The sequence below is a fragment of the Bradyrhizobium sp. UFLA06-06 genome (assembly GCF_054820065.1).
Window position 1 is genome coordinate 1 of the sequence record NZ_JADFUD010000050.1, and the last position, 56199, is coordinate 56199.

Here is a 56199-nt window from a genome sequence, read left to right on the forward strand (position 1 = left end):
CCTCCCTGCGTCACGAGCCCGGCGAAGCTCTCTCATCCTGATTGACGCTCCACTGTCACCCTGATTGCCGCGCGGCAGTCAGAGCGCCGAGCTGAGAGCTCGGCCCGGGACCTCGGCTCTGTGGACCTGTTCGACGGCGGGAAGCGGTATCCGACGGGCCCTTCTGCAGTTGCTTGATCGGCGAGCCTGATGACCATCTCAATTAGGGATCTTCACTTTGGGCATGAGCGTCACCGACCATCCCCCATACTTGCATCTAGCGACACGGAGGTTGGTCGCTCGGAGAGTCGCCCGTTCCGCGACATGTCGAAAGCGATAATTTTCTCGTGCATATAATCAGGTCCGCCACAATGCGGCCGATCAGGTGGCATCCCAGGCGGCGCCGTCGAGGGAACCCGCCGTTATTGTGGGGCTGCCGCTGCCACGATGGGCCGCTGCTGATCATCGTCACAGGTATTCAGGATCGGGCCGCGTGACACCACAGAACATAACGCCAGTTCGCCAGGGTCGCAGTAACTGAGCACACCTGTAAAGCGCAAGGCAGCTAAAAGCACATATTTGCTAGCAAATCGGGTAAGGAGCGGAAACAAGAAGCGTCGACTTCATAGCTCCTGCTTCTCTGCCCCGGAGTCCGCCGACAGGAGCAAACTCTAGCTCTGCGAAGGCCCCAGGGCCAAGAATTCCGCTTGGGCCAGCAGTGAGAGATTAGCAACGATCGGCAAGCGGTTAATGTGTGATTACGCCGCTAGTGCGAGAATTTGAGCGCAATTTTTTTGCTCCGCCGCAGCAAACTGCCGGTTCTTTACCGGAGGACGTGGAGAGCGAGTCTCGTGCCTGCGGCGCTGAGGTTGCCTGAGAGTTAATTGGGTTTCCTCGGTAAAGCGGGTGATGGTGTGGCGCCTAGCTGCTCGGCGTGTGACGGGGTCGTCGTGGCGGAGGGAACAGGTGCCGACTCGGCCGCGACCGGTGGGGAGCGGCCGACGATAACGGTGAGCAGACCCTGGCCCCACAGCCGCTGCGCGACCTTCCTGGCGTCTTCCAACGTCACCGCATCGACGATGGTATTGTAGTTTTCGATATAGTCGATAGGTAGCTTGTCAAGCTGATGCTGCAGCAGCGTTCGCGCTAGCTTTGATGAAGAATTGAGAGCCAGCATCTTCGAGCCCTTCAGGTAAGATTTTGCATCGTCGAGTTCTTGTCGGGTCGGGCCCTCGTCGGCGATACGGCGGACCTGCTTCTCAATCTCTTCAAGCGTCTCGCCGGCACGATTGGCGCGGGTGCCGCTGTTGCCTACGAACACGGCGGAATGATTCATCCAGACCAGCTGCTGACGGACGGAATAGGCCAGCCCGCGCTTTTCGCGAACTTCGCGAAACAGCCGTGACGACAGACCGTCGCCGCCGAGAACGTGGTTGACGATATTGGCGGCCATGAAATCGGGCTTACTGCGGCGGACGCCGGGACCACCGAAAGTCACAGCCGTCTGGGCCACATCGAGCGGAATGAAGACGCGCTGCGGCGGCTTTGCTGCGACGACGTCGCGAATCGGCACCGAGTCCGCCTTGGCCGGCAGGCCGCCAAACGCCTTGTCGAGCAGTCCGCAGAGGACGTCTGGCTGAATGTCACCGACCACAGCGATCTTGAGGGTGTCTTTTGCGATCACGCGCCGGACATAGCCCTTGAGATCGGTGACGCCAATCTTCGGGACGCTCTCGAGCGTGCCTCCGGCTGGCCGAGCATAGGGATGATCGTTAAAGGCGACTTCGAGGAACTTGCGATTGGCGAGCGATGAAGGATTGTTTGAATCATTCCTAAGATTCGCGAGCAGGCTGGCACGGATCCGTTCGACATCGGCCGCGTCGAAACGGGGTAAGGTTAGTGCCATCCGTAAAAGGTCGAAGGCCTCATCCGCGTTTTCCTCGAGCGTGCGTAAGGCACCGCGGAACTGATCGCGCGTCGATCCAAAACTCAGCTCAATGGCGCGACGGTCGAGCCGCTCGTGAAAGCTCTTGGAGTCGAGATCGCCGGAGCCTTCATCGAGCAAGTCAGCGACCATGTGGCCGACGCCGGCTTTGTCGGCGGGGTCCTGTGTCGCGCCGCCGTTGAAAGCGAATTCCATCGCAATAAACGGGACAGTTGCGTCTTTGACGAACCAGGCTTCTACCCCACAGGGCGAGACCAGGCGCTGGATCTTGGCCGCGGCAACGCTCTTGGCGGCGCCGAGCGAATCTGGCGAAACAAGCATTCCAATTGACAATGAAGCTCCGCCGATGAGGACGGAACGCCGTGTAAAGGAACAGGTCATGATCGTTTCTCCGTGTGCTTTGACGTCGCTTTGGTGAGATAGCCGGTCACCGAGCGCTTCTTGTCGAGCCATTTGCGCGAGGCCTCGAGTACCTGCTCCGCCCGTACGGCGCGGATGCTGTCCGACCAGCCTCGGACGTCGTCGATGCTCAATCCGGTCGTCAGTCCGCCGCCATACCAGGTCGCGAGCTCTTCCAAGTTGTCGTGGGCATAGATTGCTTGCGCGATCAGCTGTGTCTTGACCCGCTCGAAATCCTCTGCCTGCGGGGAATTGTGCGCAATATCGGCGACCGTCTCGTCAATGGCGCAGTCGAGCTGCCCGAGCTCGACGCCCGGTTTCGGCGTGGCAGAAATCTCGAATTGCGAGAGATCGATCGCAGTAGCGCTGTAGCGCGTCCAGGCGCTGATCGCGAGCCGCCTGTCGATTACCAGCGCGCGATAGAGATATGAGTTGATGCCACCACCCATCAATTTGCAGAGCACCTCAAGCGCTGGACTCTCCCCGGCGGTCGCGGTGCGAGCCGAGGGTACGAGATAGAGACGGCGCAAGGCTGGCTGCTCGACGCGGGGATCTGCCAACGTCACGGTGCGCGGCGCGGCCGGCGTTGGCTCCTGCGGTCGCAGGCGTTCCGCAGGAATCGATGGCTGCGGGGGAATGCCGCCAAAATTCCTTTCCACCATCGGGCGGACCTCGCTGACCTTGACGTCACCCGCGATGATCAGGATGGCGTTGTTCGGCGCGTAGAAACGCTTGTAGAAAGCGAGCGCGTCTTCGCGGTCGAGATTTTCGATCTCCTGCCGCCAGCCGATCACAGGGTGACCGTAGGGATGGTTGAGGTAGAGCGCCGCCATCATCTGCTCGACAAGCCGCGCATCCGGCCTGTTGGCGACGCGCATATTATATTCCTCCAGCACGACGTCGCGCTCTGACAATACGTCCCGGTCCTTGAGAATAAGACCGGTCATGCGGTCGGCTTCAAATTCCATCATCTTGCCGAGCTGTTCGCGCGGCACGTGCTGGAAATAACTGGTATAGTCCCTTCCCGTGAAGGCGTTCTGATTGCCGCCGACGCGCAGCACGGTCTGGGAGAATTCGTCCGCCTGATGTTTGGTTGTGCCCTTGAACATCAGGTGTTCAAGGAAATGCGCTAGCCCCGATTTGCCCGCCGGCTCATCGGCGGAGCCAACCTTATACCAGATCATCTGAGTCACAACGGGTGCGCGATGATCCGGAATCATCACCACTTGCAGGCCGTTTGGAAGCATGAGGGTAGCCGGTCGATCCGATCTGGCCTTGTCCTCAGCAAAGATGCTCTCCTCCGCAGAAGAGTATAGGTTACGATTGGTGCTATCAGCCGTCCTGTGCTCGACCGCCGGGGAGGTGGGTGTCACTGAATCGATAGCGCCAGTAGCGATGCTCGACGCCATGGCGTTGACGGTACTCCGGTTCTTCATGGCCTTGCCTTCGCTCCATAGAGATCCATGTTTTGTGGCAGATAGACCGACAAAACAGGAGGCTGTACACGGTTTGGCAAGGAGCAAAGGTCGGGCCAAATGCCCGATGTGCGGCACGGGCCGCACGGCGCGCCAACCGGACGCAAGACCGATCCGGCGCGCGTGTTCTGGTCAAAGGTCAACGGCCGGCAGGTCGTGAACACGACATTGCGCAAGAAAGCACACGACAATCTGGCGCAAACCGTAGAATGGCAGCGGGGATAGACAAATTGAACCGCGATATGACTCCGGATCAAATCCCTGTCGCCTGTTGCTGTCTCGTTCTACGCCGGGAGTGGCTTGACGATGTTTCTCATGGTGGCGAGGCGAGAGTTGGCGAGAAGCTCCTTGGAGTACGCTGTGCCGAAGTAGTCGAGGACGAAGGTGCCAGAATAGCGTAGATTATCGCACGCGCGGATGAGGCTATCGAGTATTGCGCCGACTTGCCCAATGCGGTCGCGATAGCGCGCGCGAATGACATTAACAGCGTTCATCGAATGAACCGCCTCGTCGGCAATTATCTCTCGCAGCCAATGATGAAACGTGTTGTTCCCAAGAGCGTCGTAAAACGGCTTTTCTGCCGCGTAGGCGCGGCAAGTGCACATTTCGTCAAACGCAATCATAACTAACAAGGAGAATTCGTCCTTCAGGTAATCGGTAATCGGACCAAAATCATGCGATCGAGCGCCCAACCTCTCGCGAAGATGCTTTTCGGATCCGTTCGCGACAAGTTCAATGATCCGGATGAAGCCATTGGTGTGGCGCTCTTCATCAATCACCCAGGCGCTGAGAAATGCTGCAGCTTCATCGGTCGCGATGAGATTTCTGGCGGCAAGTTCTTGTTTCAAATGCCGGGCGTCATATTCCGTGTATAAATCAGGCCACAATTTATCCCAACGTGCGCGTATGGCTGATGGTTCGGCGCTGAACATCGCAGGTGTAAGAGCGCTGAACAATTCGCTTGGATTCCAGTCCCGTCGAACCGGCGTGATCATCCCTGTCCCCTAGCCGCGAGCGCTTAAGCGAACGTTTTTGTCTTTCCGAACCCTGGCAAATATTAGCTGCATACGAAACGGCCGTCGCCTCTCAGTTTTGGTGGGGCAAGTCCGGGTCGTACTGTTCTCGGCCCATCCAAGGTTGCGGTCAATGGCCAGCGAAAGTTCATCGCGGTGAGAAGCAAGCCAAGAAGAAGTGGAATACGCGCGTTTACCAGCCGACTGGTTTCGTCGTACTGATCGACACGCATAGCATCGTCAGTCTACCATCGGCCGGTTGCTCGGACTGCACGACGCCTTTGCCGTCACTATATGCTGGCGCGGAGTTCGAGCGATGGGACATGCACCAAGCAACGGTCTGTGCGAGAATGCGCGCTGAGCAGGCTCGGAGCATTGAAGCGTTGGCAATGCTCCCCGATCCACCTTCGTCGCTGTTTAGTACGAACTGCCATTGCCCTTATTCCTGTCGCACTCTGCCCTGTCCGGTGTGATACTTATTATGTCCAGAGTCCGACGCTGCGGATCAGGGCTGCGGGAGCGCTGTATCAAGTACATGTTTTTCCTGTTCGTGGACGGCAAGCCCTCACGATCGTTTGTGGCACGTCGCTTGCTCGGTCGAGAAGTGACAATAGTGGCCTCACAATCATGAGATGGTGTGTGGGCGCGTCAATTAGTGATCATGGGAGACATGCGGGAGCGCTGCTCAGGCGTCGTCTCGTCCATATACAACCATACAGGAGATGGCGATGACGAAAGAAACCGGGATCAACGATGACATCGGCATTGCAGCCGGCGCATTTCAGGACTTCACGAAGCGAGCCATCGGAGCGCAAAGCGAGTTTGTGAAAAAGTACTCAGAGGCCTATTGGCACTGGCAGGAGCGCATTCAAATCGAAGCGACGCAGTTGACAGAGTTCTTCAAGCATGTCTCCTCGACGTCTTCAGCGCCCGACCAGATCGGCATTCTTCAGGGGTGGATGAAAGGCGCCAAGCAGCGGTTCACGGAGGATGTTGTCTATTCTATCGAAGCCGCGAAAGCTCTCACGAATGTCGGACTGCAGGCTTAATTTGGTCTCTGCCGGCGCAAGGTGGCGGTGTCATATGCAAGGTAAGTAACGGATGAATTGCAATGTTACTACACGTGGCGATACAATTATCGATCGCATCTCTAATTACTTTTGAGGTTTTGCGGCGGCGTATAGTGCGGCCGATTAAGGGGAGCCTAGTTATCGGCAAGCCGGCCACTCAAGCGTCAAGCTTTTGCACGCTATTGTTCGCTGCGCGCCAAGGCGTCATCCATCCGCGGTTGTGACCCGGCATCCTCGGTCTCCGTCTTACTTTCTAGCGCAAGCGACAGTTTGAGATTGTTGTGCAACATCGCATTTGAGGGTTCTCTTTCGAGAGCTTTGCGGTATAGCCCTTGCGCCTCTTGATGGCGGCCCTTCTGATCGAGGACAACGCCCTTGGCGTTCAGTGTGCGCAGATCGCCGGGAGCCGCCAAGAGGACATTATCGAGAACCTCAAGGGCTTGATCGGGCGATTTGCGGGCCAGCAGGACCCGCGCAAGAGAGATCGCCGCATCGACATTGTTTGGTTGTTGCTTCAACGTATCGCGCAGAGTTTGCTCATCAGCATCCCGACCGAGGCTGTATGGAATTCGTTCGCGCACGCCAGGATCGATCGCCTTGGCGTCAGCTAGGTCTGACGAGGGCGTCTGCCGCGATGAAAGGGCCGACCTATCCGGGTTAGCGCAGCCTGCGAGCAGAACGATAGCGAGCGAGCTTGAGCACAAGGCTGAGCGAAGGAAGCATGCGCGTCGCCAGAGGCTTATCTCATAGGAATTCATAGGCTATCTCACGACGAGCTGCTGTGCTCTGTTAACTTGCGGCTGGAAGCAGCCCGCCACGCTCCGAGGAAGGAACCCTTTCCTTGGTAGCCGGAAGTTTCACGGACCCAATCGGCTGGACTGTGAACTCCGAGGCGAGATCCTGATAAGACAGAACGGGCAGATCGAGCCCGTTGCGGGTGAGAAAGCCGCGTACGAAGCGCCGGATATCCATCGAGCCGAGAATGACGGGCTGGCTTTGGCTTTGTGCGATGGTCGAATGGATCTGACGGAATTGTGAAAGCAGCTTCTCGCTCTGCCAATCGTCCAGAACGAGATATGGTCCGACAGCGGTTTCGCGCACCGAAACGCGCACTATCTCTTCAGTCTCACGCTCGATGATAAAGGCGGCCACAACGCGGTGGGCATTGGCATAGCGAAAGCAGATCTGCCGCTTCAGGGCGGCACGAACATATTCAGTGAGCAGGACGGCGTTCTGCTCGCGTTCACTCCATTCTGCAAGGGCCTCCAGGAGGAGGCGAGTGTTGCGAATGGGTATCCCCTCGTCGAGCAGACGGCGCAGGACCTCTGCGATCCGAGGAATGGTCGCCGTACGAAGCACTTCCTTCACCAGATCGGCGTACTCCTGCTCCATTCGGGCAAGCAGTTGACGTGTCTCTTGAATGCCTACCAGGCGCTGTGCGTAGCGTGTCAATGTGGAATGGAGACGTAAAGCAAGAATTTCGACCGGACGGTGGTGTCCGATCCCGGCGGCTTTGAGCGCAGCTGCATGGCGTTCTTCGATCCATACGCGAGCCGTCTCCGGATCTTGCCGAAATGGGATGCCGCTTAGTTCAATGTTCGCAATATCATCGTTGAGAACGAGTTGCGTCGGATCGATCACATCCCGTTCAACCGGCACGCTATCGACATCTATCCTGAACTGCGACTTGGACAGGTTCTGGTCAATCCGGGCCGGGATACGCGGAACCGTGATTCCAAGGTCTGCCGATACCGACGTGGAAACGCGCGCGATGCTTTGTTCCAACTCGTCTTTGTCGATTGAATGTGTCAGGTTCGGCGCAAGGAATAACGCAATCGGAAGTGCTTCCGCATGAGCGGCTTGCTTCTGTGCCTGTGCCTGTGCTGGAGCCGGTGCCGAAGCAGTGACGTTTGCGCCTGTCTTCGCGGCAGGCTCGTCGCCTTTCGCGCCGACCTTGACATAGCTTGCGGCAGCGAAGAGCACGGCCAAGATGACGAACGGGGGCAAGGGGAAGCCAGGAACGAATCCCATTAACAATAAGACGCAGGCCGCCAGCCGAAGCGCTTGTGTGCTCGCCGTAAGTTGGCTGACAATATCGGCCCCAAGCTTGAGCTTGGAAGGCCCGTTGACCCGTGTGACGATGGTCGCGGCCGTAATCGACAGCAACAGTGCGGGAATCTGTGAAATGAGCGCATCACCTATCGTCAGCAGCGTATAGTGATGCATCGCGGCATCGAGCGACATATCCTTGGAGAGCAGGCCGATGCTGATTCCGCCCAGCATATTGATGCAGATGACGATCAACCCGGCGATCGCGTCGCCTTTCACGAATTTCATGGCGCCATCCATTGCACCATGAAGTTGGCTTTCTTGCTCAAGTGCCGCGCGCCGGCGACGTGCTTCGTGTTGATCGATATGGTTGTTGCGCAGCTCCGCATCGATCGCCATCTGCTTGCCCGGAAGTGCATCGAGCGTGAATCGCGCTGACACCTCTGCGACGCGCTCGGCGCCTTTGGCAAGGACCATGAACTGCACCATGGTCACGATCAGGAATATGACGATTCCGACAGCGATATTCCCCGAAATGACGAAGTCGCCAAAGGTGTGGATGATGCTGCCGGCGTCGCCCTCCGCAAGAATCAGGCGTGTTGTTGCGATGGTCAGCGCCAGACGAAAAACCGTCGAAATCAGAATGACGCCCGGCAGCGACGAAAAATCAAGCGGCGTGCTGAGATAGAGGGCAACCATCAGCAGCAATATGGCAAAGCCGAGGTTGAAGCCGATAAGCATGTCAATCACGATGATCGGGATCGGCATGATCATCATGCCGATCGCCAGAAGCAGCATCAGTGCGACCATGATATCCGGATGGGCCGGTGCGCGGGCGACGAGATTTCGTAGGTGACTGGCCATGCAAAGCCTTATTGTTTGACCGGAGCCGGGTTGCCCCGCAAGGAAACATAGCGCTTGAAGGTGGCCTGCGCCTCGGCCATGCGGCCAGCCTGACGCAGAGCATGGCTGCGCAGCAGCAGCAATGGCAGACGCGACGATGGCTGATCATCAAGCATGTCCAGCCTGTCCAATACCGATAGCGCTTCCTCGCCGAGGCGCTCCGAGATGAGGGCATAGGCGAGGATGCGAAGCAGCTCGACGTCTTGAGAATGTTCGTGAACGACGAGCCGCAAGAGCGCCAGACTGTGTGCGCTCTGCCCGCACGCAAGGTGGACATAGGAAAGCGTGCAGAGCAAATCGCGCTCGGGCCCAGAGATCGGAACTGCCCGATCGGCTTTGGAAACATTCGACGACCGGGTAGGTGTGAAGTGCTGCACTTCGTGCGGATCTGGCATTGCTAGCCTTGGATCAAGCTGTTGTGATTCTGCCGGAGCAGGATTAAACGCCGCAGCTCCAGCCGCAGAAGCGCAGCCCCTTCGCCTGCCACCGAGCCCTCTGGCGCGGCTGACAGCGCATCGGCCAGACGCTCGAGGAGAAGGCCGTGTTGCTCCGGACGTACTACATGCGAATGACGCAGGCGGGGCGTGACGAAGGAGAGCAGGCTATGCGCGAGATTGGGGCCCTTCAGGCAGGCAAGTTCCGAACTCGTTTCGATCTTACCTGCGTGCTCGGTGGCATCGGTGGGATTGATCCGCGAGATTGGATCGATTGACTTGAGTTCGAGCGCGTTATCGATCGTGCTGGCAGCCAACCGCTCCTGCGCTTCGCGCTGTTGGACAACTGACGTGTGACCCTTGCCGTTTCCATGGACCTTGTCGATGCCGACGCTGCTGGCCTGAGGTGTGGCCGGGGCGATAACAGGTGCATGATGCTCGTTGTTAATTCCCTGAAAGGCGATGCCAGGCTCTACGGACCGCTGCGGCAGCCTAGTCATGAAACGTTCCTTCGTTGGCCGCGGGCTAAAACTCTAATAAGACAAAGCAGCAAGCTGGCCATTGCGTGTCAGCAGCACACGTCCGTCCTCGATCTCCTTTACGGTCCATCCATTGCTCAGGAGTGCACCCGCGAAGTACTTTTGACCAGCAATGACCAGATAAGGGGCGCTTCCGCGCCAAACTGCCTGGACGGCAATTGCGGGGGGCGCCTTCTCCTCCTTGATGGCGACCGCACTGACGAGCGTATAAGCACCATTGCTTTGGACATCGAACCGCTGCTGGACTTCCCGCCATTTAGCGAGCGAGGCAGGCGTAATAGTGCCATCGGCGGTCACAACGCCCGGCCCGGAACTGACTTTGATGCCGAGCAGGCCCGCCGCGTCAACTTCCCCTTGCAGCCGTTGAGCCGCTGCGTCGGTGGCCGGAACATCAGGGGTCGCGAGCGCGATTTTGGGGGCAATGTCCGTGGCGGAGGACGAGGTGCTCAGCGCTGCGGCGCTGTCGAACTGGACAAATCTCGTTGAAAGGGTGCCAACTGCGGCAGAGCTGATGAGGACCAAGGCAAGCGGGATAATCGGTACATGCCAGCGCCCGGTAGAGCCGGCTTGCTGAGTGCCTTCGGTCGAGCAGCGAATGGACATCGCGCCCATATGGATGACGGCAGGAAGAGGGACAACAACGGTCTCATTTGGCGAAATAGGGCCGCGACCCTCGATCGCGACGTCCGCGGCAAGGGCCTCGATCTCGATCGAGCTGATATGCCAGCTGACGCGAAGATGGTGCGGTTCGAGGCCTTGCTCGATGAAGACCAAATCAGCATCGAGGCTGCTGCCAATCAAGCAGGAGCCGCTCCCCGCTTTGCCGGTCAACCCGGAATAACACCCCGACAACACTTCGAATAGCGGGGAAGCTGGTTCATTCACGATCGTCTCCTGAATGAAGAACGAGACCGTACGGCAAAGCCGTACGGTCTGTTGCGACTTCACAGATCATGCGGCCGGCAAAAGCGGGAGGATATAATTTCGTCCCGCTTCATCCGTTACTGCACCCGCTCGTCGGCCACTTTCTTGACGGTCGAGAGTTCTGTCGAGACGACGCGAAGTTCTACATCCCTTTCAGCAGCCTTCGTGCTGCTGGCAGTCAGGGCGGCGAGCTGCCTGTTGAATGCCGCTTCTCCCGCAGCTTCAGCTGCGGCGGAACCCGCGGCTGCAGTAGCAGTACCAGCTGCGCCACCCGCCGTCGAGGAATGAGAAGCACCAACCTTATCAGCCATATTGTCTCTCCTGTTTATTTGAAGATTGCCGCGCCTTGCGGCTCCGATTTTCCTGACGCCGCAACATGCGAGGTCAGGAATCCTCCTCTGTCTCGGCCATGGCGTCGTCGAAACGACCCATTGCACTACTTACAAACTGCATAGCGACGGCGCCGAGAGCGACGTTGAACGCTTGCTGCATAGCAGCGGCTTGCGAGTCAGCGTCTGGACCAGACGCGCCGCCATTTAAGGGAGCGCCTGCACCATGCGATTGGCCATGATCATCGTGCTCGCCAGGCGCCCGAGATCCTTTTTTGCCGCCGCCAGTCGCGTGGAGGTCGGAATCAAGGTGCCCAGCGGCGCTAGAGCTGGAAATGCGCATCGGGTTCTCCTACTTCAAAACTTCGTTCGTGCGGAGGGAGCGGTCGCCGTCACGGCTACTATGGAAGCATTAGCTTTCGACAAGCTGACGAGCCTCAGAAATTCTGTGAGCCGATCTCTTTGATGTTGCCTCTGGACAGGCCGCCTCATATTTCGGCAGTGTGTCGGCGTAAGCTGCAGATCACAGGGTTGGTACAAGACCTCGCCTATGTGGCACTTGATCAGGCAAGCCGTTGTTCATCAAAGCGCAGCGTTGACAAGCGGAATGTAAGCGCCGGACGGATAAAACGGGCTTAAGCTTTGACGTGGCCCATCTCGGGACTCGCCCGGCTTTGGACCCCTCGCAGCTCGTTCGGCAGTTTAGGTACCTCGAACCACGCAGCGATTTGTCTAGATCCTGTCCCGGGCTGCTGCGCCAGGATAAAGTTGCTCATGCGAGTCAGCGATGAAGAGCGATCTTCCATTCCCGCTCGGAGCAGGCCCATAAAAATGGATCACTTTCGTGGACAGCGATCAGGAGGCGCTGGAGACAAGGACCTTGAGCGTCACCTCCATTAATGTGCTCTCGATCCGACGACGTAAACCGGTCAGGCACGCCACTCCACCGGTTCCGTCGCGGCGTGAAGGCATCAACAAGTTTACCGTCCGCGATGGGTGGCGCAATCGGCCCGACGAAATCTTCGCGGTGGCGCACGCGATGTGAGAACGCCCGTCGGGTGCTCGAGTGCAGCCGACAAATGCGCCGGTTTAGCTAGCGACAAGCACGCTCGTCGGTGTAAGCATCGAATATGCTTGCGCGACCTGCGCGGCGGGGACGACCCTACCGCGCAGGCCGCGCAAGCTGGCCTTTCGTTAGCGCCGCTACGACTAGGCGTAGGCACCTGCAGCTTGCGTGCGCTCGGATTCAATCCGTGCCTTGAGGTTATTCAGATAGTCCTCCGCGTAGGACTGGGCCATCGACACCGGCAGATTGATGCCGGCCGTCGCCGCTTCTTGAATTGCCTGCTTCACCAAGCCTTCTCGAATCGCTATCTTGACCTCGGGGCCGGCGATGCAGCCCACGGCCTGCGCCGCAAGACTCAGCCCGGCTTCCTCCAGCGCCTTCTTCATGTTGCCGCCGCTGATCGCGGTGTGCAGAAGATTTGCAGCTTGCGCTTCGGCCTCGATCACCATTGAAGCAAGATCGGCCAGTTCGCCCAGCCCTGGAATGAAGCCGAGTACACCAACGGCCGTCGCTGTCCAGTCGAGTACCTTCGAGCCTACCTTGAGCACGTCATTAATTGCGTGCATGAGGGCGCCACCGTTCTTCTTGGGAGACTTGATGTCGGGCTGATCTGCCGCGCCAATCATCATGTCTGCGGTAGCCTCCTGTTCGGCCGGCGTTTGAGCGGCATGCGTTTTCAATTGCGGAGCGGCGCGGTTCGCACCAGACATGTTGTTGAAGAACTGGTTGAAATCGTTTCTGCTGATGTTTCCGGAATCGACCGTATGGCCGCCGCCGAAGTCGAAAAACTTGTGGTGGGTTTTGTAACCAGTAATCGCGTTGTTCATCAATCCGAACAGCACAGGATCCGAGAGCAGCTGGGAAGCCGCGCTTCGCACCTCAGGGGAAAGGCTCTTGTCGTCCACCATACTCACGAGCTTTTCCCGGGTCAGATCGCCATTTCCAAAGAAAGCGTCCTGGTTCTTGTTGATCGTGTTTAGTGTGCTCAGCTCGGGTCGAGTGAGACTCATCGATGACGAAGCGACCTGCAGGAAGTCCTCCTTGTGGACCTTATCTATCGAGCCGCCGTACAACTGCTTCCATTGATCCGGGTGGTCGAGAAAATATTGAGCCGCGGCGAGGACCTGTGGGGGGCATTTGCCAATGTCGGCGTTGCCGTCCACGATGCGCCTGAAATCCGCAAGGCTCAAGTTCTTGGGCAGGTTATCGGAATAGCGGTAGAGTTCGCGCAAGGCATCGGTCAGTGTCATGACCGATGGCTCACCGTTCCCGGTACCGTCGGATGGCATGTAGTTCTGCTCGTAGATCCGCGCCCGCTGCTCCTGGAACGCGGCAACTTGAGGGTGATGGTCGGAAAAGCCGCTGAGATCGCCCGCTTTGATCTTGCCGCCACAGCGGCCGTCGCCTTGCGAACCGATCGCATAGAAGAGCTCCGGGTCCTGTTGCAGTGCCTCGATCGCCGCCTTTAGATCCGGCGGTGTCGAGGGATCGTTGGCCAAATCTCCCAGAGACTTCCAATCAAGCGGGCATTTGTCCTTGTGGCGGTTCAGCACAGAGACAATCTGCAGTTCCGCATTAGTCAGCGTGCCACCGTTCCAGGTGATCCTTGAGCTTTGTACGGGCGCTTCCGCAATGATTGGGCTGCCGGCAGCACAGGACGGCTGTGGGTCATCCTGATATGCATCCAATGCTGCCCTTATCTCTGGTGGCAGGATACTCCGCGCCTCCTGCGTGAGTTCCTCAGTCAGTTGCTTGGTTGATTCTGTGGAGGCCGTCACTTGCGATGCTGAATGATCGTTGGTCGTGTCTTTCGAGGAGAGGCTGGCCAGCATCGCCTGAAAGCTGGAAAAGTCCTGCGCCGACGAGGGAGGGGCGGGCATTCCGGAGAAAGCCACAGTTGAGTTGGCGGTTGGCGATAGGTCGACTGACATTACACGTCCTCCGATGTAAGTGTGCACCACAAGACGGTCACCGGCGCGGCCCGAGATCGCGACGAACAGGGAGTGTTGATCGGCAGAGTTCAACAGGTCCTACCACTTGCATCCTGTTGCTCAGTGCGCCTTCAGCGCTCAGTTTCGCGACTATCCATGGGAACGCCGCCGTCTAAATATTCGCCCGTATGGTAAAACGGACAACCTTTCGAGAAGCTGACGGCGCTCAGACGATTTCAGGGTGATTGATGAAGTAGTCTTGCCCGCAAGGGACCTGGACGTATTTCAATGCCGGTGCCAGCTTCGCTTAGTTGCGTTCGCCTGGCCTGGTGCCATGTCAGCGAGTTAAAGCTTTACGTCTGCCTATCGGGAGCATTCGTTGATTTGGTCCAACAATCTCGCAAGAGCTCCGGAACACCTTAAGGTGGGCGCTGATTTCGCAGTAGCCACCCCCGCGCCTGCGCCAGAAAAAGTGCTCGCTCTTCTGAGCTGCTGGCTCTTCTGAGCTGCGCATCCAGCATGGTCGGCTCAGATACCGGTCGTCGACCAAGTCCTCGAAAAACTCCATCGTCAGACGCGTTGAGCGGACCCAACTTGCACTGACAAACATCAAAGCTCGGACGCCCGGCCTAAGTCCTTTTGTTCGTCCTTGGCCGCTGCGCTCTTCGACCCTGCATCGAATCCACGTCGCGGGCTCAATACGAGATAACAGTTGGGTCACGCGGTTACGAAGGGCGGACGCAAACTAGCCGCAAGAGCAGGTTTAACGACTTGGGAGACGAATAAGTTTTCTCCTCGCGGTTCGGCCATGTGCGGCACACCCGCGATGGCGAAAGTTGTTGTCCGCGGGTGCCTGCCTGACATCACATTGCAGTTTCTCAGCATGTCGATCTAAGGAATGTGGCGGCTTGGCGAGTGAGGACCAGTGGTGGCGGCACGTCCGCCGTCGAATGATGGCTCGGCGCGTGACGGCGCGGCTCCAAGCTTCGGCCAAATCCGATGCTAGTTAGTTAGATTCGTCCGCTTCATGCGGTCCCGTCAGTTTCTGCTCAAAGCTCCTTGGATTGACCGCGCATGTCTGCTTATTGCCGGTTGAGGCCCGTGTTACTCCTCACAGCGGGAACGTCTCTCATCCTTAAACGTCGAATTTCATCCGTATGACGAGTCTTTTAGAGCAGTTCAAAGGTTCGCATCAAAAAAAATCGCAAGCTGCGATGTAGGATGCCGCTACCTCCTAGCTCGGACAGCTGTTGCTCGAAGCCTGTGGCGTCGTTGCGATACGCGACGGCTTTGCCGTCTCTGAATGCATCAAAGCTGATCGGATTCAAGATCAGTAGTCGGCTTTGCGCCTTGTGCGCGTCGGATACGTAAAGCACCCGCCCATCGTAGTACCATTGAAAATTATAGAGCTTGATCAAGCGGTCGAGAAATTCTCGCGGTGGGAGTTCCGGTAGCCGCCCGCGAATCCGCCCCTTCACCCCAGTACTTACATTGACCCGGATATTCCGATTGTGACCGAATTCCTGTAGTGCGGTCGCGAGGTCCTGATCCAGAACATGTAACTGTAAGGCGTCGATGGCAGCGTCAGCGGCGCGCCGAGCGTCCTGGCGACGTCAGGCAGGTGAAAACAGGAACACATAGCACTTTCTTCAAGATGCAGCCTCCGAGATCGGATGAGTATACCTGCTATTTTCACGACAGGATCGACACCAAAATTCGTCCCAAGTTGGAGGCCGATGCTTCTTCCTAAATGGAAACCTGCCGCGGTCATCGGGTAACGAACGCTCGTCAGCTTTCGGTCAGCTCGCTTCTCTAAGGTGCTGGCCGATTCGCGCTCACGAATGCTGCCAATCTTATCACGCGACAGAAACGGTTCTTCTCATGTTGCCTGCCGTTGCCTCGACCCGCTCTCAACTCGGCCGAATGTATCTCCAGCGGCTGTTCATCGGTGCGGGACCAGTTTCATGAAAATCTTACGCAGGCGGATGCTCTTGTCCGCTTGCCGCTTCTGCTGTCGCATCGGCGGGTGTAAGACCGACCTGTATACCAAAGTGCGGGCGAGTACGAAGGCACTGTCGTCGACTCGCTTGCAAATGAGATGGGAGGAACTGTGTTGCGGATGGATTTTTCGCGTATTAATCGGTCTAAAGCTATATTCCATAATATTTATGCTTCTGATGATCCGAGGGCATATTTCTCGATCCTCGGAGACCTAGATTATATGATTCCGGACGTGGCTGAGCCGGTTGTGCGCCAAATCCTGGCAGCGAAAGCTTCGGCAACCGGCCTTAAGCCCGTCGTGCTCGACGTTGGATGTTCATACGGCATCAACGCAGCAGTGCATCGCTTTCCGCTGACCTTCGGGGGCTTGCGTCACCGCTACGCCCGGCGTGAGATGAGGGCGATCAGTTCTGAAACACTGGTGAGTCTCGATCGCAATTTTTATGCAGCCTGGCCTGATGTCGGGTTGGCGCGCTTTATCGGCCTCGACGTGTCGGTACAGGCGATCAGCTATGCAAAGAGTGTTGGCCTCTTGGAGCAGGGCATCGTCGCTGACCTTGAAAAGGAGGCGCTATCGACGGATAGCGCGCGCATTCTCCGCTCCGTGGATGTTATCATGTCAACCGGATGCATCGGCTACGTTACCGAGAAGACGTTCAGCGAGATTCTCGATGCGACAGAGAAGCAACCATGGATCATCTCCTTTGTGCTACGAATGTTCCCATTTGAATCGTTGGCCGAAGCGTTTGCAAAGCGTGGTCTTGTGACAGAACGTCTTACCGGCGCGACGTTTATCCAGCGTCGCTTTCGCGATGCTGAAGAGTTTGAAAGTTGTTTGGCCAGCTTGGCGGCCCTTGGCGTGGATGCGACCGGCCTCGAATCAGAAGGGCTGTTGCATGCGGATCTGATCTTGTCTCGCCCAGAGGCGGATGCGCGGGCCACGCCTCTGGAAGACGTTGTCACCGTCGCCAGCGGCAGGGGACGGCCGATTGGACCCCGTTACGTTCATGTTGAAAGCAACGAGGGCTTGCACGTTGCGCTGGAGCCCTGACAGTTAAGGACCACTGTGCAGCGCGCGAGTCTCTTCGGCGCTGGATCAAGACGTCGAAAAACAAGGCCATTCTGGTCGAAGGCGCGCCAGGGCCAATGTTGTTCGCCGACGATGGATAACGATTCGTCCAGATGCCATTTGTCGCGGCGAGCGCTGCGATTCAGATCGGAGAGCGCCTTGCCGAATTCCCTCTCTGCTGACGCGCGGTTTCATAGATCGCATCAATGCGACACGTGGGTCAGAATTTCCTCGACTATGCGCAAGCTTAACGGAAACTGAAAGGCAGCCCAAGGCATCTCTGCAGCAAGAAGTGACAGCGGCGATAGAGTGGTCCGGGCGGTCGGTATGTTTTTGCCTTCTAAATCTTGATCTCTCCAATTGACGAATCCCGGCGCGTAGACCTATCTATAGTCAGTCACGGTCTTCCGTTCCCCACATCTTGTAGGGTGGAAGCTAAGAGGGAACCCGGTGCGCCAAAACGGCAACTCCGGGGCTGCCCCCGCAACTGTAAGCGGCGAGCGGTTGTCATCATGGTCACTGGCGCGACACAGCGCCGGGAAGGCCGATGGCCGCAGTGACCCGCGAGCCAGGAGACCTGCCGCGACCGAATGAAAGTCCTCGGGCGGGGTGTCCCGGTGGGTCGCTTGCAGCCGGGGACATTTGCCCGGATTCCTCGCAAGTCGTCCGCGCCGGCCCGCGCCCAACATCGCGGGGTTGCCGATGTCGCCGTCTTACAATTTCGATCAGCAGGGTCATCTCATTGAGCCGCCGCATGTGCAGCCGCGCCCAGCGCAGGCAAGGCCTACCCCGCCTGAGTCGGGTCTTGTCTTGCCATCGCCGGCTCCGCTGCCGCGCCCCCTTGCTCCATCGCCAAGGCGGGCCGATCTCAAGCTCGATCGGACGCGCGACGACCTGTTGACGCCGTTCGGCAAGCTGACGGTGACCGACCGTTACCTGCTCGCCGGCGAATTGCTCCAGGACATGTTCGCGCGGGTGTCTTGCGCCTTCGCGGATGATGTTGCGCATGCCCAACGTCTCTATGATGCGATGTCTCGGCTGTGGTTCATGCCGGCCACACCGGTGCTGTCCAACGGCGGCACCACGCGCGGTCTGCCGATCTCATGCTTCCTTAACTCGGTGTCGGACTCGCTCGAAGGCATCGTCGGCACCTGGAACGAGAATGTCTGGCTTGCCTCTAACGGCGGCGGCATCGGCACCTACTGGGGCAACGTTCGCTCGATCGGCGAGAAGGTGAAGGGCGGCGTTACCTCGGGTATCATCCCGTTCATCCACGTCATGGACGGCCTGACATTGGCGATCAGCCAGGGCTCGTTGCGGCGCGGCTCTGCGGCGGTCTATCTCGATATCCACCATCCCGAGATCGAGGAGTTCCTCGAGATTCGCAAGGCGTCCGGCGACTTCAACCGCAAGAGTCTCAACCTGCACCACGGGATCAACGTTACCGACGCGTTCATGCGTGCCGTGGGCGCCGGCACCGCGTTCGCTCTGCGCAGCCCGAGGACCAACGATGTCATCCGCGAGATCGACGCCCGCCAACTGTGGCAACGCATCCTGGAGAACCGGCTGCAGACCGGCGAGCCTTACTTGTTGTTTATTGACACCGTGAACCGGTCGCTCCCCAAGCACCAGCGCGAGCTCGGCCTCAAGGTCTCTACCTCCAACCTGTGCAGCGAAATTACCCTGCCGACCGGCATCGATCATCGCGGCGAGGAGCGCACCGCGGTGTGCTGCCTGTCGTCGCTCAACCTCGAGACCTGGGATCAGTGGAATGAGAAGCCAGGCTTCATCGAGGACGTCATGCGCTTCCTCGACAACGTGCTGACCCACTTCATCACGGTGGCGCCGGACGGCATGAAGCGTGCCCGCTACGCCGCCTTGCGTGAGCGCTCCGTCGGCCTCGGCGTCATGGGCTTCCATTCGTTCCTGCAGGCCAAGGGCATTCCGATGGAAAGTGTCGTGGCCAAGTCGTTCAATCTGAACATGTTCCGGAAAATCCGTCGCGATGCCGACGCGGCATCCGTGACGCTCGCGCGCGAGCGTGGGCCGTGCCCGGATGCACTGGAACGCGGTGTGATGGCGCGCTTCAGCCATAAGATCGCGATCGCGCCAACCGCCTCGATCAGCATCATCTGCGGCGGGACTAGCGCTTGCGTCGAGCCGATCCCGGCCAACATCTACACCCATAAGACCTTGTCCGGTGCCATCTCGGTGCGTAATCCGCATCTCGCCAAGCTGCTGGCCGCCAAGGGCGCAGATACTTCGGCGACCTGGCAGTCGATCATCGCGCACGAGGGTTCAGTCGCCCATCTCGACACCCTGTCGGAACACGAAAAAGCGGTCTTTCGCACCGCCTTCGAAATCGACCAGCGCTGGATCGTCGAGCTTGCCGCCGACCGCGCCGCGTTCATTTGCCAGAGCCAGTCGATTAACCTCTATCTGCCGGCCGACGTCGATAAGTGGGACCTTCACATGCTGCATTGGACGGCATGGAAGCGCGGGGTGAAGAGCCTCTACTACTGCCGTTCAAAATCGATCTCGCGCGCGGCGTTCGCCGGCAACATCGCTGACGGCGACAACGCGGCGCCGCCGCAGCCGCAGCGGCACACTGACTATGAGGAGTGCCTCGCATGTCAGTGATCGATCTCTCATCCGTCGATCCGCGCACACTGATCGGCAAACGGTGCGTCGGCCTCCTCGACTCGACCGGCAGCTATGACGTCGATCGCTACGCCTGGGCTTACGAGTTCTGGAAGCGCCAGCAGCAGACCCATTGGATGGGCGAGGAGGTGCCGCTTGGTGCCGACCTCAAGGATTGGGCATCGGACCGCGTTACCGACAGTGAGCGCGCGCTGCTCACTCAGATCTTCCGTTTCTTCACCCAATCGGACATCGAAGTCGGCGATAACTATCTTAAGCGCTACATCCCGATCTTCCAGCCGCTCACCGTCCAGATGATGATGGCGGCCTTCACTAATATGGAGACGGTCCACATCGACGCCTATGCGCTGCTGCTCAAAACGCTCGGCATGCCCAAGACCGAGTTCGAGGCATTTCGCGGCTATTCCGAGATGCGTGCCAAGGCGGACTACATGCACGAGTTCGGCGTCGACACAGTAGCCGATGTCGCCAGGACCTTGGCGATGTTCGGCGCCTTCACCGAAGGCATGGCGTTGTTCGCGAGCTTCGCGATGCTGCTCAATTTCCCCCGCCACAACAAGATGAACGGCATGGGACAGATCGTAAGCTGGTCGGTTCGCGACGAGAGCCTGCATTGTGAGGGCATTATCAAGCTGTTTCACGAATGGAACCGAGAAACCGGCGCGGTGACGCGCTCCGTCCGTGACGATATCGTCGACGTCGCCAAAACCATGGTGAAGCTGGAGGAGAATTTCGTCGACCTCGCCTTCGGCCTCGGCAAGATCGAGGGCATGAGGCCTGAGCAGATCCACACTTACGTCCGCTATGTCGCCGACTGGCGACTGACCCAGTTGCGGATTGCCCCGGTCTTCGGCTTCTTCGAAGCCAAGGAGGGCGGGTTCACCCAGCTCAAGGCGCATCCGCTGCCTTGGCTCGTCGAGATTCTCAATGGCGTCGAGCACGCTAATTTCTTCGAGCAGCGCGCCACCGAGTACTCCAAGGCGGCGAGCCGCGGCAGCTGGGACGGCGAAGACGGGGTGTGGGCAGCTTTCGGCCGGACGTAGCCAGACGGAACGGCGCTTTGGAGCGCCCCCGCATTTTCGGACGTTTGCGAAAGTCGGCTCTGCCGCTGCTTGCGGGGCCGCAGCGGACCTTGATCTATGCCGCTCGAAATCATGGTCGCGGGCCTTTGGGATGGACGTGCCAAAGTGGAGGTGTTGAGCACACCTAAGGTGTCCGCCAGTATCGGAGTTCATCAAAAACGCTCCGGCTGGGATGAGCAGAGGCAGCGCGGTATCGGGCAACCGATCGAAGAAAACTGCGCCCGTTGATGTGCCGATGCGCAAATGAACTCAATCCCGGTTTCACGAGGCGCGCGACGTAACCGATGTCCACGCGGTTTGCGCTAAGGCCGCCTGCAATGCGGCTTAAGAAGAATTGGTTGCACGCTAGCCGTCCTTTTGGGAAGGGCGGACGGAAACTGTTTTACGCACCTTAGCCAAAGGGACGCGGAAAAACCTGACTTGAATGCTGCGGGCCGGCGGCTGTGTACGTGACAATCACGCGTGATGGTCAAGGTGGCCGACTCCGCGGCGTCGGTTCATATAAAGTGCAGGGCGGAGAAGGCAAAAGTGAGAAGAGGGCGCACTGGTGATCGTTTGTCTCTCGCCGTGCATCTATCTTGACGTGACCAGGTCTCTGCACTGATCGATTGGGCCTTAAAGTGGGAGCTTGGCAATTTTTCGCCGGCCGGGGGCCGTCACCGACTGCCGTTGCCGTCCGCAATTTCAATCTGTCGGCGCCAGAGACATGGCCCTGCCGAGGCGCGAGCCATGGTTGCTAGTGGGGAGGCCGATCTTCCCCAGAGTCCGCAGGCCGATCTTCAGCCGGCTTCGGGCCAAGGGATCGAGTCCAGCGATGGCGTGAGACGAATGAAGCCCTCTGCTCTGCGTTCGGCTGTGTGGGCACCCCGAGAAGAGTGAAAACCTTTGTGGCGGTCCTTGCTCGGTCTCACTCCGCTGCACTCCAGCATATCGATCTGAGCGCCTGTGGCTGTTTGGCCAATGAAAACCCAGTAATCCTTGGCGAGACGTCCGTCCAACATATGGAACTCGGACAGTTCTGGTGGTGCGGCTTCGGAAGGACCTGGCTGAGACGGTCCGGCTGCAAGGGTCGAGCGTGGGGTCCGGCCTGCAATGGCCCTGCAAGCGATAGCCCGGCATGCGACGGCTAGGCATGCCACGGTCCAGCGAAGGGCCGGCATCCTCATCCTGGCATATCAGATCCTGATCGACACCAGGATGAGCCTCGACCGCCTGCTGGAGAGATACTGCAGGGGACGCGCCGCGTCAGGACAGCATCGTGCGCAAGTCTGCGCCAAGCAGAGATGAATTGAAAATGCGAAGCAGCTTGTGGCGAAGGTCAATGCCTTCTCCATTGGCTCATTGCGAATCCTCTTGACGCTCGTCAGCTTCTCGAAAGCTAACTCTCTTAGCATGAGAGAGCGGATGTCTAGAGGGCGATGCCGCCTATCCATCTTAATGGAGATGCACATCGAACACCCGATGCTCTGCCGGCGGCTCGGAGGGTGCACTCCACACGAGCCTTCGAAACAGTTCTCTGGAGGTCGCAATGCAAATGGCCTTCGTCGAACTATGGCTCGAGCCAAACTTTCAAAGGAGGAGCAGGATGGATTTCAACTCAATCAGCCCAACGAACACAAGCCCGCAGCCCGATTCACCATCAGCGCCCGCGGGTCCAGCGGGCTTTGAGCACCAGCTGCGCGAGGTCGAAGATAGTGCTCTGCCACCTGCTGCGGGATCTCCCGTGCAGCAGGGCAAAGCCTACTCGCCATATCTGGACGCCCGGCATCCCTATTCGCAATATTTGGAGTCGGGGCATCCCTATTCATCACTGTTGGATCGGGAGGATGATCTATATGCGCCGGCTGCGCCCTCCCCCGGGCCATTGGTGGCCGCCAGAGAAAGCTCTCCACAGCCAGGCTCGCAGCAGCCGATCGCTCAAGCCATCGCGGAACTCCCAGAGTTTGATCCTGATCTAATTTGGCAGAATGTGGAAGCCGGGTCATCGCAGGCTGGACCGTCTCAGGCCGGACCTTCGCAAGCCGGGCCATCCTCGTCCGCCGGGGCTGCGCTGTCGGAGCTCACAAATTTCATTCCCGAGGACGAGCGTTTCATAGCCGACCACTGGGTCTTCTGTCCCCATACGGCCTCGGATGCCCAGATCAACATACTAAGGAGGGCCGGCCTCTTGCCTAGCAATAACTCCCGGACCACAAGTTTCACCATGCTGGGTATGCCCCACACAGCCGAATTTCGACAAGAGGGGTTCGTTCGTATCAAACCGTCGATGGACGCGGGCCTCTGATCTGGACAATTACACGGCGAGCGCCCACTGGGTAAGCATTCCATAGCAGCCCGCGGAGCGCGGACATAGTCCGCCGCCAGCAGACCTTCGCGACGTCGCCAACGGCAGGAGCACCTGGCAACGTCCTTTCTGGCAGGCTGTCGACTATCTTGGCCATCTTGGCCTCCCGCCAAGATGAATATACTAAATCATTAGTTACGCGTCCTTTCAGAAAATTGGTCAGGCATTGGCGGCTCAGCGAAATACCAAGAGTCCACACGGCCTGGCATGCGCGCCACTGAGCCGCTGCTGAAAGCCGATCGCGTCCGTAGGCGGTTCTGGTGAGTCGGGCTCTCGGCTCGTATTCATGCCTGCGGCTCCGACGCAGTTGGTTCGGAAGCTCGTGTCGACCTTTAAGCCCTCGAGCCCCCGTCAAAACTGGCGCTTACCAACTTCCGCTCGCGCCTAGCGTGGCTGGTTGCCCACGTCCGTTGCGGTCGGGAGCAGGCGCCGCCGTCCAGACATCCGCACGCTCATGCTGGGCGCATTAGCGTTCGAAAAGCTGACGATCGGACGGATTTGAGCCAATACAGATCGGATCGACTTCGGCTGAAGGTGTTTTCGCATCGGTTAGTCACTTCTGGCCCGTGCCAGCCTCCCGCACGGTGCCGTCCTGATGCGGCGCGTCGGGCGAATAATGCCCTTCCGGGCGTCCGTCCCGAATAACCACGCTCGAGGAGCCGCGAAACAACATCAAAACCGAATCCCGCGGCGGCCCTTCGGCGGCGGCAGGATTGCGCCGCGCCTGCGCCTCCGCCACAAGGCCCTTCAACGTCTGGTCCACCAGCGCGATGAAGCGTGGCGGGCCCGAAGCCAGGACGAGGCCATCGCCGGGGGCCGGTTTCACGATATAGCGTTCATCGGAGATGTTGAGCGCATCGAGCGCGGTCTTGAACGCATCGAAGCTGATCGGGCTCAACACCATCAGTCGGCTTTGCGCCTCGTGGGCCGCGGATATGTAAAGAACGAGGCCGTCGTAATACCATTGAAGATTGTAAAGGTTGGTCAAACGCTCGAGGAATTCGCGCGGTGGCAGGTCCGGCATTCGTCCGCGAATCCGGCCCTTCACTTCAGTGCTGACATTGACCCTGATATTGAGATTGTTGCCAAACTCCTGCAGCGCGGCAGAAAGGTCCTGGTCCAAAACCGTGTAGCTATAAGGGGCCGACGGCAGCGAGAGGGGGGCGCCAAGCGCGCTGACCATTCCAAGACAGATGAAACCTCCGGCGTAAAGAATTCTCTTCAATACCATCGTGGATCGGACAAACATTCCTGAAGGCCTTCTGAGAATTAAACTTGGAATTTCGGTCCAGCCTGGACGCCAAACGTGATCTTTAGATGACGCAAGGCGGCGCATCCTCGTCAGGTTTTCGTCAGCTCACCGTACTACGATCTTGATCCGTTCAGTGTCAGACAACGCCTGGTTTCATCAACGAGCGCAATGACTCCTTATATGATGTTAGGCGCAACGCCGATCTCACCCAATTCAGCCGACTGTCTTGCCAATGCCTGCTCGCCGGCAGCCGCCGGCGAGCAGGCGCACTTTGAGCAGTCTCTTGCGCAAGCGGCCTCCGACCAGAGTGCCACCTCATCGGTCGCAGATAGAGCCGCAGTCGTTCCGCCGGTATCGGAAGTGCAGCGCACGAACACGCTAGCGAATCCGCCGGGCGATCGCATCCTTCAAGCGCTTTCTACCATGTACCACAGTCATGTCGGTGCTCCGGCGGTCGGTAGTGTGTCGTCTGCGCCGAGCGTCATCCAGCCCGGACCTGCCGCGCAGCCGCTATTGCAGCCGCTCGACATCGGCGCGCATGAGACAGTTAAACCGGTAGCGGCAGATTTCGATTCGATGGTGGTGAATCTGCGGGATGTCTACCGGGACGTCGTTCAGGTTTCCCTTGTCTCTAAGAGCACCAGCGCCGTGAGTTCGTCGCTGAACAAGCTGCTTTCGGCGGGCTGAATGAAGCTGATGCGTGGTGTGATGTGCAGTGCGGGCAACGGCAGCCGTCAATCGTGGCGACGGCTTCGCGTTTGCCTTGCTCTGCCCCTTCTTGTTCCGTTGCTCGGCTGCAAAGCTGATCTCTACAGTAAGATTCAGGAGCGTGAAGCCAATGAGATGCTTGCGCTTCTCCTTGGCAAGGGTGTCGATGCAGCTCGTGTTGTCGCCAAAGATGGGACCAGCACGATCCAGGTCGAGGAAAGGCAGCTCGCCTATTCGATTGACTTGCTGAATGTTGAGGGGCTGCCGCGCCAATCTTTCAAGAATCTTGGCGAGGTATTCAAGGGATCGGGCCTCGTTGCGTCGCCGATCGAGGAGCGGGCCCGTTACGTTTATGCCCTCAGCGAGGAATTGTCGCGCACCATTAGCGATATCGATGGCGTCCTTTCCGCCCGGGTCCATGTGGTCCTTCCTAAAAACGATCTGTTGCGGCAAGATGCGACCCCGTCCTCAGCGTCGGTTTTCATCCGACATGGCTCCAACGCAAAGCTCTCGGCGCTGTTGCCTCAGATCAAGATGCTCGTAGCCAACAGCATCGAAGGGCTGTCCTACGACAAGGTGGCTGTGGTCTTCGTGCCGGTTGAGCGAACTCCGCTTGAGCAGCCAGCGTCGCCGACAGCCGCTTCAGCTCAAAGCGCAAAATCTGCTTCAACGCCGTGGCTTGCGCTTGGGGTTGGAGGCGCCGGCGCCATATTCGTCATTGCATCTTATGTGTTGCTCGGTGCGCGTCTTCGTCAGTTCGGGCAATCATCGCGCAACCTGATCATGTTCAACAGGCGTTCGAATGTGCCCGCCGTTCAGGCTGCTGGTAAAAAGATCATGTCTGATTCGACATAGCCAGGACGCTCATGTCGGTATCAATGTCTTCCACCGAACCCAATCGTTCGTTCACGCTGGCTTCCGATCGATTGCGCGAGCTTGTTGTCTCGATCCACCCAAGCCGTTTTGCTGCCTGTCTTGATCCGCTGCTGTCGCCTGCCACGTTGCTCCGACTACAGCAGAGTTTTAGGCTGCAGCCAAGACTGGCCGCACTGTTGGTCGGCCACGAAGTCGATGTAAGCGGAGCGGGCTGGAACGAGGATCCTTTGCTCGGGCATGATCCGCGGCGGGCTGCCCTGTTCGCCGGCAGTATCTGGCATGCACGCTCCGTCCTGAAGCTGGTTTCAAAGCACGATCTGTCAATTTTGGTCGAAATGATCGGTGCTGAAGCGCATGCTTTCGCCATCCGGCATTTATCCAGTGCGGTCGCAACAACGCCTATTGCCGATCCCGAACGCCTGTCGCGACAGATTGAACACGACGGGCATGCCTGTCTTGGCGCCTGGCTCGACAAGGCTCCAGCGCTCGACCGTATCCGCGTGCTTCTACGCCTGCCCGTTGGGACCGCCGTGGACAATCCGGCGGCTGAGCACCGTTGTGCCGCGGGCCCGCTGCTCTCCTTGGTTATGACCCATTTGCGGGCGGAGGCCACCACGGTATGACAGTCGACGTCCCAGCATTGCCTGTGACCCCGCAGTTCCGCCCGCTTGGACCCCTGATCCCGGCAGCCGAGCTCAAGATCTGGCATGAAGCCGTGGACGCGCGGGCCGCTGCCGAACGGCACCTGCAGCGTGTTCGCAGCTGGGGACGCAAAGCTTATGAGCGGGAACGGTGGCGCGGTCATGCCGAGGGCGTCAAGGCGGGCGCAGAGGAAATGACGCGACTGATTGCGCAGACTGCGTGTGAACTCGCGCAGCGAAAAGCCGTTCTGGAGCAGCAGTTGCCCGAATTGGTCATTGAGATCGTGCGCGATTTGCTTGGCGCCTTTGATCCGGGAGAGATGCTGGTGCGCAGTATTCGTCACGCGATCGAGCAAAAGTACAAGAACACGGAAGTTTGCCTTCACGTATCGCCCTTAAAGGCCGATCTGCTTGCCAGCGAATTCGCAGTTTACAATGGACAGGAGGGCCGGCCCAAGGTCAGGATCGAGCTGGATCCGGCGCTCGCGGCGGACCAATGCGTTTTGTGGAGCGAGTTTGGCAATGTCGACCTCGGACTTGCCGCGCAGCTCCGCGCGCTTCGTTTGGGGTTTGGCTTGCCTTCGCACGAAGGTGAGCCATGACCACGCAACGACCGACCCATAATGCTGCGGCTGAAGAAGGGGCAGTCCACTCCGCACTGTCATCCTTGAGATCTTCCGCTAAGCATATCGACACGCGTGCCGTCCGCGGTCGGATCACGCGGGCGATCGGTACACTGCTCCATGCCGTCCTGCCGGAGGCCCGGGTTGGGGAACTATGCCTCTTGCAGGATCCCCGCAGCGGATGGTCGCTCGAGGCCGAAGTGATCGGTTTGTTGCCGGACGGGGTGTTACTCACGCCGATCGGTGACATGGTCGGCTTGTCCAACCGTGCGGAAGTCGTCACGACCGGGCGAATGCAGGTAGTGTCGGTCGGCCCCGATTTGCTCGGCCGCGTGATCGACAGTTTCGGTCGTCCGCTCGATGGTAAGGGCCCCATAAAGGCTGGCGAAGTGCGCCCGCTGCGTGGTAAGGCGCCTAACCCCATGAAACGACGCGGTATCGAACAGTCTTTTCCGCTCGGCGTTCGTGTCCTGGATGGGCTCCTGACATGTGGAGAAGGCCAGCGGATCGGAATCTATGGAGACGCCGGTTGTGGCAAGTCGACACTGATGTCGCAGATCGTCAAGGGTGCAGCCGCCGACGTCACGATTGTCGCGTTGATCGGCGAACGCGGCCGAGAGGTGCGTGAATTCATCGAGCGCCATCTTGGCGAAGCGCTCCGCCGCTCGGTCGTCGTTGTTGAGACCTCCGACCGTTCGGCCATGGAGCGGGCTCAGTGCGCCCATATGGCGACGGCGCTGGCCGAATATTTTCGTGATCAGGGGCTGCGCGTCGTTCTTATGATGGATTCCTTAACGCGCTTTAGCCGCGCGATGCGCGAAATCGGCCTTGCCGCAGGAGAGCCTCCGACCCGGCGCGGATTTCCGCCGTCCGTCTTTGCACTGCTGCCGGGCCTGTTGGAGCGCGCCGGCATGGGCGAGCATGGCTCCATCACGGCCTTCTATACCGTGCTTGTCGAAGGTGACGGCACGGGCGACCCAATCGCCGAAGAATCTCGCGGCATTCTTGACGGGCACATCATTCTCTCGCGCGCGTTAGCCTCGCGAGAGCATTTTCCGGCAATCGATGTGCTGTCGAGCCGAAGCCGCGTCATGGATGCCATCGTGTCTGTTCAGCATCGCAAGGCCGCTTCCTTGTTCCGTGATCTGCTTTCGCGCTACGCCGAGGCCGAGTTCTTGATCAAGGTCGGCGAATACAAGCAAGGCTCCGATCCGCTGACCGACCGGGCGATCGCCTCGATCGAGGAGTTGCGCACGTTCCTGCGTCAGGGCCAGGACGAAGCATGCAATTTTGGGGAGACGGTGGCATGGATGTCGCGTCTGACCGCATGAACTGTGTTCATGCGTCGAAATTGCGGCTGGTGAAGGACATGAGGGAGCGGAGTGCCCTTCGTGAGCTGTCCAACATGGAAGCCAAGCGCCGCGTCGCAGATGAAGCTGTCGCACAGGCTTGCGAGCGGCTTGCAAATGCCGAAAGACACCGCGCAAGGGTCGAAGCCGAACTCTATCGGCAGATGTTATCGGAGAACGCGATATCCGTCAGCGAACTCGAGCGCCGCCACCATCTTATCATCGGCCGACTCGCAGAGGACATCGCGGCAGCCCAGCGGGTTCTTGACGAGGCGCGCTCCGCTCAAGATCAGGCCGAGACTGCAGTCCGTGAGGCGCGGACGCTTTGGGCCAAACGTTCGGCGGCGTCCCACAAATGGCAAGAGATCGAGCGTGACGTTGAGCGAAGCACCAATGCTCATGTTGAAGCCGCGACGGAAATCGAAGCCGATGATGAGGTGTTGCTTCGCTACCGCAGAGGCGCGTCCGCCCAAAGGGGAGACGAGCCGAGCTGATGGTCGATACTTCTACCTTAACGCCAGCATGCCGTGAGGAGCAGGCGTCGCCTGCGACCCAGAGGCCGGACGGATCGGTGCCATTCAGAGCGCAGCCGATCCTCTCGCATGCTGTGGTCTCGTGGCTCAATGAGATCGCGGTTTTCCGCGGACCTCTGCAAAGCCGTCTCGGCGACAAGCCGCTATCGCTGCGTATAAATCGGCTTGTCTGGCAGGTCGAGCCGACTGAGACATCGATGCTTGATTGTGTCTTTGACGCAGGCGGCGAAATGCTCGTCCTGTCCTTGCCCGTCCCGCTTGCTGAAGCGCTGGTTGCAACCGTACAGAACGGCCTGAGCTTACCTTCCGAGCCGACGCGTTCGCTGGTCCTTGAACTGGCGCTAGAGCCGTTGCTCGCTCCACTGGAGCGACTGATGCAGCGGAATTTGCAGCTTCTGCGCACCGATGAAGCGGCGAAATCAGGTCCATACCTGGAATTCGACGTCGCCTATGGTCAGCTCGCGAGTAAGGTTCGCCTGCTTTTATTCTCGTCTCTTGACGCTCTGGTTCCGCCAGCGTTCAGCGTCCTGGGCGAACTGCTTGGCCGATTGCCGCGACAGACGCCCAAGCTTCATTCTGAACTGCCTGTCATTGTCGCAGGCCAGGTTGGTTCGCTCCGCATCACGATCGGCCTTGTTCGTCAGGCACAGCGAGGCGATGCGCTGCTGCCGGACGCTATTCCGCTTGCTCGAGGCCAGGTCATCCTCACTGCGAGCGCATTGTGGGCTCCTGCCAAGATCGCCGGCGAAAGGCTGGTTCTGCGGGGGCCATTCCGCTCGCAATCCCACCCCCTGAAAAGTGGACACATGACGACACAACCCCAAGCACAACAGCTCCCCTCCGAGGCCGATATCGACAGTCTCGAGATCACGCTCGTATTCGAATGTGGCCGCTGGCCGATGTCGATTGGAACCTTGCGGAGCATCAACGAAGGCCATGTGTTCGAACTCGGCCGTTCGCTTGACGGCCCCGTCGATATTCTTGCCAACGGGCAGCGTATCGGCCGCGGCGATATCGTGCGGATCGGCGAGGAACTTGCCGTCAGGTTACGCGGCAGGCTGACGGTCAATGACTGAGATTCAACCCAGCATCCTGGCGCTTCTTGCGATCACGGTCGGCCTCGGCCTGCTCGCCTTCGCAGTCGTTACAACGACCGCTTTCATAAAGGTCTCCGTTGTGCTTTTCCTGGTGCGCAACGCGCTCGGAACCCAATCGATACCGCCCAACATTGTCCTGTATGGGGCGGCACTGATCCTAACGGTCTTCATCAGCGCGCCGGTGTTTGAGCAGACCTACAACCGCCTGACGGATCCGCAACTCCGCTACCAAACGTTCGATGACTGGGTGACGGCCGCCAAGGAGGGGCAGGAGCCGCTGCGCGCCCATCTGAAGAAGTTCACCAATGAAGAGCAGCGCCGGTTCTTCCTATCGTCGGCCGAACATGTCTGGTCGGAGGAGATGCGCGGCAGTGCCACGGCTGATGATTTTGTGATTCTTGTGCCGTCGTTCCTGATCTCGGAGCTCAAGCGCGGCTTCGAAATCGGCTTTCTTCTCTATCTTCCCTTTATCACCATCGATCTGATCGTCACGACGATTTTAATGGCCATGGGGATGTCGATGGTATCACCGACAGTAATATCTGTTCCATTCAAGCTCTTTCTATTCGTCACCATCGACGGCTGGTCACGTCTCATGCACGGGCTGGTGCTAAGCTACACGACGCCCGGAGGTTGACAATGAACGAAGCCAGCATCCTCATGCACCTGAGCCAATCGCTCGTGCTTTTCATGATCTGGGTTCTGCCGCCGCTCCTCGCAGCCCTGATTTCGGGATTGATCATTGGCCTCATCCAGGCGGCAACCCAGCTCCAGGATCAAACCTTGCCCCTGACGGTGAAGCTTCTGGTCGTCGTCGCCGTGCTCGCCGGCTTCTCTCCTGTGCTCAGTGCTCCGCTCATCGAACAGGCCGAGCGCATTTTCAGCGAGTTTCCTGCACTCACCGCAAGATACTAGCGGGACCTGGATGGCTGGCCTTTCACCCACCGATGCGCACGCTCTCGTCCAGGGCGGCATCGAACTTGCCGCGGCAACCGGCCTAAGCGCGGCCCGCGCCTTAGGCATCATGCTTGTGCTTCCCGTTTTTACGCGGCCGCGTATCAGCGGCCTGATTCGGGGCAGTCTGACGATTGCGATCGGACTGCCGTGCCTCCCGCAGATCAAGCTCGGCCTGGAGGCGCTCGACCCGAACACGCGTCTGGTCAGCGTCGCCATGCTCGGCTTGAAGGAGGTCTTCGTCGGCCTTCTGCTCGGCATCCTGCTCAGTATTCCCCTATGGAGCATCCAGGCGGTCGGCGACATCATCGATACCCAGCGAGGAATCTCGAGCCAGGTTGCGGCAGAAGATCCTGCAACGCACAGCCAGGCGTCGGGAACCGGGCTTTTTCTCGGTGTCACTGCGGTCACGATCTTCGTTCTGGTCGGCGGCCTTCAGACCATGGTGAGCAGCCTTTATGGCAGCTATCTGATCTGGCCCGTGTATCGGTTCCTGCCTGCGGTCACGGCACAAGGGGCAATGGAATGCCTCGCCCTTCTCGATCATATCATGCTGACGACGCTATTGGTCGCCGGGCCCGTGCTGGCCCTGCTGCTGCTGATCGACGTGTCGGTCATGATGCTCGGCCGCTTTGCATCCCAGCTAAAGCTGAACGATCTTTCGCCTACGATCAAGAATGTCGCCTTCGGCGTCATCATGGTCAGCTACACCGTCTATCTCCTCGAATATGCGGGAGCTGAAATCCTGACGTCGAACAACGTACTCGAGCATTTCAAGAAGCTCTTGAAATGAGCGGCACGAGCGAGGAGAAAAAGCTTCCTCCGACACCCAAGAAGCTGCGCGATGCACGCAAGAAGGGGCAGAGCGCGCGCAGTGCGGATTTGGTGAGCGGGGTCAGCGCCTGCGCCGGTCTTTCCTGTCTGTGGTGGAGAGCGGGAGCGATCGAAGACAAGTGGCATGAAACGGTCCGGCTGATCGACAAACTGCAGGAGCAGCCTTTCACGAGCGCCGTTCCGCAGGCGCTCAGCGGCTTACTGGAACTTTCGATCGCAACGGTCGGGCCTTTACTCGCGGCGGCCGTGGCAGCTGCCCTTCTGGCTAATGTTCTGGCCAATGGCGGCTTCATGATTGCTTTGGAGCCACTCAAACCGAAACTTGAGAAACTGGATCCCATCAAGGGCTTGACGCGGATCGCATCGAAACGATCGGCCATCGAGCTTGGCAAGACTCTGGTTAAGGTGGTGCTCCTCGGGACGTGCTTTTTCTTCACCGTGACCGCTAGCTGGAAAGCGTTGGTGTATTTGCCGGTCTGTGGCATGGGCTGTTTCGGATTGGTCTTCACCGAGGTCAAGCTGCTGGCCGGGATTGCGGGCGGGGCGTTTCTCGTCGGCGGATTGACTGATCTTCTGATCCAGCGCTGGTTGTTCCTGCAGGAGATGCGCATGACCGAAACCGAGGCCAAGCGCGAGAACAAGGAACAGCAAGGCAATCCGCAAGTGAAACGCGAACATCGGCGTCTGCGCCAGGAGTCCGCGAACGAGGCTCCCCTTGGCGTTCATCGCGCCAACCTGATCCTAACGGGATCCACAACCCTGGTTGGGCTGCGCTATGTTCGCGGCGAAACCGGCGTGCCGATCCTGGTCTGCCGTGGCGAGAGCGAAACTGCTTCCAAACTGCTTGGCGAGGCGCGCGCGCTGGGCCTCAAGGTTGTGGATGACGACGTCCTGGCGCGACAGCTGCTCGGCACAGCAAAGCTCGGCAACCCGGTTCCTTCGCAATATTTCGAGGCGGTCGCAAAAGCGCTTTACGCTGGCGGCCTGGTCTAGAGTGCTTCCGGGCGAAGCGGGTCCCGGTTCGCGTGAAGAAACGCGCCAGAGCGAAAATCTATAGAGACCCGTTCTAATTCAATCGGAACGAAAAAACCCTGGATCATCTTGACGGTGGCGCCAGCCCCTCATCGAGGGGGCTGTACGTCCCTCGTCGTCGCCGCGGGGGCTTCCGGTGTTGCCCTGTTGCTCCCTCCATCTTCCTCTTTGCTCTTGTTGGGCGGGGCAAAGGTGCCGTAGCTGGCAAGAGGACTAGCGGCGCGATCGCCACTACTTGTCATGACAGATCGATTGTCCAGCAAGTCGATCGGATCGTTGACCATGACTGCCAGATTGTTTCTGGTCGAGCAGCCAAGGGTCGGATCGAATGAATTGTCGTTTACCGCAGGTCCGACGATGGAAAGAGATGGACAAACGGGAGGATGGGCCTCAAAGGTGATGGCCTCGATCCGCACCCCGAAGCGGGCGGGCAGATCGATCGGGGAGGCGGCCAGGCGGATGTTATAGGGGGCGATGCCCATGGCACGGGCCTCGTGGGCCACTTGTGCAATGAGCCGGGGTGAGCCGGTGACATCAATATGGAGTGCATCCCGGCGACCGCCACTGGCATGCGCAATGAAATTCCGCAGCCGATGCCTTTCAGAGCCACGAAGGCTCTGCAAGAACAAGACGCTGCTCTTCTGTTCCACCTGGATCGCCTGCTCAGCCGGCTCGGAACGGACCGAAGCACTATTTGCGCATCCACCCAACGTTGCCGCCATAACGATCAAATGGCACAGATGTCGCAGAGTCATTTGACGATCCTCATTCGATGATAAAGCCGGCGCTGCCGGTCAATCCTGGTGCGCTGGTGCGGGGCGCATCGCGGTCTTTTGGCGGTCGCGCCAGCGTATTCGTCAAAATGCGGCCCGCGTCCGACGGCGGTGCGATGCGATCGCTCGGCGCACTCATCCGGCTCGGGTTCGATCCGGGCCGCACGATGTAAGGCGTGACGATAATGACAAGTTCGGTTTCTCGCTTTTGAAACGATGAGGAGCGAAACAGCGCGCCGAGGATCGGCACGTCGCCGAGCCAGGGAAATTCACCGATGTCGTTGTTGAAGTTGCGCCTAATCAGTCCGCCGATTGCAAAGCTCTGACCGCTGGCGAGCTCGACCACGGTGCTGGCCCGCCGCGTCGAGAGGGCAGGGACTTCCATGCCATTGATCTTGACTTGGCCTTCGCTCGACAGTTCGCTGACTTCGGGCTTCACACGGACATTGATCTGATTATTGTTGAGAACCGTCGGAACGAATTCGAGGCTCACGCCGAACTGGCGGAATTGAACCGAAACCTGGCGATTATCCTGCATCACAGGAATGGGGAATTCGCCGCCGGCCAGGAAGCTTGCGGACTCGCCGGACATCGCCGTCAGATTCGGCTCAGCCAGGATCGAGGCGAGGTGTTCGCTGGCGAGCGCGTCGAGAACAGCGCTGAGATTGGTATTGCCGGCGCTGAACCCGATACCGATCGTGCCGCCGCCGCCGGCGGCGCCAGACCCGCCATCTTTGCCGCTGATCAGAAAAGCGCCGTTCGGGCTGGATGCGGTGAAATGGATATTGAGATCCTTGACGGCGCTGCGGGAGACTTCTGCGACCCGTACGCTGAGATTCACCTGCAACGACCCGGCGACCTGGATCTTGTTGACGACCAGTGACCCGGCCCCAAGAAACTGCTCGGTAACTTTCTTGGCGGTCTCGACGACTTCGGCATTGGGCGCCGTACCGCTTAGGATAGCGCCGCGTGGGGTATAGCTCACGTGGATCGGATAGTCGCCAACCTCGGCTCGAAGCGTTGCTCGCAGGTCCTCGATCGGCTGTGTAACGACCACGCGCAGCTCGGCGAGAGCCTCGCCGTTTTCGTTCAGGGCAAAGAGGCTGGTCCGTCCGGATTTCTTGCCAAACACGAAGATCGTCGTGTTCGACGGTGCCTGATAATCCGCAATCGTCGGGTCAGCAACAAAGATGCTGGTCGCCGCAGCGGTCAGATGAACTGTCTTGCCCTGTGAAGAAGTCAGGTTCAGCGTGCCGGAGGTGCCGCCCGGCGCCGCGCGTGGCGGTTCTCCTTTGCCATCCCGCTTGATCTCGGCTGCCGCAGCAGATGAAAACAGCATAGCAAATCCGCACAGGACGTAGCAGAGGCGAGATAAACCGGCAGAGCGCGACGCGCTGGCGACCATCGACGGCTCATCGGTGCCGGCAGCATTGTAAATGACCTTCAAGGGATTGTTGCTTTCGAGTTCGATTTAATCAGGCAGCCGAGGCTGCCTCAATGAGTTCAAGGGTGTAACCGACGCCGCGCGCGGTCTTGATCCTGAGCGTCGCACCCGACTGGCTCAAATGCGTGCGCAGGCGATAGATCCCGACTTCCAGCGCATTGGTCGAGACCTCATCGTCGAACGCGTACAGGCTGTCCTCCAGTGATGCGCGCGGCACGGTGCGGCCGGCACGGTTGAGCAAATGTTCAAGAATGCACACTTCGCGGCGGGCAATCTTCAGTATCCGACCACCGACCGCGACTTGCCTCGCAATGGGGTCGAAGTGCAGATTGCCGAATGTCACGAGCGGCGCCGTCATTTGCGTCGACCGCCGCAGAATGGCCCGCATGCGTGCGATGAGTTCCTCGGTCGATACGGGTTTGGGGAGGAAATCGTCCGCGCCCGCATTGAAGATCGCAATCCGCCGGCCGAGATCGTTGAGACTGCTCATCATAATGGCCGGCATCGAGCGTCCCTCGCGCCGCAGCTGCTTCAGCCAATCCAAGCCGTCTCCATCGGGCAGAACCAATTCGAGCAAAAGAATGTGATAGTTGGCGCAATCCAGCGCGGCCGCCGCCTCATCCAGCGTGCGTGTCACGTCAACTGCGAACCCGCAATAGGGGAGCGCTTCCTTCACAGCACGGGCAAAGTCCGCATGATGATCAACCAGGAGAATTCGCATTTCATCGCCTCTCGTCCATACACGCCAAGACCTTAAGCGCGTCACGGTTGACCAAGAGGTTCGACGAAACTGACAGACGTCCGCCTTGGCGTGAGCGCCAAAGTGCGGCAGCGACGAAGCGGAGCGTGGTGGCGGGCGATCAATCCCGGTGACATACTTATCATGAGATTGAAAAATGCGATGACCCGACGGTGACTGCATACGTCGCCGGCGATGCCGAGCGGGCCCTTTATGCCGGGAAGAGATGCAAAATCATTCACGAGGCCGCAAGCGGTTGCAGCAGATTGGCGGATCTGAGCATTGATCGCAGAGATGTCTGCACGCACTGAGTAGCCGTCTTCGATCGTGATGGCGTTAGAGCGCGCAATCGAAGCCAATACCCAGGAGCGAGCCGATGGATTTGTGGCTGAACAGCCTGGCGAAACCGACATTGTTGGAACTCCCCACCACTTCCACCTTGCCCCGGCCCCGCGGTCAATCTTGCTATGCTGTCGAGCCTGTGGCGTCGCCAAGTCCCGATGAGGCAAGGTGTTCCGCGTGAATGACAATTTCAGGCCACGCATCTGGACGATGCCTCCGGCGCAGCGATGTACGACGAACAGATCGATGTGCCTTCCGACTACTGAGAAAACCGCTCCCTAGCCGGTGATAGACATGCAGGGCGCCAACGATCCCGATGTTTTGCCGCGTCCAATGCTGCGCCCCATCGACAAGTCGTGAATGAGGGGCAGATAGGGGCGCTGCTTGTCGGGGTTAGGACGCCTCTGATCGAGGTCATTGCGCCAGCTGCATCTCATCTTGGATGAGCGGCGGCGGAATGATCGAAGCTCGAGTTTTTGGTTGCGTGGTGCACGGACAGTGCGAGGTAAACAGAGCCTGCTTTCGGCCCGAATGCTAGATCCTGATCCGGCTGCAACAGGGGTCGCACTGATTCCTTCGCGCTGCACGTAAGCGGTGTTGAGAACACGCCGTCGACAGGAGTGATCGATCCGTGTGACCGAGCGAAGTGGTGTGGCGTTGAGTTTGAGAGACGTTCGCAATTCTTGCTACCTGTCGGGAAGTGTTCGCGCGAGCGCGGTTGTGTGTCGCGAGGTTGTCGGAAATCCTACAATCTGACGTTGGGTGAGATTCAAGTGTCTTTAACAATTGGTTACAACGTACCCTCAAACTTGTGCGCGTCTTGAGGCGACAGCGAGGCAGTCTGGACACGGTCACAGCTTTGAGGATCTCTGTCGGTCTTACTTTCTCCAACGTCGTGAGCATCTCGTCTCTCCAAATTCTATGACGCGCAGTCTGACCTGCAACGATGGCATGAGGCAGCCATACTTGCTGCGCGTTAAGGGCGAAGCCGTTGCGCGCGTAAGCGTGCGATTGCCGGATCGCCTCACACGTGGCGATTGGCAGGCTGACTTTGGCTGGCCGCAAGAAGCGTTGATCTGGCGCGTGATCTTCTGGATGCAGACGCGCGATTGCCGAAGTGGAATTGACCGGCAAGGGATTGGACAGAGAATCGATTGTCACACCACATTCCTGAATGCTGCCTCCAAAGATCGCAACCGACTATGGGGGCTTCATGCAGGATCGGCAAAATCAATTGTTTTGATGGAACGCATTCAAAAGGCGGATAGGCGTAGAGCGGCTGCGCGGCTTGCCGTGTTTGATGCGGCGTTTACTGCGCTTGACGGTCTTCAAAACGCGCGTCCCGTATTTCGCCGAAGGCGTTCTCCGGCTCACGACACGGGTTCGGTCTCGGGCACGAACGCGGCGACCGGATCGATGTCAGGCAATAGCCGAAGCCCGCCCGAATGAGTGACGTCAAAGATCAATTTGGAAGGGCAGGTCGAAATGGGCACCACGCGTCGGACCTCAAGTCATCTAGCTGCTGCTCAAAGCTTGCTTGATGCTAGGACCTGTGTGCCGGCGCGTCGGTGTGTGCGCTCAGCTCGTCTGGCTGCCGGTCCACGCGGTGAGGCTGCTTCAGGACGCCGTGAGCCTCAAAGGGAGTATCTGCGGGATTCCGTGGATCAACATTCATTCTTCTTCCATCTCCCCTCGAGTGCCGGCCGTTGGCATGGAGTTTTGCAGGTGCAGCTTTCGAGAAGCTGACGGACCAGGAAGGAAGCCAGTATCCGTTTGAGGGGTGCCGGATGAATTCAGTTCAGTGAGGTGAGCGGTCAGCCAGACAGAAGCCACGCAAAGCGATATATTTGAAGTCGACACTGCTTTGTGCCATCTGGCGTTCCTGTTTTCGACGAGGGCGAGATCGGGTGTCTTGACTGAGCTTGTTCGCCCAGCCACCCATTGTCGGCCATCCCCGCGGGCAGAGAGTCCTACCAGGTCTCAACGTGGACAAGCTGGCAGATGCGGTTGGTCGAAGTCTTCTTTCGGAAATCGCCCGCTTAGGCGCATTTGGGGCCGCTCGGTCATATCGGCCTCCGTTGGATTGGCGCGACCGGTTGCCGTTTGTAGTTCTAGGCGGCCGGCGGTCGATCGAATCGTTCCAGCGATGTCGTACGAGCTCAGGCCACTTTAGTAAACCTGACCTACGAGGTTGTGACGTCGGAATGGCCGTCACAACCACTTGTGCTTGGTCGCGACAGGTTGTTTTTGTCGCAGGGCGCGGCGTGCTTGATGTCTGGAATCCGCCAAACGGCTTGCGAGGACGACGTCTTGCAGCGTGCGATCTTTGGTACTTATCGAGGGAGATGAGCATATGAAGTGTACTGGCAAAGGGCTGACGATCCTGTTGTCCCTGCTTTCGGCCGCAAGCATGAGCACGATGGCGAGAGCCGACGAGCCTTCGCCAAAATACACGGAGGTGCTCAATGCCCTGCAGACCGGAAAGAACGTGAAGCTCATCCTGGACATGAGCCGCTGTGCCAACGCGGAGGGTAGCAAGCCTGCGTCGGCGACGCAGGCCGGTCTGGTCATCAATGCCTTCAGGGTGACGCCCCAGAACGGCATCAGCTTCGCCAATGCGCACCAAACGGTGGACAGCGCGGGACATGCCGTCACCGAGTACATCCGCCATAGCCTCAGCCGCGAAGGCAAGCTCACGGTGCGGGCCTCGAAGCTTGTCGTCGGGACCACCGAACTTGTGCACCAGGGCGAATTCATCTGCGACCTGCCTGATGGCGCGAAGTTCATCTGGTAAGAAGAGCACGGCGCAGGACCCCACTTCGAAGCTGTTTCCTTAACCGCGTGGATGCTTCACCGAGCATGGCACGATAATATAGATCGTGAAGACGGCCGGATTGTCTCTGACCGTCTTTCGTCTGGGCGTCCGAGTTGCACGAAGGTGCGCCAGTTCGCTCAAAGGCGCCATATGAGGGCTGACGATCCTCATCGGATCTTTGTGATCGGAGGATCGCCAGTGCCGGCTATGCTGGTATGATCAGGAGCCAAGGGCCCTCATCAAACCAAAAACCGGGTCGCCAAAGTACGTTCGCATCCTTGTCCGCGACCCTAGTGAGACATTCTTTCCAATCCGAATGGTCCACCGGCCGGTGATGATTCACGTTTGATCGTCGGCCAAGCCATGGTCTTGTAGCGCGTTCGCATCTTGTATCCCGATGGTTCTCGGGTCTGCTCGGCTGAAAGTGCCGTCGCTGCCGAATGCGACGACAACGTGATAGATACATCGCCGACGAGCCCCTTGTTTAGCCAAATAGCGGCCGATGGAAGAGAAGAACGCGGCCTCCAGGTAGGCTTTCGGCTGTGTACGGTTTGGCGCCAGCGCCGAAGGGGCGTCCTCGCGCCATTCGAAAGGTGCGGGTGCATCAAACCCTGGCGCAGGACCGACGTCGATACCCGGGGAAGCCCTCCCCACCGCACGCGTCGCTTCGCCCAGCAAAGCGGGCCGAGGGTGGTGAATGAGTTGAACGTCGTTGGGTCCTCCCGGTCCCAACATGGCCGTGTAGCGTTCGCCGCCGATCTCGTAGTTCATGACCGGATATTCCGCAACAGGCAAGAAGTCCCACTTGCCCAACGTGGATAGCATCATGTCAGGAGCCAGCTGGGTGCGATGCGAGAAGTCCTTGGGAACGGCAAACGACACATCGAACGTATCGCCGACAGCGGGAGACCGCAGATGGATGAGCTGAACATCATTGGGCCCTCGCGGTCCCAACACGCCCGTATAGCCTTCACCGCGAATATCGTAGGTCTTTACCCACTGTGCTGCATCGGGCAACAGACCCCATCGACCCAGCTTGGAGCGCATCATATCCGGCGCAGGCTGGGTGCCGTGGGAGAAGTCCTCGGGAACGGCCAAAGAAGCATCAAAGCTGTCGCTGGCTGGAAAGGACGTCCGCTCAAGTGGTCTGGGCCGCAGCGCCTTGGTCCATCATCCGTCCAAAATAGTTTTCAGGGACGAAATTCGGCCGCGGGCTGGGTCGCCAGGTCACGGCATCGAAAAGCTCCTCCTGGAGGAAACTTTGCACGGGCGATGAAGTCGCCGAGTGCATTCGTTGCCAACCGGTCACGGCATCGAAAAGTTCTTCCTGAGTGAAACTTGGCGCGGGCGATGAAGTCGCTGAACGCATTTGCTGCGAAAGCAATGGTGCATCGAAGCCAGGAGCTGAAAGCTCGCTGCTCTGCTCCGCGGTATCGAAAAGCTCATCCTGGGCCACACTATGTATCGGAGAATGAGGGGCTAAACTTGGCTCGTGCCAAACCTGCAGAGTATTGAAACCATCAGCCGGTAGTGAGGCGTCGCGATCCGCAGCGCTCCCCAAGCGCTGTTCATCGACCGGCCGCATGGGCAAAGGAGAGGGCGGTTGAATGACCTGCCGCGAACTGCCTCCTTCTGCGCCCAAATTACCCCGCCCGACGATCGCGCGATAGTCGCGGAGAGCGTTCAAGGCGGCGATGAGCGTCTTGTCATTTCGAAACAAACGGACTGCGTGGCCGAGCAGTTTGTCATCGCTGAGCTTGGCAATGGACGACGGGCGGAGCGCTACCGCCAACTTCCGCAGCCCGCTCGCATAGCCCCCGGCCTTTTTCTCGCCGATCTGTCGACCAAAACGTGCCTCGGCAGCCTCCCTGATGAGACGCTCATCTTCCCTGGAAGGACGATAATGTGTTCTGAGGGGGAGAGCGTCTGCGTCAGGCTCGCGGTACCGACTGACCATTGACAATGCGGGGCGATCACCTTGTCGTTCGGCAGCAGCTTTCTAGCGTGTCCGAGCAACGCATTGTCATCGAGGCCAGAAATTGATTTGCCATCCTGCTTCAGCGCTTCAGCCAATTTGCGAAGCCGACGATCATAAATACTGACGGTGGTAGGCCTCGGCGGTAAATCTCGCTTGAGAGCAGCGCCGGATGCCGCCTGGATGAGGCGATCGTCCTCCTCGGTGACATCATAAAGCTCTCTATGGGAATATATGGGGTCGGCCCCTGGCGCGTCCAGCAGGTGCTGCTCGAACTCCGCTTGCGGCTGTTGCGGTTGTTCCGCGGCCGCATTGGATGCAGCCGAATCATGATCAGCTTGGTTGATAGTGCTCAATCGGTCCATGATCTCGTCCGCCAGCATAGCTCTGTGGTTCCTCGCTACTGATGTTAACTTTCCAAAACCTGACGTGACTTCCCGTCAGGTAGAGTGAACGAGGTCCGGAAAGTGTCTGCTCCGAGGCGCTGCAGCGCGGATCGCAGACACAAAGAGGGGATTGTGATAAAAGTGGGCGCGGGTTGAGGAGTTGAGCTGCAACAAGGGTATGCCGCTCCATTGATGATCGCCTCCTTATCTCGATTCAGGCGATCGGCGCTATGATGGCGAAGGCCGGTATGGCGTCGGCGAGTTTTCGATCGTCGGAGGCAAGCGCAGGGTGAAATATCGCTTTTTCTTAAATCAGCTAGATAGCCATTGGGGCGGCATCAAATCGTGAATTGTGCGAAATCTTGTCTATTCCTGACGAGCTCTCGTCGAAGTTTCCAGGTCGCAACTTCTGATTTCCGGTCAACCTGCCGTGAGAATAGCTGCGAGAATAGCCGCAACACGAAGCCATTCGTACGCCAACTTGGTCATACGTGTTCGGAGTCCGACACCGCCGGAGACAATCGTCGGGGCGGCAGAACATCAGAGCTGCCGGCAGTCGTTCTCCAAGGAAAATCAGAAGCCGAGCGCTTTGAATTCCGATGGCACGGCCGTTGCTTATTGAGAGGCAATGACAGTCGGCGAAGGCGCAAAGCGCATTCAGACACGTTGGGACAAACCTGCCCGAAACTCTTTAAACCGGTAGGCCCTGTACAGTGCAACAGCAGGCGCACTTGCTCAATAGGGCGTTCCATCGATTGGATGGCAGGACGATGAGGCAAAGCGCGCGCCAGGGAACTGGAGATTTGAATGACTGCCCCCAAAGCCATATCGGCGCGGCGCCAAACGACCGATGTAGACGCTATGATCGCGGATCTGCGGTCATGCGAACACCCGCACGACGTGGAAGTGTGCGGTATGCTCTTGCACATTCTCCCCGGCGTTCTGTCGCCACGCCTAAGTCACGCTCCCGACGCCTTGATATCGAAGTGGCACATCCAATCTGGAGCAACAGTATGGGATTTGGGATGCGGATCAGGCGTCCTGGGGCTGGCGGCACTTCGCGCTGGGGCAGAACACCTGGTGGCTCTCGATATCAATCCGCAAGCCGTTCTCACCACAAAGTTAAACATCGAGCGGTTAGGTCATTCCAAGCAGGCAGAAGCGCGCCTCAGTGACATCTATTCTGCGCTGCAGCCTGAAGAAAAGTTCGACCGTATTTTGTTTGCCGCCCCGTACTGGAACCGAAAAGCAAGGGACGATTTGGAGCGCTCCTGCTTTGACGAAGATCACAGCGCCATGGCCTCAGCTCTCGGCGGAGCGCATAATTGGCTCAACGCCAACGGCCTGATGTATGTCGTCTTTTCTGATCAGGGAGATATTGGGCGCGTCTTGAACTTGATCGATAATAGTAACCTGCGTGTTAGAAATATGCATATTTTCCGACCATCGATTCATGGCGGGCATATCCGGATCATCTGGGAGCTCACGATTCGATGAAGCCTCTTCGGCTCCTGGATCCGCCAAGCGCTGCTGCTGGTCAAACTGCTAAAGTACCGGTTCACGACTCGTTCGGATCGGTAGTTCGATAGCGAAGACCGCCGGCCGAGTTTGATGCGTTGCAGAACGAGTTCGTCGGATGCAAGGCAATCGCAAGTCGCACGGCTTATGGGAGCTCACGGCGCCGGCGCCGCCGTATACCGGTCCTCTCGTGGGTGATTTGCAAGCCGATGTCGTTGTGATTGGCGGTGGATATACTGGACTCTCTGCGGCTATCCGCCTCGCGGAGGGCGGCGTGCGCGTCATTCTGCTGGAGGCATCCGAAATTGGATTCGGTGGTTCCGGGCGCAACGTCGGGCTCGTCAATGCGGGTATGTGGGTCATGCCCGACACGCTCTCAGACACGCTCGGCTCCCCGTTTGGAGAGCGGCTCATCGAATTACTGGGTGGAGGACCGCAGGAGGTTTTTGCACTGATCGAGAGATATGGGATCGACTGTGAAGTTGAGCGCGCGGGGACCCTGCATTGCGCGGTCGGCCGCAGGGGCTTGGAGGAAATCCAGATTCGTGCCGAACAGTGGCAGAAACGCGGCGCTCCGGTCGCGGTGCTTGATGCGAAGGAGACGCGCAGAAAGATTGGCGGTGGCAACTATACCGGCGCGCTGCTCGATACGCGCGCCGGTACAATACAGCCACTGGCCTATGCGCGCGGCTTGGCGCGCGTTGCGCTTGCGGCGGGCGCGAGGATATTCGCGCAGACTGAAGTCCTCACAGTCCACGAAATGGGGTTGCGCTGGAGGGTCGGCACGGCAATGGGATCTGTGTGTGCTGAGTGGGTAATCGTCGCTACCGACGCCTACGGCAAAAGACCTTGGTTGCGGATTCAGCGAGAGCAGATCCGTCTACCTTACTTCAATTTGGCAACGCGGCCCTTACCAGATCGTCTCAGGACCTCAATCTTGCCCGAACGACAAGGGGCATGGGACACCCACGAGGTCCTTTCCTCGTTTCGCTTCGATCAGTCCGGCCGTCTGGTGTTCGGCAGCGTTGGCGCTCTAGAGGGTATCGGCACCTTGGTTCACCGAGCCTGGGCGGTCAGGTCGCTACGTAGGCTGTTTCCGCAGCTCGGCGACGTCGAGTTCGAAGCCGGCTGGTTCGGGATGATCGGGATGACTTCCGACCACCTGCCGCGCTTTCACAAGCTCGACCGTAACCTCGTGTCCTTCGGCGGTTACAACGGGCGCGGGATTGCACCTGGGACCGTCCTCGGCCGGGTGTTGGCGTCCTACGTTCTCGGCCGCCTTGCGGAAGAGGACCTACCACTTCCAGCTGCGCCGGTTGAATATCGGCGGTTTCGTGCCGCCCGTGAGGCCCTCTACAGCGCAGGCTCTCAACTGGTTCACCTCACTGAGGCGCGGCTCTGATCCGCCTCGTGTCAATCGCATATCCGATCCGGCGGTTTCCATCGGTTTGGCCGTTCCCGGCACGTGGCGAGCGAATTGGCATCGGTCGCGTTCTTCAGAGAGAATCTTGACATCCACACTCGTGCAGGCCGGCCGTCACGTCTGTTGGTCGGCATCCATATAACATCCCGACGTCTGCGGGTGAGCAAACTCGCACATCCTGCAGAGCAGAAAGCCATCCATTCCGTTCATGCGATCGGCGATTTCGTGAAAAATTGGGCTTTCGAAGAGATATGCGTATTCGTCGCGCAAAAGATTGCCCAGGACATGACGCCGCTCAAAATCCATCCCGCACAGAGTAACGTCGCCGTTTGGTAGAAGGACATTCCGATGTTGTTGTTTGCCAATACACGTCAAGGGTCCGACGACGGGCTGTCGCGGTTTGATGATATTCGACTCTAGACGTCCTCGGCTGTTACTCAGCGGACGCAAGCGCTGCAGCGCTTTTGCGGGAATGGTGTCGGCGAGGTCCGGATGGACTTTGCCCAGGACAACGAATCGAATCGAGGGAATGTTCGCCTCGACGAGTCGGCGCATGACATTGAGATAGGACTTTCCGACGAGCCGGCTGTTCATATAAGTGCCGTCATCAGGAACGTGGACGATGAAAGCCCTGAACTGCAGCATTTGCAAGCGCCGAATGTCACTCCCGTTCATTCCGACGAGGGTCGTGAAAATTCGGATCTGATGCCCACGTGCGTAAGCATGCTCAACCATCCTGGTGCATTTCGGATGGAGCCAAGGCTCCGAGTAGCCGGCAAAACTGATCTCGGTAGTCCTCGGCACGCGTGCAAGACACCGCTCGAAATCCTGAAGACCTAGGTACTTCGCTTGAGACACGGGTCTTTGCCGATCAGCGAACTTGTCTTGGTGGCAATAAGTACACCGGACGATGCATCCTGCGGTCGTCGTTATCTCCAATACCCGGCGACCAGGATTGGCAGCGCGTAAGTTTTGTAACACCATGGGATATGCCGTCATTCTGTCTGGTCCTTTCAGGCGCCGGAGCAAGAAATTGCGAGAGGGAGCGCAGCGTTCGATGAGCAGCCGCTTGCTTTGCTCCTCACGGATTGCAAATACAGGATATGCAGGTTGGCGAAATGACCTAGACCAAGCTCCTATCTCGTCGCTAACAATGCTCCGAGCTCGGCCACGCCTACCGAAGCCTGGATAGGCCTGGCGTGCCAACTCGGCTCTCTATGCGTTGGCCGTCGCGTAGCACCGCTGGCTGTTACTTACATCTTCGTTCCGAGTCAGCGCCACGCCAGATGCTGGGCTCGGTGTTCTCGCTAGAATGGTCTGCGGAGATGCTTCCGCAGCCGTAGCGATGCGGAACCGGCGCCGGATCCGCCCAAGCGGCACATCCTAAGGCTTTCCGATGGCAGCGCAGGTTCTGAAACATCTTTCTATTTGTCGCGCAAGCGATTGCGCTCGCGAACTGTTTGGGCGCCATCAATGCGATGGACAAGCGGTCGAGCATCGCAAGCTCTTGGCGGCGATAGTTCCTATTCCCGTTAGATGGCAAGTTGCTGGTCAGGATGATGAATGAAGCACGCTTGTTGCCATGTTGAGAACCAAATTGGCCTTTCTCGGCGGAGCGGTGCTAACTGATTTCGTCGACGACGATCAGCGTGGGTCGTGGTCACCGCACGATCCCGCGGCCAATATGCGGCCGCGGGGAGCCGAAAACGTCGTATCTGGCACCTAGTGGCTCACATTGCGCTGTTCGGTGGCGCGAGCAGCGATCTAGCTGGCATTGGGCGACGCCTGTGTAGCGAGGATTGTTCTCATCAATCCACTGGGGCAAATCGAGTTAGAAAGTCAACGCCATCCTTACCTGCCGGAACTGGTAGGGGTGACTGCCCGCGCTTTAGGATACTCTGTTGGGGCGACGATCCGCTCGCAACAAAACGTCACGGCAGCTCGAAACGATGGATCGCGACCTGTGGATCCGCAAGCTCTCAAGAGAGCAAAATCTGCGGAGGCGATCGTGATAACGCAATTGGTAGACTACAGAACCGACGGCGCGTTTAAGATCCCGCTGAGCAATCTGGACGTAAGCGAAGCCAAGCGCTTTCAAGATGATAGCATATGGGGTTATTTCGAGCGGCTGCGAAGGGAAGATCCCGTTCACTACTGCCAGGATAGCCCCTATGGTCCATATTGGTCCATAACGAAATACCGCGATATCGTAGAGGTAGATACTAATCACAAGATATTCTCGTCGGAGCAAGGCGTCACTATTGTCGACGTGCCTGACAGGCACTGGACGCAGAGTTTCATCAAGATGGGTCCGCCTAAGCATCGCGAGCAGCGTGATACTGTAAGTCCGATAGTCGCGCCGGAAAACTTGACGAAACTCGAGAGCTTGATCCGTCGTCGCGTCAGGACGATTCTGGACGGCTTGCCGCGCAACAATGACTTCAATTGGGTGGATAGGGTCTCCATCGAATTGACGACGCAGATGCTTGCCACGCTATTCGACTTTCCATTTGAGGATCGGCGTCTGCTGACCTATTGGTCGGACGTAGCTGTTGCAATGCCCAGAACTGGCCAGCCGATCGATAGCTGGGACAAGCGAAGTGCGATCTTGTCCGAGTGCCTGGATTATTTCACAGGCCTTTGGAACGAGCGCATCAATGCCGAGCCACGGATGGACCTGATTTCCATGATGGCGCACTCGCCTGCAACTCGACACGTGGAGCCGAGTGAGTTTCTTGGAAATCTGATTCTGCTGATCGTCGGTGGGAATGACACCACGCGCAATTCGATTACCGGCGGCCTCCTGTTCATGAACCAGCACCCCTCCGAGCTGCGAAAGCTACGCGATAATCCGAAACTTGTCTCGAGCGCCGTGTCCGAGATTATTCGTTATCAAACGCCCATCGCACATATGCGCCGCAACGCCGCGGCCGATAGCATCGTCGGTGGGAAACAAGTCAGGAAGGGCGACAAGGTCGTCATGTGGTACATCTCAGGAAACCGCGACGATGAAGTCATCGAGAACGCCGAGCGCTTCGTCATCGACCGCAGGAACGTGCGGCAACATCTTTCGTTCGGATTTGGGATCCATCGCTGCGTTGGTCGACATCTTGCGGAGCTGCAGCTGAAAATCCTCTGGGAGGAGATTTTGAAGGCACGACTGGAAGTCGAGGTTGTCGGCGAACCCGAGCGAATTGCGTCGAACTTTGTGCACGGTTATTCCGCTCTTCCTGTGCGGATTGCAGCCTAGGCTTCGATCCCTCGAATCTGGCGACCGGCCCCGGGGTGCGGCTTGGTCGGCGCGAAACAATCGCTGCATGTTGAGATCCGGTCTGCAATTGGGCAGGCTTTGAGACGCCTGCGAGCAGCGATAAGTAGCGACGCATAATCCACTGGCACCTCCAAGAGGCAAGATCACCGATACCTCCGAGTGTTCATCTGCGGCGCTGACTTGGATAGTTGGAATCAAGGGCCGATGAGCTTGACAGTGAAGATTGTAGCAGTGGCCGCGATTTTCGTTGGAGAAGCGCTTTCGATAATCGCGGAGTTGATTGCCTCAAGGCAGTTTGGCAAGGCCGGCGGGGATGTCACAATGCTCCTGCCGATGTTTGTGCTGATATCCGTCGGTGGCGTCCTGCTCGTCTTCGGATACGCGCTGGGCTACATGCATCTCAAGAATATCTGGATCATTGTCGCGATTTCAGTCGGAGCTATTCTGGTCGTGGAGCCAGTTCTCGCCTTTATACTTTTTCGTGATGTGCCGACGGCCGGTTCGCTGGTCGGGTTGACGCTCGGTGCGCTTGGCACGGTCGTTGCCATTTTTTTATGAGCGTTGCTCAACGGGCTCGGATGGGCGGGAGCTGCGAAGGAGTCCCTCAATATGGGTTCTGCTCGATCCGAAGGTGAATACAGATAATGCGATTTTGATCGAAGATTTAGACCTATTTAAATTGTGTGCGACCGTGGGTGTGCAGGTTCTTGGATTTAAGACTCGTATCTCCTCCTCGATGATGGGACGTACGGCGGCCGAAGGTCTCTCCCCCTCGACAAAGTCGGGGGATGCACCTCGCCGCAATGATCAAGCCGTTTCAAGATGCTGGCATTCTCGTGGCGGCTCTCCGCTATTCGAGATAGCCCGCCAAGTCCGTGCAGACGAACGCGACGCTGGATAGTGTCTTGCCCCGTCGCATCTGCCGCGGCTTGTCAGTATGGATTTTGGCGGGATCACGCCGAAGCAACGTTACGGTGCGGTCATGCACTGCAGCGGATGATCCCCGATTTGATGCGCTCATCCGCTGCATCGCTGCCTGTTGCAGCACTGGCAGCCTCGATGAACCGGAGCCCACGGTGATCCGGCCATTTTCTGTGTAGCCCGGAAAGAGCTGTTCGTCAGCTGCCCGTCAGCCAAGCTGTCTAATCAGACAGGCTGCGCATTCTCGATTCGATCGGAGATTGGATATGACGGGCATTGGCCGAGCTGGCAAATCGCACGTTGAGCCTGCAGAAGCTGATAGCATGTGGGGATCGGGCGGGGAGCCTGGACCGGTCTCCGGAGAAGCCAGGCAATCGTTCGATTCCGTCGTGGAGCGGATGCACTCCAGGTCTCAAGATGGAATGGCGCCGCTCGTCGGCGAGCCGCCGGCTTCGGATGTGGCTGTCCCGACGAGAGACGAGGTCAGAGCAGCGCAGAAAAAAATGCGCGGCCTACTTGTGGCCTTTGTTGGTGCTTCTAAAACGGCGGCCGGCCAAGCGCGGAACCGGTCGGAGGCGCAGGACCTGATTGATCAAGTCGTCAAGGCGGGCTCGGAAGTTCTGGACTATTATGCGAGCTTCCCTCCCGACGTGGCACGCAGCCTTCTTTCCGACGATCAGGCTTGCGGAGTCAGAGTCGAGACTCTTGCTGCGGGGGACCAATGCAACGCCGTGGCTACCTCGATTGTCTACGACCTGGAGGCCGGTAGAGAGAAAGCCGCAGCCGTGCTCGAGCAGCTGCGCAAAGCCAACGCTGCGCCCGCCCAGCTAAGCCGAGCGGTGTCGACCGTGGCGAAGCACTACATGGCCTGCATGGAGTGGTGGGGAAAGAAGGCATTGCGCTCGGAACGGATGCAGTCCGTCTGCGTGGCCACCGCCAGCTTGCCGGGGTCCACGCCCGAGATGCTACGCCTGCATACCGGCTGGGCACTTTTTACGAAGTGCACGTATCTGCAATCGCGGATCGCTCTCGCGCGGCTCCTGATCGAATCGCGGGCGAGCACGCTCGAACCAGCGCTGAGTAACGCCCTCATCGGTGAGGACGGGCGGATGCGTCTGCTCGGGACCTTCATCAACGATGTTGTTCCGGCATTCGCGTCGACGGGCGAAGCCGTTCTGTACAACCGCGGAGCGGCGCTCGACGCGGAGCACAGCACCGTTTTGGAAGGGGTCATGGAACGGCTTTCTGAATTTGCGTCGGGGGTGCACGGCATCGTCGCTGGGCTGAGGGATGCTGGAATGGGGGCGGACACTCCATTGGACCTGTTGGACCAGATCGAGGAAGCTGCCTGGGTCACCGCAAACGACGTCACGCGGTTTTTGGCGGTGCAGCCAAAGACACCCGCCGTGATCGAGCCGCCCGCCAACTGGATACCGGAAAATACCGGCGCAGTGTCTGAGGGCCAGGCTGCGCGCAAGAAGGGAAAAAGCAAGCGCACACCGGCGGCAGGTGAGGGGAGTTCGGCGGCCGGTCTACGCGAGGCGCAGGTCGCCAGGCCCGACGCTGCTTCGGCTCCGACAGGTAAGGTCATCGTTCTCTCGGATCTGGGCACCAAGAAGCTTGCGACCCCGGAAGAGGCGGCACGCGCAAAGGAATCATCGTCAACGGCCGGCCAGGAAATGTGGCGTGCTCCGCCCTCCAGGAAAGCGCTGAACGGATTGCTCAATAGATTGGACGAGCTGCTGCAGTTCGATCTTCCAGCGCAGCAAAGCGCCGTCTCGCAAACGCGCCAAATGAAGCCCGAGGATGCCGGCCACATCGTGGATCTCGTCGTTAAGCGCCTTCAGACGCAAGCCGCCGAGATCGAGGCCTGTGTAGCGGCGCTAGAGGAACCTCGCCGACGTGGCCTGCTTACGCCTGCGCAGGTGCCTGAAGTGCACGAAAAAATAGTCCGGCTCAAGGCGATGTGGTCCGAGGTGCAGGGACAGGCAAATTCTTTGAACGCGCGGAAGGCTGCGATCACGATGGATTGCATGAAGACGTACGCCTTTCCGTCGCAGAAGTACCTTGAATACCTGCGGGCGGCCGATGAGTTGACGTCTGCCGATCCGCCGCGTGCGTTGAAGGGGGAGCCAGGCACGCTGTTCGAGATCAAGCTGCAGCCCAGGGCACTGAGCAATGGTGCGATGCCGGATCCGGTGTGGGTGCACATCCATACGAAGAGGCCGGTATATGTCTCGCAATTGGCGACGCTGGATGGCGCCGAGTTCGCTGCTTGCCACGTGAAGTCCAATGAACAGCGCGGCTACAATCGGCTCTGGCAGAATGCTCGAGCTGCAATGGGACACGAAGACGTGTTGATCCACCGCGGCAGGCTTGCGCCGGCGTTCTGCAAGTCCTTGTTCAGCAGAGGTGGCGGCCAGCCATGGTATCCCCGTCTTGAGGCGGAGTTCGGCTCGATGCAACTCGCTCGACACGGGATGTAGTGCGCGTATCTGGCGAGGAAGTGCCGCTTGGGCTGCGCTGAGTAGTGGTTCGGCTGGCTGAAGCCGGTGAATCTCAAGCGATTTCCGAGTGATCGGCGTTCCGCGAGAACGCACACCGTGGGCCGGTTTGACGAATCGAATTGACGATGCACAATAAGGTGGGCCTGTCCGTTTGCTACCCCCGGATGTGGCCACGACGGTCCCAGCATCGGCCTCCATGGCCCCCAGAAGGTGCTGGGACCTGTTCGTTCTGCACTCTCGATCGGGTGAATAGTTCGTTTCTCGCTTGCCGGATTCTCACGTAGGCCGCGCTCTCGTTTGTTCTTTGTCGCGCTGGCCGGGCTATCCCGCTCATTCTGGTTGGTAACCCGTCGAAGTTGAGGCAGAAACGACGGATCGCGCGCAGAGATTGACATGCAGATCTGCGCTGCAAGATCTGTACTCGGCGTCTGCCGCATCGCCTGGACCCGCTCCTCAAAGATTTTCCCACGGTTCGCAAATCGCACCTGATTCAATGGTCGAACGGCTGTTCCATCGTGGTCTCCTGCCGGATTCGGACCAGCCGACGATGACCTGTGAATCCAAGGTCACCGCTACACGGCCGGTTTCGATGGTTCCAATTGCGTTCGTCTTGTTCATAACCCTGCGGAGGACCAAGTGGGGTTGGGGCAGGCCGGGCGAGACTTCGGAGCCTTATTCACGGAGAACCGGCGCTTCGGAACGCCGCTACCACGCCAATGGGCGACACCTGCTCTCATGGATAAGTTGCGCGAAGAAGGTTTCATGCCGACCGCAAACACCCCCAAAACAATCCAGCTTAACGGAAGAACCTACCAAGCCGAGTTGGCCGAAGGAGGGTTCGTTAAGCTTACGCGGGTATGAGACGCAACCCGACTGTGACCGATCGCGCGCTGGGCTAGAACCCTGCGATCGCTTCGGTTGTTGTTGCCGACATAGGCAATTCATCGCTCTGCAGCGAGTTGCTCGCGCCGCCAGTGGGTACGCATCGTCGGACCCCTGGCAGGCAGCGAGACGCCGATCGAGGCGATTGCGGTAAGCTGCGTCGTTGCGCAAGGCCGGCGTCGAGCATCCCTCGACAATGCTTCAACATTGCTCTCAGCTGACGGCAAGACAGTCGCAACCGCGTCGCTCCCTAGGCGATGTGCGAATGACCAGCGCTATCGCCGAGCGAGCGGAATGCAGCACCAGTCTTGCCGATGCGCTCGATCAAGCTCATTTAGCTGGCGGGTGCTGCGGCCGAGCCGGTCCAGCCTCGTCACCAGCACCACGTCGCCGGGGTGGAGGCGCTACCATCAACGTGGTGAGTTGTGGCCGATCGGCGCGGCACCGCTGATCATCTCGCGGTAGATCGCGGTCGCCGGCTGCCTTTAGGAGTTGAACTAGCGGATGAGATGTCGATCCTGGATGCTAACGCGGCATATCCGAGAATGGTCATTTGGTGCTTCTACGTCTGCAGAAGCTATCGCCTCGGTGATAATTCGTTTGGGCCATGATTCTTCTCGTTGGCAGTGAGTACCGTGTGGATTTTGTAAGGGCAGCCGCGATCGGGACCTTCGAGCAAGTCTGAGGTGATGGTTGCAGTCAGTGCCGCCGTCGCTGCGCGACGAAGTCGGCCGCGCGCTCAGCAACAATATCGCCCTCGGTGGCAAGTTCTGGTCAGGAATGCAGTCTCGCTGAATTAGCAGTATGCCGCCGTACTTGAACGGGCCGAAGCCATGCGGTGTAGCCTCTAGCGCAGCCGAACAAACGAATGGAATTTCAGCGATCGCGCAGTCGTCGCATCCGTCATAATGAGTTCGCTTGTGCACTCATCAGGAATGTGACTCACCGCCTCGGGCAGCACGCGTCCAGCCTCCAAGCCGTGCAAGTCATTGGGCCGAGACGATGCAGTTACCGCGTTGTCCGATTGCTCAGATCAATGCGGACCGCTTAGAGGCCGGCGAGAAGCCGACCATAAACGGCTTCTCCGAGCAACTCATAACCGAGCCCGCAAAGATGTCCGAACTCATCCATCCCGTAGATAGGCCTGATCAAGAAAATCAATTTTACCACTTGTGGCAACGTCATATATCCATGAGGACGGCTTGGGGCCGATCTTAAGGGAGCGACTCTGGAATGAAAAAATTGCTGTTTGTGACTGCGAGCGCCGCCGCGCTTGCAACGGCGGCAGTGCCGGCCTGTGTTGCTGAAGCCGCCGCTCAACCCGTCGCTGCCAAGGTGCAGGTCGCCGACACGTCATATCCTCAATGCGCGGACGACCCGTTGAATGGTATCTGCGATCTGTTTTTTTGTTTGACCGATCCGGCGTGCGTACAGCACTAACCACCGGATACAAACCAAGCAGAAAATGAGGATCGAGGCCTCGCGGCGCGGCCGCTCGTGGGAACAGCGGCCGCGTCCTCTTGCGTAAAGAAATTTGCGCGCCGCCTCTGAAGCCGTTCCGGTTCCGCCGCTGGAGCATGATCGCAAGGAACGGATGAGGATGTTCCAGCACAGAGTGGCCATCAATGATCATGCAAAAGCACTCCGCGGAGCTGCACGTTATCATCCGAGCGCGGGACGAGAATCTAAAACGATAGCAATCGTTGATTAAATTGAGATCTCGGCTCTCGATATGGAAAGGCCTAGCGACCGCGCGGGGTATCGCAGCTCCGTCAACCGTTAGTAGTCATAGGTCCGACGAAAGCCATTCCAATGCGTTCACCAGGAGAGTTCTTCTGGTGATCTAACGGTAAGTGCAGGCCGAAGAGCCCTGTCCATATCCTTATGGCTTGCCGGGATGCGTGACAGAGTGCGCGCCAGACGGCGCCTCCCTTCGCGAGCGACCCGCCTCCAAAAGACGAATCTATCTAACGGAAAAAGGGCTAAACGGCATGCAACGACAGGGGTAAACGATAACGTCCAGTGTCGCGTTCTCTGCCGATAGCCCCGCGATACACGCCGACACAGTCTAGCTCCATCGTGCCGATGGGCGAGAACGTCCAATTCTCAACCTTTCTTTGATGTAGCAGGTGTTCTAACCGGTGGTTGTTGATGGTGAAGCTCTCAACATAGTTGCCGAACGAAGCGTTCCGCCCACAGGAAGCGAACCAAGGCGCTGGTTGCAGCAACTTGCGTTGTTAATACCCTATTCAAGAGCGCCATAACGGACTCTCGCGAAACCAAGCCGAAGTCGGCCAGGGCGCAAGAGGAAAGCTGCGATGAAATCGTGTCTGCACGAGCCGCAATCGCCTTTGGTAACACAAGCGCGAAAGTCTCCTTTGCATAACCGTGCGGAAACACATCGCAGCGCAGCCGATTACGCAGGTAGGAACGGAATATTTCCTTGCCCGCGCGAAGTGCAAGCGGAAGCTTCGCTGCAGTATTAATCAATCTCGGATCGCCTAGCGGGCGAACGGGCCAAAGTCCTCGCCTTGCGAGTGGACGAGCATGACAAAGGCTTGCGAGCAGAAATGTGGATACGGTCGCGCTAAGCGGCGCGCTGAAAAGGAAGGATGAATGAGCGGCGTCGAGCGCGCGATTTGTCAACAGGCCGTCTGCAAGTTCAACGGCGATCTCCAGGTGACGTGAAGACGAAGATCTTGAGCCGCCCTCCTCGGCGGTGGAGCAAGCGCAAAGCTTGTCGCCGCCTATGCCGGACCAGACGATTTCGTAGCCGTCCGCGCGAAAGCTGTCGCAGAGCGCCTCAAATGCCTCCAGGCAATACTCTGAAGTGAGTGGCAGGCGTCGTTCTGGGGCAAGATCCAGATCAATCGCCGGCATGTGGGTATGCATTTCAAGGGGGTGATCGCGGCAATTCAGTGCGCTCAGAATGCGCGCTCGCCGATCAGACTGCCTGGGGCTGCTCCCGTCGCCCAACAGGATGCCGCCACACCTTACGGTTTTCACGCTTTTGCCAACAGCAATCGCGACCGAAGCCGAATCCATACTTCCGCTCAGCTCCACAGCGCTTGCACAAATGCCCGTTGGCCGCGAGAGCACAACGTCCTGCAAAGTATCCGCAAACTCAAGGAGACCATTGCTCTGCTCCGGCCCAGAGAGCTCGTTAGGGCGTGCACTCATAACGCGCAGCCAGCCATAGGCGGATAGAGGCGAGTTGGACGAAGGCAAGGTAGTTTCCCGCAAGCCTGTCGTAACGCGTCGCCACACGACGACATTGGTTGATCCTGTTGAAGAGCCGTTCGACCTAGTCGCGAGCGCGGTAGAGATAGGAGCTGAAGCAGATCGGATCGCTGCGATTGCGTTTCGGCGGGATGTTGGCCCACGACCCCTTTTTCATGGCAAGCTCTCTTATCCAGTCGGCGTCATAGCCACGGTCGGCAAGCAACATTGACCCGAACTTCAGATGAGAGAGCAGTTGTCCTGCAAGTCGAACGTCGTGGGCCTCGCCGGGGCTCAACGTCAACCGTACCGGCAAACCATTGCTATCGACCACCGCGTGGATTTTGCTCGTCAAGCCGCCGCGCGACCTTCCCATCGATAGGCGCTCGTTCCTTGTGATGCAGGCCCCATGTTGATGCCGCGGACAATCGAGTTGTCGATCATTTGGACAGCGGCATCATGGGCAGCCGCAAGTGCGTCCATGATGCGGCTCCAGACGTCAGCTCGCCGCCACCTAACGAAGCGGTTGTAGCAAGTGGTGTAAGGACCGAACGCCGCCGGCAAATCGCGCCAAGGTGCTCCGGAACGCAAGACCCAGAAGATGCCATTGAGGACACGACGGTCGTTAACCCGAGGAACGCCGCGCGGCTTGTTCGGCAGCATCGGCTTGATGGCAATCCATTCATGATCGGCGAGTTCGTAGCGCATGATTCCAGCCCCCAGTTTGGGAGTTTGAATCACAGGGGGTCTGGCCTGACGCGACGCTTCCGGGCAGGCCCCGGTTGGACGCTTACGTATAGCGCGACGATCTGGGTCGGAAGAGCGCGGCGATCAGGATGGCGAGTCAGTGTCGCGGCGCGATGATGATCGCC

General features: G+C 58.7%; 49 protein-coding genes, 1 pseudogene and 1 riboswitch. Of the genes and pseudogenes, 27 read left to right on the top strand and 23 right to left on the bottom strand.

All coding sequences use genetic code 11. From position 1 onward, the window contains the following. Positions 1-859: 859 nt before the first annotated feature. Positions 860-2305, bottom strand: coding sequence for a M16 family metallopeptidase (locus tag IF803_RS31280; protein WP_050994307.1), 1446 nt, complete (start codon positions 2303-2305; stop codon positions 860-862). Then, a complete protein-coding gene (locus tag IF803_RS31285) occupies positions 2302-3570 on the bottom strand; it encodes a M16 family metallopeptidase (RefSeq protein WP_018269939.1) in 1269 nt (422 codons plus the stop codon). The genes IF803_RS31280 and IF803_RS31285 overlap by 4 nt, the downstream gene beginning before the upstream one ends. Before the next feature lie 288 nt (positions 3571-3858). Between IF803_RS31285 and IF803_RS31290 the strand changes: the two genes are divergently transcribed. Beyond that, positions 3859-4023, top strand: coding sequence for a hypothetical protein (locus IF803_RS31290; protein WP_016847912.1), 165 nt, complete (start codon positions 3859-3861; stop codon positions 4021-4023). Positions 4024-4082: 59 nt separating this feature from the next. Here IF803_RS31290 and IF803_RS31295 read toward each other — a convergent pair whose 3' ends face one another. After that, positions 4083-4793: a hypothetical protein gene (locus IF803_RS31295; RefSeq protein ID WP_240537185.1), complete on the bottom strand. Its 711-nt coding sequence runs from the start codon at positions 4791-4793 to the stop codon at positions 4083-4085. 746 nt (positions 4794-5539) lie between these two features. Between IF803_RS31295 and IF803_RS31300 the strand changes: the two genes are divergently transcribed. After that, positions 5540-5860, top strand: coding sequence for a hypothetical protein (locus tag IF803_RS31300; protein ID WP_018269940.1), 321 nt, complete (start codon positions 5540-5542; stop codon positions 5858-5860). A gap of 200 nt (positions 5861-6060) precedes the next feature. Here IF803_RS31300 and IF803_RS31305 read toward each other — a convergent pair whose 3' ends face one another. From IF803_RS31305 to IF803_RS31330, 6 genes are all read right to left on the bottom strand, one after another. After that, complete coding sequence (locus IF803_RS31305; protein WP_225161263.1) at positions 6061-6462, bottom strand: tetratricopeptide repeat protein; 402 nt, start codon at positions 6460-6462, stop codon at positions 6061-6063. Positions 6463-6670: 208 nt separating this feature from the next. Beyond that, on the bottom strand, positions 6671-8794 hold the full coding sequence (gene sctV, locus IF803_RS31310; protein ID WP_026192314.1) for a type III secretion system export apparatus subunit SctV: 2124 nt from the start codon (positions 8792-8794) through the stop codon (positions 6671-6673). 8 nt (positions 8795-8802) lie between these two features. Further along, the gene (gene sctY, locus IF803_RS31315) at positions 8803-9228 is read right to left on the bottom strand and encodes a type III secretion apparatus assembly chaperone SctY (protein ID WP_050994308.1); all 426 of its coding nucleotides are present in this window, start codon (positions 9226-9228) and stop codon (positions 8803-8805) included. A 2-nt stretch (positions 9229-9230) separates the two neighbouring features. Then, positions 9231-9767 (bottom strand): hypothetical protein, encoded by a 537-nt coding sequence (locus IF803_RS31320; RefSeq protein WP_016847917.1) that lies wholly within the window; start codon positions 9765-9767, stop codon positions 9231-9233. 33 nt (positions 9768-9800) lie between these two features. Continuing rightward, positions 9801-10691 (bottom strand): SctD/MshK family protein, encoded by an 891-nt coding sequence (locus tag IF803_RS31325; RefSeq protein ID WP_026192316.1) that lies wholly within the window; start codon positions 10689-10691, stop codon positions 9801-9803. A gap of 116 nt (positions 10692-10807) precedes the next feature. Continuing rightward, a complete protein-coding gene (locus tag IF803_RS31330) occupies positions 10808-11041 on the bottom strand; it encodes a hypothetical protein (RefSeq protein WP_075968406.1) in 234 nt (77 codons plus the stop codon). Positions 11042-11903: 862 nt separating this feature from the next. Between IF803_RS31330 and IF803_RS31335 the strand changes: the two genes are divergently transcribed. Further along, positions 11904-12104: a hypothetical protein gene (locus IF803_RS31335; protein WP_125459153.1), complete on the top strand. Its 201-nt coding sequence runs from the start codon at positions 11904-11906 to the stop codon at positions 12102-12104. 164 nt (positions 12105-12268) lie between these two features. Here the strand turns inward: IF803_RS31335 and IF803_RS31340 are convergent, their stop codons facing one another. Next, entirely contained in the window at positions 12269-13957 is a 1689-nt protein-coding gene (locus IF803_RS31340; protein WP_026192317.1) for an HrpF/NolX family T3SS translocon protein, read from the bottom strand. A gap of 1268 nt (positions 13958-15225) precedes the next feature. Next, positions 15226-15474 (bottom strand): hypothetical protein, encoded by a 249-nt coding sequence (locus IF803_RS31345; RefSeq protein WP_016847924.1) that lies wholly within the window; start codon positions 15472-15474, stop codon positions 15226-15228. Positions 15475-16175: 701 nt separating this feature from the next. On the opposite strand from IF803_RS31345, the gene IF803_RS31350 reads away from it, so the two are divergent. The 5 genes from IF803_RS31350 (at position 16176) to IF803_RS31370 (ending at position 23153) form a co-directional block, all read left to right on the top strand. Next, positions 16176-17108: a hypothetical protein gene (locus IF803_RS31350; RefSeq protein ID WP_026192318.1), complete on the top strand. Its 933-nt coding sequence runs from the start codon at positions 16176-16178 to the stop codon at positions 17106-17108. A 401-nt stretch (positions 17109-17509) separates the two neighbouring features. Beyond that, positions 17510-17725, top strand: a riboswitch (cobalamin riboswitch). A gap of 211 nt (positions 17726-17936) precedes the next feature. Continuing rightward, a complete protein-coding gene (locus IF803_RS31355; RefSeq protein WP_225161267.1) occupies positions 17937-19766 on the top strand; it encodes a ribonucleoside-diphosphate reductase subunit alpha in 1830 nt (609 codons plus the stop codon). Next, complete coding sequence (locus IF803_RS31360; protein WP_162136766.1) at positions 19757-20830, top strand: ribonucleotide-diphosphate reductase subunit beta; 1074 nt, start codon at positions 19757-19759, stop codon at positions 20828-20830. Before IF803_RS31355 ends, IF803_RS31360 begins: the two co-directional genes overlap by 10 nt. Before the next feature lie 96 nt (positions 20831-20926). Further along, positions 20927-21097, top strand: a complete 171-nt coding sequence (locus IF803_RS31365; protein WP_155258801.1) for a hypothetical protein — start codon at positions 20927-20929, stop codon at positions 21095-21097. 1300 nt (positions 21098-22397) lie between these two features. Next, a complete protein-coding gene (locus IF803_RS31370) occupies positions 22398-23153 on the top strand; it encodes a hypothetical protein (protein ID WP_233475198.1) in 756 nt (251 codons plus the stop codon). 613 nt (positions 23154-23766) lie between these two features. On the opposite strand, the gene IF803_RS31375 is transcribed toward IF803_RS31370, so the two are convergent. Continuing rightward, entirely contained in the window at positions 23767-24462 is a 696-nt protein-coding gene (locus IF803_RS31375; RefSeq protein WP_026192322.1) for a hypothetical protein, read from the bottom strand. Between the two features lie 171 nt (positions 24463-24633). Between IF803_RS31375 and IF803_RS31380 the strand changes: the two genes are divergently transcribed. From IF803_RS31380 to IF803_RS31430, 11 genes are all read left to right on the top strand, one after another. Further along, positions 24634-25152: a nodulation protein NolB gene (locus IF803_RS31380; RefSeq protein ID WP_233475196.1), complete on the top strand. Its 519-nt coding sequence runs from the start codon at positions 24634-24636 to the stop codon at positions 25150-25152. Continuing rightward, positions 25153-26028: a type III secretion system inner membrane ring lipoprotein SctJ gene (gene sctJ / locus IF803_RS31385; RefSeq protein ID WP_016844756.1), complete on the top strand. Its 876-nt coding sequence runs from the start codon at positions 25153-25155 to the stop codon at positions 26026-26028. It abuts the gene before it with no gap. Positions 26029-26051: 23 nt separating this feature from the next. Further along, on the top strand, positions 26052-26672 hold the full coding sequence (locus IF803_RS31390) for a nodulation protein NolU (protein ID WP_276325804.1): 621 nt from the start codon (positions 26052-26054) through the stop codon (positions 26670-26672). Further along, positions 26669-27292 (top strand): type III secretion system stator protein SctL, encoded by a 624-nt coding sequence (sctL, locus tag IF803_RS31395; RefSeq protein ID WP_016844754.1) that lies wholly within the window; start codon positions 26669-26671, stop codon positions 27290-27292. The genes IF803_RS31390 and sctL overlap by 4 nt, the downstream gene beginning before the upstream one ends. Continuing rightward, complete coding sequence (gene sctN / locus IF803_RS31400; protein WP_026192326.1) at positions 27289-28644, top strand: type III secretion system ATPase SctN; 1356 nt, start codon at positions 27289-27291, stop codon at positions 28642-28644. The genes sctL and sctN overlap by 4 nt, the downstream gene beginning before the upstream one ends. Continuing rightward, the gene (locus IF803_RS31405; protein ID WP_018269951.1) at positions 28620-29156 is read left to right on the top strand and encodes a YscO family type III secretion system apparatus protein; all 537 of its coding nucleotides are present in this window, start codon (positions 28620-28622) and stop codon (positions 29154-29156) included. The genes sctN and IF803_RS31405 overlap by 25 nt, the downstream gene beginning before the upstream one ends. A gap of 113 nt (positions 29157-29269) precedes the next feature. Beyond that, positions 29270-30271, top strand: coding sequence for a type III secretion system cytoplasmic ring protein SctQ (gene sctQ / locus IF803_RS31410; protein WP_016844751.1), 1002 nt, complete (start codon positions 29270-29272; stop codon positions 30269-30271). Next, positions 30264-30929: a type III secretion system export apparatus subunit SctR gene (sctR, locus tag IF803_RS31415; RefSeq protein ID WP_016844750.1), complete on the top strand. Its 666-nt coding sequence runs from the start codon at positions 30264-30266 to the stop codon at positions 30927-30929. The genes sctQ and sctR overlap by 8 nt, the downstream gene beginning before the upstream one ends. A gap of 2 nt (positions 30930-30931) precedes the next feature. Beyond that, on the top strand, positions 30932-31207 hold the full coding sequence (locus IF803_RS31420; protein WP_016844749.1) for an EscS/YscS/HrcS family type III secretion system export apparatus protein: 276 nt from the start codon (positions 30932-30934) through the stop codon (positions 31205-31207). A gap of 10 nt (positions 31208-31217) precedes the next feature. Then, complete coding sequence (sctT, locus tag IF803_RS31425) at positions 31218-32039, top strand: type III secretion system export apparatus subunit SctT (RefSeq protein WP_016844748.1); 822 nt, start codon at positions 31218-31220, stop codon at positions 32037-32039. Continuing rightward, positions 32036-33073: an EscU/YscU/HrcU family type III secretion system export apparatus switch protein gene (locus tag IF803_RS31430; protein WP_018269952.1), complete on the top strand. Its 1038-nt coding sequence runs from the start codon at positions 32036-32038 to the stop codon at positions 33071-33073. Before sctT ends, IF803_RS31430 begins: the two co-directional genes overlap by 4 nt. Positions 33074-33201: 128 nt before the next feature. Here IF803_RS31430 and IF803_RS31435 read toward each other — a convergent pair whose 3' ends face one another. Genes IF803_RS31435 through IF803_RS31450 form a run of 4 tightly spaced genes read right to left on the bottom strand, consistent with a single transcriptional unit; the run spans position 33202 to position 36481 of the window. Then, complete coding sequence (locus IF803_RS31435) at positions 33202-33867, bottom strand: CpaD family pilus assembly lipoprotein (RefSeq protein WP_016844747.1); 666 nt, start codon at positions 33865-33867, stop codon at positions 33202-33204. A gap of 10 nt (positions 33868-33877) precedes the next feature. Beyond that, complete coding sequence (locus IF803_RS31440) at positions 33878-35332, bottom strand: type II and III secretion system protein family protein (RefSeq protein WP_016844746.1); 1455 nt, start codon at positions 35330-35332, stop codon at positions 33878-33880. A 28-nt stretch (positions 35333-35360) separates the two neighbouring features. Beyond that, positions 35361-36050: a response regulator gene (locus IF803_RS31445; protein WP_026192327.1), complete on the bottom strand. Its 690-nt coding sequence runs from the start codon at positions 36048-36050 to the stop codon at positions 35361-35363. 41 nt (positions 36051-36091) lie between these two features. Continuing rightward, positions 36092-36481: a hypothetical protein gene (locus IF803_RS31450; protein ID WP_125459152.1), complete on the bottom strand. Its 390-nt coding sequence runs from the start codon at positions 36479-36481 to the stop codon at positions 36092-36094. An 895-nt stretch (positions 36482-37376) separates the two neighbouring features. Between IF803_RS31450 and IF803_RS31455 the strand changes: the two genes are divergently transcribed. After that, positions 37377-37859, top strand: coding sequence for a hypothetical protein (locus IF803_RS31455; RefSeq protein WP_155258733.1), 483 nt, complete (start codon positions 37377-37379; stop codon positions 37857-37859). Between the two features lie 961 nt (positions 37860-38820). Continuing rightward, on the top strand, positions 38821-39204 hold the full coding sequence (locus IF803_RS31460) for a VirK family protein (protein ID WP_225161277.1): 384 nt from the start codon (positions 38821-38823) through the stop codon (positions 39202-39204). Positions 39205-39564: 360 nt separating this feature from the next. Here IF803_RS31460 and IF803_RS31465 read toward each other — a convergent pair whose 3' ends face one another. From IF803_RS31465 to IF803_RS31475, 3 genes are read right to left on the bottom strand one after another with little or no spacing between them, the layout of a single operon-like run. Beyond that, on the bottom strand, positions 39565-40323 hold the full coding sequence (locus IF803_RS31465; RefSeq protein WP_016844741.1) for a hypothetical protein: 759 nt from the start codon (positions 40321-40323) through the stop codon (positions 39565-39567). Between the two features lie 40 nt (positions 40324-40363). Continuing rightward, complete coding sequence (locus IF803_RS31470; protein ID WP_016844740.1) at positions 40364-41017, bottom strand: hypothetical protein; 654 nt, start codon at positions 41015-41017, stop codon at positions 40364-40366. Then, the gene (locus tag IF803_RS31475; protein WP_016844739.1) at positions 41008-41583 is read right to left on the bottom strand and encodes a hypothetical protein; all 576 of its coding nucleotides are present in this window, start codon (positions 41581-41583) and stop codon (positions 41008-41010) included. The genes IF803_RS31470 and IF803_RS31475 overlap by 10 nt, the downstream gene beginning before the upstream one ends. Before the next feature lie 810 nt (positions 41584-42393). On the opposite strand from IF803_RS31475, the gene IF803_RS31480 reads away from it, so the two are divergent. Further along, complete coding sequence (locus IF803_RS31480; protein WP_016844738.1) at positions 42394-43083, top strand: methyltransferase; 690 nt, start codon at positions 42394-42396, stop codon at positions 43081-43083. A gap of 139 nt (positions 43084-43222) precedes the next feature. Continuing rightward, the gene (locus IF803_RS31485) at positions 43223-44506 is read left to right on the top strand and encodes an NAD(P)/FAD-dependent oxidoreductase (RefSeq protein ID WP_016844737.1); all 1284 of its coding nucleotides are present in this window, start codon (positions 43223-43225) and stop codon (positions 44504-44506) included. A 135-nt stretch (positions 44507-44641) separates the two neighbouring features. Here IF803_RS31485 and IF803_RS31490 read toward each other — a convergent pair whose 3' ends face one another. Then, complete coding sequence (locus IF803_RS31490) at positions 44642-45172, bottom strand: SPASM domain-containing protein (RefSeq protein ID WP_225161279.1); 531 nt, start codon at positions 45170-45172, stop codon at positions 44642-44644. A gap of 1366 nt (positions 45173-46538) precedes the next feature. On the opposite strand from IF803_RS31490, the gene IF803_RS31495 reads away from it, so the two are divergent. From IF803_RS31495 to IF803_RS31505, 3 genes are all read left to right on the top strand, one after another. Beyond that, entirely contained in the window at positions 46539-47777 is a 1239-nt protein-coding gene (locus tag IF803_RS31495) for a cytochrome P450 (RefSeq protein WP_026192328.1), read from the top strand. Positions 47778-48014: 237 nt separating this feature from the next. Then, positions 48015-48356, top strand: coding sequence for a hypothetical protein (locus IF803_RS31500; protein WP_240537172.1), 342 nt, complete (start codon positions 48015-48017; stop codon positions 48354-48356). Between the two features lie 629 nt (positions 48357-48985). Continuing rightward, positions 48986-51205, top strand: coding sequence for a hypothetical protein (locus tag IF803_RS31505; RefSeq protein WP_026192329.1), 2220 nt, complete (start codon positions 48986-48988; stop codon positions 51203-51205). A gap of 1178 nt (positions 51206-52383) precedes the next feature. Here IF803_RS31505 and IF803_RS31510 read toward each other — a convergent pair. Then, a complete protein-coding gene (locus IF803_RS31510; protein ID WP_077230994.1) occupies positions 52384-52494 on the bottom strand; it encodes a hypothetical protein in 111 nt (36 codons plus the stop codon). Between the two features lie 847 nt (positions 52495-53341). Between IF803_RS31510 and IF803_RS31515 the strand changes: the two genes are divergently transcribed. After that, positions 53342-53548 carry a hypothetical protein gene (locus IF803_RS31515; protein ID WP_018269959.1) on the top strand — a complete coding sequence of 69 codons (207 nt, stop codon included), beginning with the start codon at positions 53342-53344 and terminating at the stop codon, positions 53546-53548. A gap of 723 nt (positions 53549-54271) precedes the next feature. Here IF803_RS31515 and IF803_RS31520 read toward each other — a convergent pair. Then, a complete protein-coding gene (locus IF803_RS31520) occupies positions 54272-55153 on the bottom strand; it encodes a hypothetical protein (RefSeq protein WP_125459151.1) in 882 nt (293 codons plus the stop codon). 118 nt (positions 55154-55271) lie between these two features. Beyond that, positions 55272-56035: pseudogene (locus IF803_RS31525) on the bottom strand (IS5 family transposase). Between the last annotated feature and the right edge of the window lie 164 nt (positions 56036-56199).

Coding starts and splice junctions, on each gene's coding strand:
- IF803_RS31515 (WP_018269959.1), top strand. CDS start 53,342: ATGAAAAAATTGCTGTTTGTGACTGCGAGCGCCGCCGCGCTTGCAACG.
- IF803_RS31280 (WP_050994307.1), bottom strand. CDS start 2,305: ATGACCTGTTCCTTTACACGGCGTTCCGTCCTCATCGGCGGAGCTTCA.
- IF803_RS31380 (WP_233475196.1), top strand. CDS start 24,634: ATGACTCCTTATATGATGTTAGGCGCAACGCCGATCTCACCCAATTCA.
- sctY (WP_050994308.1), bottom strand. CDS start 9,228: ATGCCAGATCCGCACGAAGTGCAGCACTTCACACCTACCCGGTCGTCG.
- IF803_RS31435 (WP_016844747.1), bottom strand. CDS start 33,867: ATGACTCTGCGACATCTGTGCCATTTGATCGTTATGGCGGCAACGTTG.
- sctN (WP_026192326.1), top strand. CDS start 27,289: ATGACCACGCAACGACCGACCCATAATGCTGCGGCTGAAGAAGGGGCA.
- IF803_RS31350 (WP_026192318.1), top strand. CDS start 16,176: ATGGATTTTTCGCGTATTAATCGGTCTAAAGCTATATTCCATAATATT.
- IF803_RS31450 (WP_125459152.1), bottom strand. CDS start 36,481: ATGTCGGTTTCGCCAGGCTGTTCAGCCACAAATCCATCGGCTCGCTCC.
- IF803_RS31300 (WP_018269940.1), top strand. CDS start 5,540: ATGACGAAAGAAACCGGGATCAACGATGACATCGGCATTGCAGCCGGC.
- sctT (WP_016844748.1), top strand. CDS start 31,218: ATGGCTGGCCTTTCACCCACCGATGCGCACGCTCTCGTCCAGGGCGGC.
- IF803_RS31360 (WP_162136766.1), top strand. CDS start 19,757: ATGTCAGTGATCGATCTCTCATCCGTCGATCCGCGCACACTGATCGGC.
- IF803_RS31480 (WP_016844738.1), top strand. CDS start 42,394: ATGACTGCCCCCAAAGCCATATCGGCGCGGCGCCAAACGACCGATGTA.
- sctR (WP_016844750.1), top strand. CDS start 30,264: ATGACTGAGATTCAACCCAGCATCCTGGCGCTTCTTGCGATCACGGTC.
- sctV (WP_026192314.1), bottom strand. CDS start 8,794: ATGGCCAGTCACCTACGAAATCTCGTCGCCCGCGCACCGGCCCATCCG.
- IF803_RS31430 (WP_018269952.1), top strand. CDS start 32,036: ATGAGCGGCACGAGCGAGGAGAAAAAGCTTCCTCCGACACCCAAGAAG.
- sctJ (WP_016844756.1), top strand. CDS start 25,153: ATGAAGCTGATGCGTGGTGTGATGTGCAGTGCGGGCAACGGCAGCCGT.
- IF803_RS31295 (WP_240537185.1), bottom strand. CDS start 4,793: ATGATCACGCCGGTTCGACGGGACTGGAATCCAAGCGAATTGTTCAGC.
- IF803_RS31375 (WP_026192322.1), bottom strand. CDS start 24,462: ATGTTTGTCCGATCCACGATGGTATTGAAGAGAATTCTTTACGCCGGA.
- IF803_RS31320 (WP_016847917.1), bottom strand. CDS start 9,767: ATGACTAGGCTGCCGCAGCGGTCCGTAGAGCCTGGCATCGCCTTTCAG.
- IF803_RS31330 (WP_075968406.1), bottom strand. CDS start 11,041: ATGGCTGATAAGGTTGGTGCTTCTCATTCCTCGACGGCGGGTGGCGCA.
- IF803_RS31285 (WP_018269939.1), bottom strand. CDS start 3,570: ATGCTTCCAAACGGCCTGCAAGTGGTGATGATTCCGGATCATCGCGCA.
- IF803_RS31445 (WP_026192327.1), bottom strand. CDS start 36,050: ATGCGAATTCTCCTGGTTGATCATCATGCGGACTTTGCCCGTGCTGTG.
- IF803_RS31475 (WP_016844739.1), bottom strand. CDS start 41,583: ATGCTGGCGGACGAGATCATGGACCGATTGAGCACTATCAACCAAGCT.
- IF803_RS31340 (WP_026192317.1), bottom strand. CDS start 13,957: ATGCTGGCCAGCCTCTCCTCGAAAGACACGACCAACGATCATTCAGCA.
- IF803_RS31485 (WP_016844737.1), top strand. CDS start 43,223: ATGCAAGGCAATCGCAAGTCGCACGGCTTATGGGAGCTCACGGCGCCG.
- IF803_RS31390 (WP_276325804.1), top strand. CDS start 26,052: ATGTCTTCCACCGAACCCAATCGTTCGTTCACGCTGGCTTCCGATCGA.
- IF803_RS31490 (WP_225161279.1), bottom strand. CDS start 45,172: ATGCTGCAGTTCAGGGCTTTCATCGTCCACGTTCCTGATGACGGCACT.
- IF803_RS31405 (WP_018269951.1), top strand. CDS start 28,620: ATGGATGTCGCGTCTGACCGCATGAACTGTGTTCATGCGTCGAAATTG.
- IF803_RS31505 (WP_026192329.1), top strand. CDS start 48,986: ATGACGGGCATTGGCCGAGCTGGCAAATCGCACGTTGAGCCTGCAGAA.
- IF803_RS31460 (WP_225161277.1), top strand. CDS start 38,821: ATGAGCACGATGGCGAGAGCCGACGAGCCTTCGCCAAAATACACGGAG.
- IF803_RS31365 (WP_155258801.1), top strand. CDS start 20,927: ATGCCGCTCGAAATCATGGTCGCGGGCCTTTGGGATGGACGTGCCAAA.
- IF803_RS31290 (WP_016847912.1), top strand. CDS start 3,859: ATGCCCGATGTGCGGCACGGGCCGCACGGCGCGCCAACCGGACGCAAG.
- IF803_RS31370 (WP_233475198.1), top strand. CDS start 22,398: ATGCAAATGGCCTTCGTCGAACTATGGCTCGAGCCAAACTTTCAAAGG.
- IF803_RS31520 (WP_125459151.1), bottom strand. CDS start 55,153: ATGGATTCGGCTTCGGTCGCGATTGCTGTTGGCAAAAGCGTGAAAACC.
- sctL (WP_016844754.1), top strand. CDS start 26,669: ATGACAGTCGACGTCCCAGCATTGCCTGTGACCCCGCAGTTCCGCCCG.
- IF803_RS31420 (WP_016844749.1), top strand. CDS start 30,932: ATGAACGAAGCCAGCATCCTCATGCACCTGAGCCAATCGCTCGTGCTT.